Annotated in this window: 27 protein-coding genes, 1 tRNA gene and 1 pseudogene; 14 read left to right on the top strand and 15 right to left on the bottom strand. The window is 65.7% G+C overall.

Annotated features, from left to right (window positions below; all coding sequences use genetic code 11):
• The 5 genes and pseudogenes from DY926_RS17875 to DY926_RS12845 all read right to left on the bottom strand — a co-directional run.
• Window positions 1-519, bottom strand: a pseudogene (locus tag DY926_RS17875) (hypothetical protein); the annotation flags it as partial.
• Window positions 519-1250: an LPS export ABC transporter periplasmic protein LptC gene (gene lptC, locus DY926_RS12860; protein WP_116703730.1), complete on the bottom strand. Its 732-nt coding sequence runs from the start codon at window positions 1248-1250 to the stop codon at window positions 519-521. The pseudogene DY926_RS17875 and the gene lptC, both read right to left, overlap by 1 nt.
• Entirely contained in the window at window positions 1247-2302 is a 1056-nt protein-coding gene (locus tag DY926_RS12855; protein WP_116703729.1) for a KpsF/GutQ family sugar-phosphate isomerase, read from the bottom strand. The genes lptC and DY926_RS12855 overlap by 4 nt, the downstream gene beginning before the upstream one ends.
• A gap of 46 nt (window positions 2303-2348) precedes the next feature.
• Window positions 2349-2996: a ribonuclease D gene (locus DY926_RS12850; RefSeq protein WP_116703728.1), complete on the bottom strand. Its 648-nt coding sequence runs from the start codon at window positions 2994-2996 to the stop codon at window positions 2349-2351.
• A gap of 246 nt (window positions 2997-3242) precedes the next feature.
• Window positions 3243-3329: transfer RNA gene (locus DY926_RS12845), tRNA-Leu, on the bottom strand.
• A gap of 241 nt (window positions 3330-3570) precedes the next feature.
• Between DY926_RS12845 and DY926_RS12840 the strand changes: the two genes are divergently transcribed.
• The 13 genes from DY926_RS12840 to DY926_RS17570 all read left to right on the top strand — a co-directional run bounded on the left by DY926_RS12840 (window position 3571) and on the right by DY926_RS17570 (window position 22566).
• A complete protein-coding gene (locus DY926_RS12840; RefSeq protein ID WP_116703727.1) occupies window positions 3571-4473 on the top strand; it encodes a complex I NDUFA9 subunit family protein in 903 nt (300 codons plus the stop codon).
• Window positions 4474-4627: 154 nt separating this feature from the next.
• Window positions 4628-6082, top strand: coding sequence for an NAD(P)-dependent oxidoreductase (locus tag DY926_RS12835; RefSeq protein ID WP_116703726.1), 1455 nt, complete (start codon window positions 4628-4630; stop codon window positions 6080-6082).
• A 5-nt stretch (window positions 6083-6087) separates the two neighbouring features.
• Window positions 6088-10617: a glutamate synthase large subunit gene (gene gltB / locus DY926_RS12830; protein ID WP_408886064.1), complete on the top strand. Its 4530-nt coding sequence runs from the start codon at window positions 6088-6090 to the stop codon at window positions 10615-10617.
• 196 nt (window positions 10618-10813) lie between these two features.
• A complete protein-coding gene (locus tag DY926_RS12825; protein ID WP_116703724.1) occupies window positions 10814-12664 on the top strand; it encodes a M3 family oligoendopeptidase in 1851 nt (616 codons plus the stop codon).
• Window positions 12645-14036: an ABC1 kinase family protein gene (locus DY926_RS12820; protein ID WP_116703723.1), complete on the top strand. Its 1392-nt coding sequence runs from the start codon at window positions 12645-12647 to the stop codon at window positions 14034-14036. The genes DY926_RS12825 and DY926_RS12820 overlap by 20 nt, the downstream gene beginning before the upstream one ends.
• Window positions 14037-14105: 69 nt before the next feature.
• Window positions 14106-16352 (top strand): excinuclease ABC subunit UvrB, encoded by a 2247-nt coding sequence (uvrB, locus tag DY926_RS12815; RefSeq protein WP_116703722.1) that lies wholly within the window; start codon window positions 14106-14108, stop codon window positions 16350-16352.
• 46 nt (window positions 16353-16398) lie between these two features.
• A complete protein-coding gene (locus DY926_RS12810; RefSeq protein ID WP_116703733.1) occupies window positions 16399-17292 on the top strand; it encodes an aldose 1-epimerase in 894 nt (297 codons plus the stop codon).
• On the top strand, window positions 17286-17825 hold the full coding sequence (gene greB / locus DY926_RS12805) for a transcription elongation factor GreB (RefSeq protein ID WP_186336171.1): 540 nt from the start codon (window positions 17286-17288) through the stop codon (window positions 17823-17825). Before DY926_RS12810 ends, greB begins: the two co-directional genes overlap by 7 nt.
• Window positions 17826-17935: 110 nt before the next feature.
• Window positions 17936-18943: a glutathione synthase gene (gene gshB / locus DY926_RS12800; RefSeq protein ID WP_116703721.1), complete on the top strand. Its 1008-nt coding sequence runs from the start codon at window positions 17936-17938 to the stop codon at window positions 18941-18943.
• Between the two features lie 223 nt (window positions 18944-19166).
• Complete coding sequence (locus DY926_RS12795; protein ID WP_116703720.1) at window positions 19167-19880, top strand: class I SAM-dependent methyltransferase; 714 nt, start codon at window positions 19167-19169, stop codon at window positions 19878-19880.
• Window positions 19881-20053: 173 nt separating this feature from the next.
• The gene (locus tag DY926_RS12790) at window positions 20054-21418 is read left to right on the top strand and encodes a cbb3-type cytochrome c oxidase subunit I (RefSeq protein WP_186336170.1); all 1365 of its coding nucleotides are present in this window, start codon (window positions 20054-20056) and stop codon (window positions 21416-21418) included.
• 2 nt (window positions 21419-21420) lie between these two features.
• Window positions 21421-22380, top strand: a complete 960-nt coding sequence (locus tag DY926_RS12785; protein ID WP_116703718.1) for a heme o synthase — start codon at window positions 21421-21423, stop codon at window positions 22378-22380.
• 39 nt (window positions 22381-22419) lie between these two features.
• Window positions 22420-22566, top strand: coding sequence for a hypothetical protein (locus DY926_RS17570; protein WP_186336169.1), 147 nt, complete (start codon window positions 22420-22422; stop codon window positions 22564-22566).
• A 286-nt stretch (window positions 22567-22852) separates the two neighbouring features.
• Here DY926_RS17570 and DY926_RS12780 read toward each other — a convergent pair whose 3' ends face one another.
• From DY926_RS12780 to DY926_RS12755, 6 genes are all read right to left on the bottom strand, one after another.
• A complete protein-coding gene (locus DY926_RS12780) occupies window positions 22853-23827 on the bottom strand; it encodes a Tim44 domain-containing protein (RefSeq protein WP_116703717.1) in 975 nt (324 codons plus the stop codon).
• A 152-nt stretch (window positions 23828-23979) separates the two neighbouring features.
• Window positions 23980-25320, bottom strand: coding sequence for a TldD/PmbA family protein (locus tag DY926_RS12775; protein WP_116703716.1), 1341 nt, complete (start codon window positions 25318-25320; stop codon window positions 23980-23982).
• Complete coding sequence (locus DY926_RS12770) at window positions 25317-26582, bottom strand: M16 family metallopeptidase (protein WP_116703715.1); 1266 nt, start codon at window positions 26580-26582, stop codon at window positions 25317-25319. Before DY926_RS12770 ends, DY926_RS12775 begins: the two co-directional genes overlap by 4 nt.
• Window positions 26583-26657: 75 nt before the next feature.
• A complete protein-coding gene (thrC, locus tag DY926_RS12765; RefSeq protein WP_116703714.1) occupies window positions 26658-28058 on the bottom strand; it encodes a threonine synthase in 1401 nt (466 codons plus the stop codon).
• Between the two features lie 77 nt (window positions 28059-28135).
• Window positions 28136-29287 (bottom strand): L-dopachrome tautomerase-related protein, encoded by a 1152-nt coding sequence (locus tag DY926_RS12760; protein ID WP_116703713.1) that lies wholly within the window; start codon window positions 29285-29287, stop codon window positions 28136-28138.
• Window positions 29288-29389: 102 nt separating this feature from the next.
• Complete coding sequence (locus DY926_RS12755; RefSeq protein ID WP_116703712.1) at window positions 29390-30910, bottom strand: carboxypeptidase M32; 1521 nt, start codon at window positions 30908-30910, stop codon at window positions 29390-29392.
• A gap of 93 nt (window positions 30911-31003) precedes the next feature.
• Between DY926_RS12755 and DY926_RS12750 the strand changes: the two genes are divergently transcribed.
• Window positions 31004-32956, top strand: coding sequence for a tetratricopeptide repeat protein (locus tag DY926_RS12750; RefSeq protein ID WP_116703711.1), 1953 nt, complete (start codon window positions 31004-31006; stop codon window positions 32954-32956).
• On the opposite strand, the gene DY926_RS12745 is transcribed toward DY926_RS12750, so the two are convergent.
• The 4 genes from DY926_RS12745 to DY926_RS12730 form a co-directional block, all read right to left on the bottom strand.
• Window positions 32949-35849 (bottom strand): [protein-PII] uridylyltransferase, encoded by a 2901-nt coding sequence (locus DY926_RS12745; RefSeq protein WP_116703710.1) that lies wholly within the window; start codon window positions 35847-35849, stop codon window positions 32949-32951. The two genes, DY926_RS12750 and DY926_RS12745, sit on opposite strands and share 8 nt — an antisense overlap.
• Before the next feature lie 82 nt (window positions 35850-35931).
• Complete coding sequence (gene mutS, locus DY926_RS12740; RefSeq protein WP_116703709.1) at window positions 35932-38550, bottom strand: DNA mismatch repair protein MutS; 2619 nt, start codon at window positions 38548-38550, stop codon at window positions 35932-35934.
• A gap of 54 nt (window positions 38551-38604) precedes the next feature.
• Window positions 38605-40155: a murein biosynthesis integral membrane protein MurJ gene (murJ, locus tag DY926_RS12735; RefSeq protein ID WP_116703708.1), complete on the bottom strand. Its 1551-nt coding sequence runs from the start codon at window positions 40153-40155 to the stop codon at window positions 38605-38607.
• 35 nt (window positions 40156-40190) lie between these two features.
• A complete protein-coding gene (locus DY926_RS12730; protein ID WP_116703731.1) occupies window positions 40191-40676 on the bottom strand; it encodes a glutathione peroxidase in 486 nt (161 codons plus the stop codon).
• Between the last annotated feature and the right edge of the window lie 102 nt (window positions 40677-40778).

The following is a 40778-nucleotide window of genomic DNA, read 5'->3' as shown; positions in this document are numbered from 1 at the left end:
GGGCATGTCCTGCGGCAGCGTATCGGATGATGTGGCGAGGCTGGTATCCACGTCCGGGTCGGTGGGTGCTGCGGAACCGGACGAAGGCTGGGTCGGGGGTATCGCGGGTGGCGTGGCCTGATCCGTTGCGGGTTGCGCCGTATCATCCACGATATGGGGGCGGCGGGTCTCGACCGGCGGGGCAATGCCCAGATGGGCGGAAAGCGGGGCGTCGGAGCCGGGCGGCTGTGGCTGGGCGGCGGCGGGCTGCCCCGTTGTGGCCGTGCCGGGCGCGGTTTCCTTCTTGCGGTAATAGGCGACAAGACGGTCGGCGCGCACGGTCAGGTCGCCCCGGGTGGCCTGCGCCTGGTCATAGGCGGTGACGGTCTGCGCGTTCTGGTCCCAGTTGAAGCCACCGGCGGCGGTGACATTGATCTGCTGCCCCTGGGACATGTCCAGCCCCTGCGCCATGGCCGCGCCCGGCGCGATCAGTCCGAGCAGGATGCCGCCCAGTGGCAGGTGAAGGGTTACGCGCGCCATCAGTTCGCTCTTTCCGCTGCGTTGAGGACCATGCGGCCGGGGCCGCGAAACATCATGATGCCGCCGCGCGCATCCAGCATGCAGCCCGCCGCGTCCAGCACGCCCAGCGGCCCTTCGGCATGTATCCAGCTATCGGACACGATGATGTTGTGGCGCATGTCCATATCCGCGCTGGGGCTGAGCAGGATGGTTCCATCACTGCGGTAGAGTGTCACGTCGTGCGTCAGGTCCAGCATCTGGCTGTGCTGGATGTACACGCCATCACGCGCCGTGACATACATCCAGTTCCGGCTGTCGAGCAATATGTCCGCCGCCGCGTTGCTCAGGTCGATCCGTTCGGGCGGGTTCTGGCGGGCCTCATCGGCGGTAATCATGTAAGGGTGGCCGTGGTCGTCCAGCCCGCGATAGGTGGGGTTGAGCATGCTGCCGCTTTTCACGCGCACCTGGCTCATCTGCGCCATGGTGCCGGTATGCATGATCACCGCGCGCTCGACAGCGGGCCATGCCGCGATGGAGCCAAGCAGCACAAGGGCCAGCAGCGGCAGCACCCATTTGGCCGAACGCAGGATCGTCTGCCGCCGCGCGAGGGATTCGGCATCAGGCAGCAGCCGTGCCCGCCCGGAGGGGTTGAAGATGCTGCGCTGGCGCTCGATATCGGCGGCGCTGCGGCTGTAATCCTCGCGCTGGATCGGGGCGGGATCGTTTTCCCTGTCTTCAGGCCGTTCGGTCATGCAACGCCGGCGCGCAGCAGGTCATGCAGGTGCACGATGCCAACCGGGTGCCCAGCCTCGTCCAGTGCGAAGATGCTCGAGATCGGGCGCGGGCGGTCGTTCATGATGCGCAGCGCCTCGGCCGCCAGCACGTCCGGCCCGATGGTCTGCGGGGCCGTGTTCATGATGTCGGCGGCACAGGTGTTGCCCAGGTCCTGCTCCAGCGCCAGACGCAGGTCACGGTCGGTGATCAGGCCGATCAGCCGGTTGTTCTCGTCCACCACACCCATGCAGCCAAAGGTCTTGCGGGTCATTTCCATGATCACCTGCCGCAGCGGCATGCTGGGCGGCCCCAGCGGCATGTGCTTGCCGTGGTGCATGAGTTCATGAACGCGCCGCAACTGGGTGCCAAGGCGACCACCAGGATGGAAAACGCCAAAGTCATTGGCGTTGAACCCCCGGCGCTGCAGCAGCACGATGGCCAGCGCATCGCCCAGCGCAAGCTGCATGGTGGAGCTTGTGGTGGGGGCCAGCCCGATAGGGCAGGCCTCGGGCGCGCGGGGCAGGAGCAGCACGATGTCCGCCGTGCGGGCCAGCGTGGATTCCGTGCGCGATGTCATGGCGATGAGCAGCAGCCCGAAACGGCGCGCGTGCGAGATGATGTCCGCCAGTTCCGCCGTCTCGCCCGAATTGGAGATGGCGAGGACGGCATCCCCCTTCTGCAGCATGCCCAGATCCCCGTGCGAGGCCTCGGCCGGATGCACGAAAATGGCTGGCGTGCCGGTGGAGGCCAGCGTGGCCTGGATCTTGCGCCCGATATGGCCGGATTTGCCGATGCCCGTCACCACCACCCGCATGTTGTCCGACAGGATGCGCTCAACCGCCGTGACAAAGGCCGCGCCCAGCCCGTCACCTGCATCGGGGCCGGAGGCTTCCAGCGCCGTTATCATTGCCTGCAGGCCGGCGGCTTCGGTACGCAGCACATTGCAGGCCTGTTGCAGCATGTTATGGCGCGACTGGGCCTGGCTTTCGCCATTCAGGGTGGTGAGGGAGGGGGGGAGGCTGCTGTTCATGCCCGACCTTATCGTCGTAAAATATCCGCCCGGACCGGGTGCGTGCTCAGGCGGCCCTGTGGGCGAAAATGTCGGGTTCCACGTAACCGAGGATATCAAGGCGGGCGCGGGCAGGCAGGAAATCATAGCAGGCCTGCGCCAGCTCACGCCGCCCCTCGCGGTGCAGGAGCGCTTCCAGCTTTTCCCACAGCGCATGCAGGTAAAGCACGTCGGACGCGGCATAGGCCATCTGTTCGGGGGTCAGGTCGGGTGCTCCCCAGTCGGAACACTGCTGCTGCTTGCTCAGTTCCACCCCGATCAGTTCACGGCACAGATGGGCCAGCCCGTGGCGGTCGGTATAGGTACGCACCAGCTTGGAGGCGATCTTGGTGCAGATGGTGGGGGCCACCGTAATATCCAGCGTGTATTGCAGGATCGCAACGTCAAACCGGGCAAAATGCATGAGCTTGGTCAGGTCGGGACGGGTCAGCACGCGCACCAGGTTGGGGCAGTCCCCCGCCGTGGTGCCCGCGGGCATCTGGACCAGGTGGGCATGGCCGTCACCACCGGAAAGCTGGACGAGGCACAGCCGGTCCCGGTGCGGGTTCAGGCCCATTGTTTCCGTATCAACAGCGACAGCACCGGAAAACGTCACATCGGCGGGCAGGTCGCCACGATGGAAGTGGATGCGGTCGGATGTCGGGCTTGCAGCCATCAGGAAAATGCTCCGTCACGATATTCGGTTCACGGTGGCAGGTCTGGAACGCAACCGCAAGCAAGGCAAGCCGTTCCGTTATCGCCCCATCGGATGCCGCCGGGTGGGGCTGTACGTTATCTGTGTATTCGTGGGCGGTTTACACCAATTTGAACCGGCGAACAGGCAAAAAGATAACGGGACAGTCCCCTGCGGGCTGTCCTGACCGGCCCCCGGAGGGGTGTGCTATCCATTAATGTAGAGAGATGGTGCCCAGAAGAAGACTCGAACTTCCACGACCTTGCGGCCACAGGTACCTGAAACCTGCGCGTCTACCAATTCCGCCATCTGGGCTCAGAGGCTCCCCGGCAGAGCGCCGGGGTGGTGTGAGGCGGTTTCTAGTCTGGCTGGGGGGAGCGGTCAACAGGCTAAATGCATTTTTTTGAAATCAGGCGCATTTTTTTTCATCCGCCCCGTGGCGCAGGCACGGCGGGGCAGGAAAATGGGCTGTCTCCACCCGCCGGAAAGTGCGAAAAACATGGTGGTGGACCATCACGGCCCCAATTCAGGCACAACCCCAATGCAGGAGCAGACTATGACGCGCAGGGTAGCGACGGTTTTTGGCGGGAGCGGGTTTGTGGGGCAGCCCGTGGTCGGGCGGCTGGCGCGTGCGGGCTATGTGGTGCGCGTGGTGGGGCGCAGCGCGGCCATGGCGGCGCGGCTGCGCATGCTGGGTGATGTGGGGCAGGTGGTGCCGGTGGTGGGGTCCGTGACCGATGAGGCCGCCTGCGTCGCCGCGATCGAGGGGAGCCACCTTGTCATCAACCTCGTGGGCATCCTCTCGCCACGCGGGGCCGCCACGTTCGAGGCAATCCATGTGGAGGGGGCGGGACGCATCGCGCGGCTGTGCGCGGCATCGGGGGTGGAACGGCTCATCCATATTTCCGCTCTGGGCGCGCAGGCGGACAGCCCTTCGGCCTATGCGCGCAGCAAGGCGGCGGGGGAAGCCGTTGTCAGCCAGTACATGCCCGAGGCGGTGATCGTGCGCCCCTCCCTCATATTCGGGCAGGGCGGGTCATTTCCCAATATGTTCGCGCGCATGGCCCGGCTGCTGCCGGTCATGCCGGTCTTTGCACCCGACACCCGTTTCCAGCCGGTATGGGTGGGGGATGTGGCGGAGGGGATTTTCCGTCTCGCCGGGCATGATGACGTGGCGGGCGCGATTTTCGAGTTCGGTGGCCCGCAGATCCTGACCATGCGCGAGATCGTGGCCTGGGCCATGCGCTGGGGTGGCCACATGCGGCCGCTTTTCGCGGTGCCGCACTGGCTGGCCGGTATCCAGGCCGCGGTGCTGGAGCGTCTGCCCGGCAGCCTGCTGACCCGTGACCAGCTCCGCCTGCTTCAGGTCGATAATGTCGTCGCCCCCGGCGCGCGCACCATCGAGATGCTGGGCATTACCCCTTCACCCATGGAACTGGTCCTGACCGACGCGCCCTGAGGCCGGAAATTTTGCGATTTTCCGGCTAATTACGCCATAAGGTCAGTACTTCTGTCTTTTATTGGGGCGAGGTGTTGCGTAGATCAGTGCCCGTCGCGGGGCGCGTACTGCGTCCGTCGCGTCCTTCACCTTCACGCAGACCGGGGGCAGACCGATGGCCGAGCGCATGCTGAAATTCGTCTCTGTGGCGCAGGAGCAGCCGGACAAGCGGCCTGCCGAGGCGCGCCGCAAGGACTTTAACGAAATTTATGCGCCGTTCGCCACGGAAATGGCGGAAAAGCAGGCTTCGCGCTGTTCGCAGTGCGGCGTGCCGTTCTGCTCGGTGCACTGCCCGCTGGGCAACAACATTCCCGACTGGCTGATGATGACGGCGGCGGGCCGGCTGGAGGAGGCCTATGAGATTTCCTCCGCCACCAACACCTTCCCCGAAATCTGTGGCCGCATCTGCCCGCAGGACCGCCTGTGCGAAGGCAACTGCGTGATCGAGCAGGGCTTCGAGAGCGTGACGATCGGCGCGGTGGAACGCTACATCACCGACAACGCCTTTGATAACGGCTGGGTCAAGCCCGTGACCCCGCTGTCCGAGCGCACGCAGAGTGTCGGCATCATCGGTGCCGGTCCCGGTGGTCTGGCCGCCGCCGTGCAGCTGCGCGAGATGGGCTATCAGGTCCATGTCTATGACCGCTACGACCGCATTGGCGGCCTGCTCATGTACGGCATCCCCGGCTTCAAGCTGGAAAAGGACATCGTGCTGCGGCGGCACAGGCTGCTGGTGGACTCGGGCATCACCTTCCACCTTGGCAAGGACGTGGGTGATAAGGACGGGGCGGACACCATCGCGTTCTCCACCCTGCGCGCCCGCCATGACGGCGTGCTGGTCGCGACCGGCGTTTACAAGTCGCGTGACATCGGCGGCCCGGGCGCAGGGCAGGGCGGCATCGTGCGCGCGCTGGATTACCTGACCGCGTCCAACCGCGTCTCGCTGGGTGACAGCGTGGCCGATTATGACAGCGGTGAGCTGAACGCCGCAGGCCGGTCGGTCGTGGTGATCGGTGGTGGCGATACGGCCATGGACTGCGTGCGCACCGCCATCCGGCAGGGTGCGAAGTCGGTCAAGTGCCTGTACCGCCGTGACCGCGCCAACATGCCCGGCTCCGTGCGTGAGGTGAAGAACGCCGAGGAAGAAGGTGTCGAGTTCGTATGGCTCGCAGCGCCGCTGGCGTTCGAGGGCGACGGCACGGTAACCGGCGTGCGCGCCAGCCGCATGAAGCTGGGCCTGCCCGACGCCAGCGGCCGCCAGTCGGTCGAGCCGGTGGAGAACAGCGCGTTCACGCTGGAGGCCGATCTGGTCATCAAGGCGCTGGGCTTCGACCCCGAGCCGCTGGCCACCCTGTGGGGGCAGCCGGAGCTTGAGGTCTCGCGCTGGGGCACGCTCATGGTGGATCGCAAAACATTCATGACCAGCCTGCCGGGCGTATTCGCGGCGGGCGATATCGTGCGCGGGGCCAGCCTTGTGGTGTGGGCGATCCGTGACGGACGGGATGCGGCGGCGCAGATGCACCGCTGGCTTGAGGAAACGATGGCGGCGCAGGCCGAGGTGGCGGAGTAAGCATGATGGACCAGATTGAACGGCAGCCCACCGATTTCGTGCAGGAATGGGAAGACAACGCGAAAGCCATCTCCGGCCTGTATGACCCCACGCAGGAGCATGATGCCTGCGGCGTGGGTATGGTCGCGGCCCTTGATGGCAAGCCCCGGCGTGATGTGGTCGAGGCCGGTATCGCGGCGCTGAAGGCCGTGTGGCACCGTGGCGCGGTCGATGCCGATGGCAAGACCGGCGATGGCGCGGGCATCCATGTCGAGATCCCGCAGGACTTCTTTGCCGATGCCATCCACGCGGGCGGGGCCGAGAGCGGCGTGGACAGCCAGATCGCCGTGGGCATGATCTTCCTGCCCAAGACCGACATCGCGGCACAGGAACGCTGCCGCCAGATCATCGAGAGCGAGATCCTCGCCTTCGGTTACAGCATCTATGGCTGGCGCCAGGTGCCGATCAACACCGAATGCATTGGCGAGAAGGCCAACGCCACCCGCCCTGAAATCGAGCAGATCCTGATCCGCAACCTGCCCGGCAGCGCGGAAGAGGAATTCGAGCGCGACCTGTACGTCATCCGCCGCCGGATCGAGAAAAGTGCCATCGCCAACCAGGTGGACCTGTACGTCTGTTCGCTGTCCTGCCGGTCGCTGATCTACAAGGGCATGTTCCTGGCCGAGCACCTGACGGTGTTCTACCCCGACCTGCTGGACCCGCGTTTCGTCAGCCGCTTCGCGATCTATCACCAGCGCTACTCGACCAACACCTTCCCCACATGGAAGCTGGCCCAGCCGTTCCGCCGCCTTGCCCATAATGGTGAGATCAACACCATCTCGGGCAACGTCAACTGGATGAAAAGCCACGAGACGCGGCTGGCCGATCCCGTGCTGGACCCGTTCATGGAAGACCTGAAGCCCGTCGTGCAGGCGCAGGGTTCGGATACCGCGTGCTTTGACAACGTGTTCGAACTGCTGACCTTCGCCGGGCGTGACGCGCCCATGGCGCGCTGCCTCATGATCCCGGCCAGCATCGGCGGCAATTCCGCCATGACGCAGCGCCACAAGGACATGTATTCCTACTGCAACGCCGTGATGGAGCCGTGGGACGGCCCGGCCGCGCTGTGCGCGACCGACGGGCGTTGGATGGTGGCGGGCCTTGACCGCAGCGGCCTGCGCCCCCTGCGCTACACCATCACGGGCAGCGGCCTGCTGATCGTTGGCTCCGAGACCGGCATGGTCAAGGTGCCCGAGGCCGACATTGTCAGCCGTGGCCGGCTTGGGCCGGGGCAGTCGCTGGCGCTCGACCTCAAAGATGCGAAGCTGTACGGCAATGACGAACTGCTCGACCTGCTTTCGGGCCGTCAGGACTTTTCAAGCTGGGTGAAGCGCACGCAGGAAATCTCCTCCATCGTGCGCCCCGACGGCAGCGAGCCGGTGCTGTATGATGCCGAGACCCTGCGCCGCCGCCAGCTTGCCGTGGGCCTGACGCTGGAAGACCTCGAGACGATCCTCCAGCCCATGGTGGAGAACGCGGCCGAGGCCATCGGCTCGATGGGTGATGATACGCCGCTTGCGGTGCTGTCCGACCGTTATCGTGGCCTTGCGCACTACTTCCGCCAGGCGTTCAGCCAGGTCACCAACCCGCCCATCGACAGCCTGCGTGAAACACGGGTCATGAGCCTGGTGACGCGGCTGGGCAACCTTGGCAACATCCTTGAGGAAAGCGAGACGCAGTGCGACCTGCTCCAGCTTCCCTCCCCGGTGCTGACCACGGGTGAATTCCAGGCGCTGGTCGAGTTCTGTGGCAAGGATAGCTGCATCATCGACTGCACCTTCCCCGCCGATGAGGGCGAGGCCGGACTGCGCGCCGCCATCGCCCGCATCCGCGCCGAGGCCGAGGACCGTGTGCGGCAGGGCTGCACCCATGTCTTCCTGACCGATGAGCACCAGTCGGGTGAGCGCGCCTATATCCCGATGATCCTGGCCACGGCGGCGGTGCACACCCATCTGGTGCGCCAGTCGCTGCGTACGTTCACCTCGCTCAACGTGCGTTCCGCCGGGGCGCTGGACGTGCACGCCATCGCGGTCACGATCGGGGTGGGCGCCACCACGGTCAACCCGTACCTGGCGCAGGAAAGCATTGCCGACCGGCATCGTCGGGGCCTGTTCGGCAACCTGTCGCTGTCCGATTCGGTCGAGCGGTACCGCAAGGCGGTCAACAAGGGCCTGCTCAAGATCATGTCCAAGATGGGCATTTCCATCGTGGCGTCCTATCGCGGCGGGTACAATTTTGAGGCGGTAGGCCTGTCACGCGCCCTGACGGCGGAATTCTTCCCCGGCATGCCCTCGCGCATTTCCGGCATCGGGCTGACGGGCATCGCGCGCAACGTGCTGAGCTTCCACAACAAGGCGTGGAACCGGCAGGTGGAATCCCTGCCCGTGGGCGGGCGCTACAAGCTGCGCCGCAGCGGGGAGACCCATGCGTTCGACGGCAACATGATCCACATGCTCCAGACGGCGGTGGCGACGGGCAGCTTCTCCACCTACCAGCGTTATGCGGATGCGGTGCGCCGCCAGCCGCCGGTGGCGCTGCGCGACCTGCTGGACTTCCGTGGCGGGCGCACGCCCATCCCCGTGGAATCGGTCGAGAGCATTACCGAACTGCGCAAGCGCCTGATCGCGCCGGGCATCTCCCTTGGCGCGCTCAGCCCCGAAGCGCACGAGACCCTGTCCATCGCCATGAACCGCATTGGCGCCAAGTCCGATTCGGGCGAAGGGGGCGAGGACCCGGCACGCGCGAAGCCGCGCCCCAATGGCGATAACGCATCATCCGCCATCAAGCAGATCGCGTCGGGCCGTTTTGGCGTGACCGCGCAGTACCTCAATGACTGCCGCGAGATCGAGATCAAGATGGCGCAGGGCGCGAAGCCGGGCGAGGGCGGGCAGCTTCCCGGCTTCAAGGTCACGGGCCTGATCGCGAAGCTGCGCCATGCGACCGAAGGCGTGACCCTGATCTCGCCGCCGCCGCATCACGACATCTACTCGATCGAGGATCTGGCCCAGCTCATCTACGACCTCAAGCAGATCAACCCCGAAGCCACCGTGACCGTGAAGCTGGTCGCGCGTTCTGGCATCGGCACGATCGCCGCGGGCGTTGCCAAGGCCAAGGCCGATGCGATCCTGATCTCGGGCCATTCCGGTGGCACCGGGGCCAGCCCGCAGTCCTCGGTCAAATATGCGGGCATGCCGTGGGAACTGGGCCTGGCGGAGGCGCATCAGGTGCTGATGCTCAACCGCCTGCGCCACCGCGTGAAGCTGCGCACCGATGGCGGCCTGAAAACCGGGCGTGACGTGGTGATCGCCGCCATGCTGGGGGCCGAGGAATTCGGCATCGGCACGGCCAGCCTCGTGGCCATGGGCTGCATCATGGTGCGTCAGTGCCACTCCAACACCTGCCCGGTGGGCGTGTGCACGCAGGATGATGAACTGCGCCGCAAGTTCGAGGGCACGCCGGAGAAGGTGATCAACCTGTTCTCCTTCATCGCGGAGGACGTGCGCAACATCCTCGCCTCGCTGGGCTTCACCTCGCTCAACGAGATCATCGGCCGCACTGACCTGCTGCACCAGGTGCTGCGTGGCGCGGACTATCTGGATGACCTCGACCTCAACTCGCTGCTCGCGCAGGCGGACCCCGGCCCCTATGGCCGCTTCTGCACGCGTGAAGGCCGCAACGAGGTGCCCGAGACGCTGGATGCGCAGATGATTGCCGATGCGCGCCCGCTGTTCGACCATGGCGAGAAGATGCAGCTTCAGTACAACGTGCAGAACACGCATCGCGCCATCGGCACGCGCATTTCCTCGCTTATCGTGCGGCAGTTCGGCATGGCCACGCTGGCGCCGGGGCATTTGACCGTGCGGCTGCGCGGCTCGGCCGGGCAGTCGCTGGGGGCCTTTGCGGTGCAGGGCCTGAAGCTTGAAGTGCTGGGGGATGCGAACGACTACGTGGGCAAGGGGCTTTCGGGCGCGACCATCGTGGTGCGGTCCTCGCCTTCCTCCAGCCTCGTGTCGAACGAGAACGCGATCATCGGCAACACGGTGCTGTATGGCGCGACGGCTGGTGCGCTGTATGCGGCGGGGCAGGCGGGTGAGCGCTTCGCGGTGCGTAACTCGGGTGCGACCGCCGTGGTCGAGGGCTGTGGCTCCAACGGGTGTGAATACATGACCGGCGGGCTGGTGGTGATCCTGGGCGAGATTGGCGACAATTTCGGCGCGGGCTTCACCGGCGGCATGGCCTTCGTCTATGACGCCAGCGGCAGCTTTGCCGAGCGCGTGAACCCCGATACGGTCATGTGGTGCCGCGTGCAGGACCCGAAATGGGAAGCGGTGCTGCGTGAGCAGGTCGAGACCCATGCCCGTGAGACCGGAAGCCGCTATGCCGAGCTGCTGCTGCATAACTGGGACCGGACCCTGCCGCGTTTCTGGCAGGTGGTGCCCAAGGAATATGCACGTGTCATCGGCTTCGAGGCCCCGGCCATGGCGAAGGGCGCCTGACCGCAGACAGGCATCAAACCGTAGGGAATGGCGGCGGAGCCGGGCAGCAATGTCCGGCTCCGTCTGTTTTTAGGGCCGAATTGAGGCATGTGGGGTCGCACGCCGTGGCATGACGCACTAGATTCATGACAATGAGAATCGCGGGGCCGGTGCGCAGGCGCAGGTTTCGCCCGATCTGATGGGTGGTGCTCGATAAATGTCCAAAGCGAATTTTTCCGCCTTCGTGGCGGGTGCTGCCGCTGTTTCCACCGTGCGGGAGGAAGCGGGCCAGACCTCCGGTGGGCCTGCGCTTGCGGGCCTGCCGCGGTGGGATCTGTCGGACCTGTATGACAGCCCCGACTCCCCCGCGCTCACCACCGACCTTGATCAGGCGGATACGGATGCGCAGGATTTCGCGCGCGTGTGGCAGGGCCGTCTGGCCAGCCTGAAGGGCGATGAACTGGCGCAGGCCATTGCCGAATACCAGCGCATTGACGAGGTGCTGGGCCGGGCCGGTTCCTATGCCCAGCTCCTGTTCGCGGCCAATACGTCGGATTCGGGTGTCGGGCGTTTCGCGCAGTCGATCAATGAGCGGCTGACCGCCATTTCCACTCACCTGCTGTTCTTCACGCTGGAAATCAACCGCATCCCCGATGAGGTCCTGAGCACCCAGATGCAGGACCCGGCGCTGGCGCACTGGGCGCCGTTCCTGCGCGACCTGCGGGTTTTCCGGCCCTACCAGCTTTCCGATGAGGTCGAGGCCGTCCTGCACGAGAAATCGGTCACGGGTGCGGCGGCATGGAACCGCCTGTTTGACGAGACGATGGCCGACATGCGGGTGCGGCTGGGTGGCGAGGACGTGACGCTGGGCAATGCGCTCGATGTCATGTCCAGCCCCGACCGCACCCGGCGCGAGGCCGCGGCCCATGCCATTGGCGATGTGCTGGGCCGTAACGTGAAGCTGTTCTCGCTGATTACGAACACGCTGGCCAAGGACAAGGGCATCGTGGACGGGCTGCGCCATTACCCCCGCCCGACCTCGGCGCGCAACTGCGCCAACATGGTCGAGGACGAGGTGGTCGATGCGCTGGTGCAGGCCGTGACCGAGGCCTATCCCCGCCTGTCGCACCGCTATTACGCGCTCAAGGCAAAGTGGCTGGGGCTGGAAAAGCTGGAATACTGGGACCGCAACGCCCCGCTGACCACGCAGGACGAACCGCTGATCCCGTGGCGTGAAGCCACCGGACAGGTCATGGCGGCGTATGAGGGCTTCGACCCCCGCATGGGGGAGGTGGCCCGGCAGTTTTTCGACCATGCATGGATCGACGCCCCGCCCGTGCCCGGCAAGGCCTCGGGCGCGTTTGCCCACCCCACCGTGCCGTCAGCACATCCGTACCTGCTGCTCAACTACCGTGGCCGCACGCGTGATGTGATGACGCTGGCCCATGAGCTGGGCCATGGCGTGCATCAGGTACTGGCGGGCGCGCAGGGCTACCTCATGTCCAACACGCCGCTGACACTGGCCGAGACCGCCAGCGTGTTTGGCGAGATGCTGACCTTCCGTGCCCTGCTCGATGCCCAGACCGATCCCGCCCGCCGCAGGCTCATGCTGGCGGCCAAGGTGGAGGACATGCTCAACACCGTGGTGCGCCAGATCGCCTTCTACCGTTTCGAGACACTGGTGCATGATGAACGCCGCAGCGGTGAACTGCTGCCCGCGCGCATTGGGGAAATCTGGCGGCAGACGCAGGTGGAAAGCCTTGGCCCGGCCTTCAACTTCACGCCGGATTATGATGCGTACTGGACCTATATCCCGCACTTCATCCATTCGCCGTTCTATGTCTATGCCTATGCTTTTGGCGATTGCCTGGTAAACGCGCTATACGGGGTTTTCCGGTCCGGGCATCCCGGTTTTCAGGACAAGTACCTGGACATGCTCCGGGCTGGCGGGACCAGGCGGCATCGCGAGCTTCTGGCCCCCTTCGGGCTGGACGCGGCGGACCCGGGATTCTGGCAGAAGGGGCTGGACGTGGTCGCCGGATTTATTGATGAGCTGGAGCGTGTCTGACGTGGCGGATGAACGGAATCTCGACAATACCGGCCTGTTTGGCGAATTCCGCCGCATGGTGCGCACGTCGGGCACGGTTGGTGGCATCGCGGCCCGTATCGCGGGCCACAAGATGGGGTTCAGGTCCAACCAGCATATCCATGCCGAAGACCTGAAAAGCGTGCTGGGGGGGCTCAAGGGGCCGCTCATGAAGGGCGCGCAGCTTCTCTCCACCATTCCCGGCGCCCTGCCGGAGGAATATGCCAAGGAGCTGGCCCAGCTTCAGGCCAATGCGCCCGCCATGGGCTGGAATTTCGTGCGCCGCCGCATGTCCGCCGAGCTGGGGCCGAACTGGGAGCGCAATTTCCGCGCTTTCAGCCGCGAGGCCTCGGCCGCCGCAAGCCTTGGTCAGGTCCACCGCGCCATCCTGCCCGACGGGCGGGAGGTGGCGTGCAAGCTGCAGTACCCCGATATGCGCTCGACCGTGGAATCCGACCTCAAGCAGTTCCGCATGGCGGTCGGGCTGTTCTACCGGCTGGACAGCACCATCCGGCAGGATGACGTGCTCGACGAACTGCAGGACCGGCTTTACGAGGAACTCGACTACCAGCGCGAGGCCGCGAACATGCGGCTCTATCGCCTCATGCTGGGCAACGAGTCCGATATCACCGTACCCGCCCCCATCGATTCGCTATGCACCCAGCGCCTGCTGACCATGGAATGGGTGCATGGCCGGGGCATCCAGAAGGTGCTGGACACCAACCCCCCGCAGGAAGCGCGTGACCGTATGGCGCGTGCGCTGTTCCGTGCATGGTATGTGCCGCTGTATCGCTACGGCGTCATCCATGGCGACCCGCATATGGGCAACTTCACCGTGCGTGACGATTACGGCATCAACCTGCTGGATTTCGGCGCGATCCGCATTTTCCCCTCCAGTTTCGTGCAGGGCATCATCGACCTGCACAAGGCCATCGAGACGGATGACGAGGATCTGGCCTATCAGGCCTATCAGGCATGGGGCTTTACCAACATGTCGCGCGATACGATGCGCGTGCTCAATGAATGGGCGCGCTTCATCTATGGCCCGCTGCTCGATGACCGCGAACGCTTCATTCAGGAAGATAACGACCCGCAATATGGCCGTGCCGTGGCCGAGCGTGTCTATGCCGGGCTCAAGCGCACGGGGGGCGTGCAGCCGCCGCGTGAATTCGTGCTGGTGGACCGTTCTGCCGTGGGGCTGGGCAGCGTGTTCCTGCGGCTGGGGGCCAAGGTCAACTGGCACCGGCTGTTTCAGGAAATGGCGGCCGATTTTGATGAGGCCCGCCTTGCGCAGCGCCAGGCCGATGCCCTGCGTGAAGCCCGCGTGCCGCCCCCGCTTGGCACCACGGCCTGAGCGGGCAGGGGCAGCCCGCCCGCACGCGGCCCTTGCGCCGGGGCGGGTTTGTCCCCATTTTCTCTAGTCATGGCGAAAGCATCCCGCAGCAGGAAAAAGACGACCGACATTGACCCGGCGGACAACCCCGTCCTGTTCCAGCCGGAACGGCAGGCGGCAAAGCCCAAGGTCAATACATTCCGGGTTACCTCGCCCTATGAACCCGCAGGCGACCAGCCCACGGCCATTGCCGAGCTGGTCCAGGGCGTGGAGGCAGGTGAGCGCGATCAGGTCCTGCTGGGCGTGACGGGTTCGGGCAAGACCTTCACCATGGCTAAGATCATCGAGGCCACGCAGAAGCCCACCCTCATCCTCGCGCCCAACAAGACGCTGGCTGCCCAGCTTTATGCGGAAATGAAGCAGTTCTTTCCCGATAACGCGGTCGAGTATTTTGTCAGCTATTACGATTACTACCAGCCCGAGGCCTACGTGCCCCGGTCCGATACGTATATTGAAAAAGACAGCCAGATAAACGAACAGATCGACCGCATGCGCCATGCCGCCACACAGGCGCTGCTGGAGCGTAACGATGTCATCATCGTGGCCTCGGTTTCGTGCATTTACGGTATCGGCTCGGTCGAGACCTATTCGCGCATGGTGGTCAAGCTGGAGGTCGGTGGCGAAATCGACCGCGACATGCTGATAAAGGGGCTGGTCGAACTGCAGTACCGCCGCAACGATGCGGCGTTCCAGCGCGGCACCTTCCGCGTGCGGGGCGAGACGATTGATGTTTTTCCCGTCCAGAACGAGGACCGGGCATGGCGCATCAGCCTGTTTGGAGACGAGATTGACGAGATCACCGAATTCGATCCGCTGACGGGGGAAAAGACCGGCGATCTGGAAGCCATCAGCATTTACGCCAACAGCCATTACGTCACCCCGCGCCCCACGCTGACCCAGGCGATAGGCGGCATAAAGCAGGAACTGCGCGATACGCTGGCCACCTTCACCGCCGAGGGCAAGCTGCTGGAGGCCGAGCGCCTGCAGCAGCGCACCACCTTCGATCTGGAAATGATCGAGACCACCGGCGTGTGCAAGGGGATCGAGAACTATTCACGCTACCTGTCCGGCCGCGCGCCGGGTGAGCCGCCGCCCACGCTGTTTGAATACCTGCCCGAAGATGCGCTGCTGATCGTGGATGAAAGCCACGTGACCGTGCCGCAGATCGGCGGGATGGAACGCGGGGACCATGCGCGCAAGTCGGTGCTGGCGGAATTCGGTTTCCGCCTGCCGTCCTGCCTCGACAACCGGCCCCTGACCTTTGCCGAATGGGATTCCTACCGCCCGCAGACCGTATTCGTCAGCGCCACCCCCGGCCCGTGGGAGATGCGGCGCACGGATGGCGTGTTTGCCGAGCAGGTCATCCGCCCCACCGGGCTGATCGACCCCATCACCATCGTCCGCCCCGTGGAGCATCAGGTCGATGACCTGCTGGCCGAATGTCGGCAGACCATTGCCGATGGCGGGCGTGTGCTGGTCACGACCCTGACCAAGCGCATGGCCGAGGACCTGACCGAATACATGAACGAGGCAGGGATTCGCGTGCGCTACCTGCATTCGGACGTGGATACGCTGGAGCGCATCGAGATCATCCGCGACCTGCGCCTTGGCGCGTTCGACGTGCTGATCGGCATCAACCTGCTGCGTGAGGGGCTGGACATTCCCGAATGTTCCCTCGTCGCCATTCTCGATGCCGACAAGGAAGGTTTCCTGCGCTCGCGCACCTCGCTCATCCAGACCATAGGGCGTGCGGCGCGTAACGTGGATGGGCGCGTGCTGCTCTATGCCGACAAGATGACCGACAGCCTGCGCTACGCCATTGAGGAGACGGCCCGCAGGCGTGAAAAGCAGAGCCTGTGGAACACCGAGCACGGCATTACCCCGCAATCGGTGCGCAAGCAGATCGGTGAGGTGATTTCCTCGGTCTTCGAGCAGGATTACGTCACCGTCGCCCCCACGGCGGATGGCAGCGTGCAGGAAATGGTCGGCAAGGATTACAAGGCCGCCATAGCGGATCTGGAAAAGAAGATGCGCGAGGCCTCGGCCGAACTGGAATTTGAAACCGCCGCCCGCCTGCGTGACGAGATCCGCAGGCTCGAAGCCCTGGAACTGGGCATGGTCCCGCCCCCGCTGCCGCAGTCCAGCGCGGGCAGGCCCGGCACCAGCCCCAAGGCGATCGCGCGCCGCAACCGTGGCGGCCCGGTGCCGCTGGGGCCGGGCGGGGGCGGTTATGACCCACAACAGGCAAAAGGCAGGGGAAAACGGCGTGGACGGTAGGAGCCCATCTTTCAGTATTCCCTGCACCGGCCAGCGTGAGCGTGAAATCTCGGCCACCGTGGAGCTTAACGCGGGGGGCGCCACACTGGGGCTGATGCCTGATGTGGGCGGCAGCATCGCCTTCTGGCGGGCGGGCGGCATGGATTTCCTGCGCCCGGTCATTGACCCGCATCTGGTGGCACAACACGGGCGCGCGGTGGCGGGGTATCCGCTGGTGCCGTTTTCCAACCGGATCGCTGGCGACCATTTCCGTTTCGACGGGGTGGATTACCATCTGACCCCCAGCTTTGCGGGGGAGAACTGCGCCATACACGGCAATGGCTGGCAGCGGCGGTGGCGACTCGACATGCTGTCCGACAGCAGCGCCACGCTCAGCCTCGACCATGTGCCCGTGCGTGAACTGGCGGGCCAGTGGCCGTTCAGCTACCGCGCGCAGCTACGCTATGACCTGCGTGAAAATGGCCTGTCCATCGGGATCATGGTGGAAAACGCCGATACGCGCGACCAGCCCGTAGGCATGGGCTTCCACCCGTATTTCCCGCGCCATTCGGGCCTGCGGCTGGGTTTCGTGGCGGGCAGCGTCTGGACCAACGGACCGGATCACATGCCCGCCCTGCGCGTCCCGGCGGAGGGGGAGTGGTCGTTCGCCCACATGCGCGACGCGGGCCATGCGCCCATCGACAACTGCTATGCCGGGTGGTCGGGCAGCGCCTTCCTGCGCTGGCCGCGTGAGGGATACGCCCTGACGCTGGAAAGCAGCCCGGAACTGCGGCATCTGGTGCTCTTCACCCCGCCGGATCAGCCCTATATCGGCGTGGAACCGGTCAGCAACATGAATGATGGCTTCAACCGCACTGTCATAGCCGATAGCGGTGTGCAGGTGCTGGCGCCGGGCCAGAAGATGGAGGGGCATATCCGCATGACGGTGTCCCGATGCTGAAGGCCCGCATGCCCGCTGCGCCCAAGGGTGCCGGTGGTGGTGGCACGGGCAGCCTGACATATTATATCACACCAGCCGGTGTCGCGGCCATGCGGACGGAACTCAACGCCCTGCTGCGCGATGAACGCCCGAAGATTGTTGAAATCGTATCGTGGGCGGCGGGCAATGGCGACCGTTCGGAAAATGGTGATTATCAGTATGGCAAGCGCCGCCTGCGTGAAATCGACCGCCGCATCCGCTTCCTCACGAAGCGGATCGACAACGCCATTATCGTCGATCCGGCGGCGCAGGCCCAGCGCGACCGGGTGTTTTTCGGGGCCACGGTCACATACGCGACCGAGGCGGACGAGGAACGGACGGTCACCATCCTCGGTGTGGACGAGGCCGACATGGCGGCGGGTCAGGTCAGCCTCGTATCCCCCGTGGCGCGTGCGCTCATGCGCGCCCGCGTGGGGGATGAAGTCAGGCTCATGACCCCGCGCGGCGAGGAAATGATCGAGGTCGTGGCCATCTCGTATCCGCCTTTGCCCTGATGGGGGCTGGCCGTGCGGCTGAAGGCATATTATGACGGTTAGTCGCTGAAGGTTTCAGTTCATGACACCCGGCGCAGGCCGATCCTGTTTCGTGCGGAGAAAGTGCATACATGCCACGCCCCCTGAAGGTTGCCGTCCAGATGGACCCGCTTGGCGGTATCGACATCAATGGCGATTCAACCTTTGCCCTGATGCTGGAGGCGCAGGCGCGCGGTTATGAACTGTTCGTCTATCAGGTCGAGGCCCTGAGCCTGAACGAGGGGCGCACCACCCCCGATGGCGCCCGGCAGGAGCGTGTCACCGCGCGGGCGCGCCCGGTTACGGTGCGGCGTACGGTGGGCGACCATGCCACGTACGGCGCGGAGCAGGTGATCGACCTGTCCACCATGGACGTGGTGCTGATGCGCCAGGACCCGCCATTCGACATGGCCTACATCACGGCTACCCATATCCTCGAGCATATCCATGGCGTGGGACCGGACCGTGCGCTGGTGGTCAACAACCCCGCCGCGGTGCGCAACGCGCCCGAGAAGATACTGGTCACCCATTATCCTGACCTCATGCCGCCCACGCTGGTGACATGGGATGTGCAGGCCATAAAGGCCTTCCGTGCGAAATGGGGCGACATCATCGTCAAGCCGCTGTTCGGCAATGGCGGGGCGGGCGTGTTCCGCATCCGGGCCGATGACCCCAATCTCAATTCCCTGCTGGAAATGCACTTCGCCCGCTCGCGCGAGCCGCTGATGATCCAGCGTTACGAGCCTGCCGTGCGCAGGGGGGACAAGCGGATCATCCTGGTTGACGGGCGGCCCGTCGGTGCGATCGACCGCATTCCGGCGGAAGGCGAGACCCGTTCCAACATGCATGTGGGCGGTCGCCCCGTGCGGGCGGAACTGACCGCGCGTGACCATGAAATCTGCAACGCGATCGGGCCGTTACTACGTGATGAGGGTCTGATCTTCGTTGGAATCGACGTGATCGGGGAATGGTTGACCGAGATCAATGTAACATCCCCGACCGGATTGCAGGAAATCGACCGGTTCGACGGCGTCAATACGGCGGGCATGATCTGGGATGCGATCGTATCCCGTCTGGTCACGGGCGGTGTGAACGCGTAGGAATGGAAACGGTATTCGGAATGGGTGCGATAGTCGCAACTGTCGTGCCATGCGGCTTGACATTTGATATGGATTGCATGCGTTCACGTGGGCCGGAACGGCGCGCGGACAGGTCAGGTGGAATTGTAATGCAGCACAACGGGATGGATTTGATCATGGCGGATGCAGCACGGAAGGGGGCGCAACAGGCCTTCTTTCATGGCCAGGGCATGGGAACAGCCTGATGAGCGACGTTCTGCATGATGAAGCATCCGAAAAGGTTGTGGAAATTCCTTCCCCCAAATCCGCGCTCGACGCGGCGGCGGTCAAGGCGGCGTACCGGCGCTGGGCCAGCGTGTATGATGCGCTGTTCGGCAGCATTTCCGCTTTCGGGCGCAAGCGCGCGGTCGAGGCCGTAAATTCCCTGCCCGGCACGCGCGTGCTGGAAGTGGGCGTGGGCACCGGCCTCGCCCTGCCTTATTACCGTGCGAACAAGCATATTACCGGTATCGACCTGTCGGGTGACATGCTTGAGCGTGCGCGCCAGCGTGTGCGCCGCATGCATCTGTCCAACGTGGACAACCTGCTGGAAATGGATGCCGAGGCCACGCAGTTCGCCGATGGCACGTTTGATATTGCGGTGGCGATGTTCGTTGCCTCCGTCGTGCCGCATCCGCGTGCGCTGCTGGCCGAACTCAAGCGCGTGGTCAAGCCGGGCGGCCATATCCTGTTCGTGAACCATTTCCTGGCGCAGGGCGGTGTCCGGCTGGCGGTGGAACGCGGCATGGCGCGGGCGTCCCATTCACTGGGCTGGCATCCGGATTTCGCCATTGAATCCCTGCTGCCGCCTGCCGACCTGCGGCGCGCGACCCTGCAGTCGGTGCCGCCCGCCGGGCTGTTCACCCTTGTCACGCTGGAGCGTGAGGCAGGGGCCTGCGCAAGCCCCATGGTGGCCTGAACGGACGGGGCCTGCCATGCAGCCCTGTCCGGTGGGCAGGGCTGAAATGACATTTGCGCGACCACCAGAACGGCCCACAAGGGTCGTTTTTGTGTATAAGTCGCGATATATGATGAAATCATGGTAACGATTTGCCATGCCGGATAGCAGGCATGGCGGCAGGGAGTGATCATATGCCCACAGGCACCCGGTCCGGGGCGGACGGCGTACGGCAGGCTGGTGGACTCTGTAGCTACCGGAGCATCGGCATGCTGTATCTTGTCATGGCGATTGTGGCGGGTCTGGCCGGTGGCGTGCTGGCGGTAAGCCTTCAGGCCGGTCTGCTGCCGCATGCTCTCCTGTCCGCATGGGCTGGCGGGGACGTGGCTGGCGCTGTCGAACGCATCGGCCGCCGCCATGGCATGCTTATGGTCTTCTTCTGCGCGCTGCCTGCCCTGACCGGCGGGTTCGGCAACTGGTTCGTGCCCCTGCTGCTGCGGGCCCGCGCGCTGGCTTTCCCGCGCATGGCGCTGGCGGGCTGGGGGCTTGTGGCGGCCAGCTTCATCGTCGTGCTTGCCGGTCTTTCACCCGTCGTGCCTGCCTGGCTGTCCGTGCTGGCGCTGATGGGGTGGTGCCTGGGCATGCTGCTGCAGGCCATCACGATGGTCGCGACCGTGCTGAACATGGGGCCGATTGGCCAGCGCCTGCGTGACATGCCCATGTTCGTATGGGCGCAGGGGCTGAGCGCGATGATGGCGGTCATGGTCATGCCGGTGCTGGCCGGCGGGCTGACCCGCATCCTGCTGGCGGGGGGTGACATGCTCTCGCCCGTCGATGCGCTGCTGCATGTCTTTACCGGCCCGGAGATCGCGCTGCTGTTGCTGCCCTCCATCGGGATCGTGTCCCAGATCATCGAGACGTTTTCCGCAACCCCGCTGCGCATGCCCCGCGTGGTGCTGGGCGCGCTGGTGGTCATGTCGGTCGGTGGCGCCTCGGTCTGGGTGCATGACCTGCTGCATGGCGGGCTGGAGGGCATGGTCGCCCCCGTGGCGCTGGTGCAGCTCGGGCTGATCGTGCTGCCGGTGCTGGTCGTGCTGGCGGCATGGGCGCGCACGGTGCGTGCGGGCCATATGCGTGCCGCCGTGCCGGTGGAATGGGCGGCCGGGTTCGTGGCGCTGCTGGTGTTCGGTTCCGTCATGTCGCTCCTGCCCGGTGGCATGGCCGATGTGCATGCCGCGACGCTGTATGCCGCCATGTTCGCGCTGTTTTCCGGGTTCTATTACTGGATTGGCAAGATGGTGGGCCATGTCGCCCCGGTCATGGCCAGCCGTGTCCATTTCTGGCTGACGGTGGGGGGGACCGCGCTGTCGCTGCTGGCCTTCCACGGTGTGCCGGGTATGGTCGGCGCGGTGCTGATGGGGCTGTCGGTCGTGGTGTTTACCGCGATTGTGGTGCAGGCCGCCATGCGCCCGGCGGCATCGCTGCCCGATAACTACTGGGGCCCTGGCGCCCGTACGCCGGAATGGCAGACACCTTCCCCCATGCGCGGAGACGCCTGATCATGAGCGGCACCGTAACCACGCCCGATGCGGCACCGGATGCCGCCATTACCTATGACACCAGCCGTGTCGGCACGCTGGCGCGGGACTGGCTGCTACTGCTCAAGCCCCGTGTCATCTCGCTGGTAGTCTTTACGGGGGCTGCTGGCCTGGCCATGGCGCCCGGGCCGCTCAACCCGCTGGTGGCGGCTGTCAGCATCCTGTGCATCTGCATGGCCTCAGGCGCTGCGGGTGCGATCAACATGTGGTATGACCGCGATATTGACGCGGTCATGAAACGCACGGTGACCCGGCCCATCCCCGATGGCCGCATCGGGGCGGAAGCCGCGCTGGGTTACGGGATTGGCCTGTCGGTGGCCTCGGTCATCCTGATGTGGCTGGCGACCAACGCGCTGGCGGCGGGTATCCTTGCCTTTTCCATCTTCTTCTATGCCGTGATCTACACGATGTGGCTGAAGCGTTCGACACCGCAGAACATCGTGATCGGTGGTGCGGCGGGTGCGTTCCCCCCCATGATCGGCTGGGCGGCGGCAACGGGTTCCATGGCGGTCATGCCGGTGGTGATGTTCGGCATCATCTTTTTATGGACACCGCCGCATTTCTGGTCGCTGTCGCTTTATGCGTGCAAGGATTACGGGCGCGCGGGGATTCCCATGCTGCCGGTGGTGCGCGGCGCGCGGCATACGCGCTGGCAGATCCTGTGGTACACGATCATGCTGCTGGCGGTGTCACTGGTGCCGTCCTTCACCCATCAGGCAGGCTGGCTTTATACGATCGTAGCCACCGTGCTGGGGCTGGGGTTCATCTATTTCGCCATTCAGGTGCTGCGTGACAAGCAGGATGCGAACGGGGTCAGCCTGACCGGGGACCGCCCGGCGCGCTATTCCTTCCGCTATTCGCTGGCTTACCTGTTCCTGCTGTTCTGCGGCCTGCTGGCCGACCATGCATTTATCGCCCACTAGGCTGTCAGGGCGTTTTTCATTCTTACGGGAGTTGGGCTGATGGAACAGGCGACCACCATACCTGCCACACCGGAACAGGAAGCGCTGGAGGCGGCCCGCAGGCATAAGGGGCGTATCCGTGGCGTGGCCATCACGCTCTCGGCGCTGGCGGCGGTCCTGTACGCGTTAAGCCTTGCGCATATCTGAAACCAACTGATCCGGTCGATGGGCGGGAAGTAGTAACCCATACCGTCCGGTCGTTTTGCGGATAAGGGAAGCCGTTCAGGACTGATACCCGTCTGGCATAGCCAGCCGGGGTGGTTCCATTCCAACGTGGACAGGACGCAGCCGGAAGCGGCTTCCAGAACAACCAGCCCGGTTATGAAGACATGCCCGTGCGCTTCAGCATGCCCATGATGCTTTAATCAGCCTTAAACAAAAAAGCCTGCATCACGTGGATGCAGGCTTGAAGCTACGGGTCGTTACGGTGCCGTCAGCGGGGTGTCTGCTGGATGGCGGAGAGCAGCCAGCTTCCCGTTCCGGCCGAACGCACGAATGTCCACAGTTCGGTTACGGTGGTGCGGTTGGAGGGATCGCCCTCAATCACGCGCCCGGTCATGTCGGTGGTGATGTCGATCATCGAATACCGCATTGCGACGGTTGCGTAATCAAAGCCGTTTTCACGCCAGCTTTCCACCAGGTCGCCACGTTCGAAGCGGATGTCGGATACGACATTACGCGCGCCACGGCTGGCCAGCGCACTGAGCTGGTTGTTGAAATAGGAGACCATTTCCGGCGTGGCCATGTGCTGCATGGCGCGTACGTCCTGCTGGCTCCATGCCGTCTGGATATTGATCAGCGCCTGCTGGAAGGCCTGGTAGTCGGCTGCGGTAATGGCGACCCCCACGGGCTGCGCCTGCCCCTGTGGCGGCACACCAGCCCCGGCCATGCCCCCCAGCGGATTGCCCGGCGGGGCTGCCGCACCGGCATTGCCGCCCATGCCGCCAAAGCGGCGGATGGCCCAGCGGACGATAAAGAAGATCAGCGCAAGCTGGATCAGCAGGCCAAGGAAGCCGCTGCCCCCCATGCCGGGGCCGAACATGCCATGCCCGAACAGCATGCCGAACAGCCCAGCGCCAACCAGTCCGCCCATGAACCCGTTCATGAACGGGTGGCGGGGACGCGCCATGGCCATGCCAGCCCCCGCGCCAAAGGGCGCACGTGCGCCGTAGCCGGGCATCTGGCGTGGCGTCATTGTCTGCTGGAAGGGCGTCGCGCCATAGGGGGCGGTCTGCGATGGCGCGGGTGCGCTATAGGTGCGTGAACCGCGGCTTCCCATGGAGTAGCCACCCCCCGCACGGGCATCGGCCACATGCGGGTGGGCCAGCACCGGCAGCATGGTCAGGGCCGCGGCGGCGGCAAGGGCGAGGTTTTTACGCGACGTCGGGCGCGGAGAAATTTTCTTCATCTGGGTCAGGGTATCTGCAATCCTGTGTCGGAACCATCTTTATCCGTGCGGCCCTTATGATCTGGCCACCTGACTACAGATATAAGTAAGCCCGCGCCCCCGTAACAGGGGCACGGGCTTACAGAAACATGAAATCACAGAAAGGGGGCGGATCAGGCGCCCGCGATCATCATGTCATCAATGCGGATGGTGGGCGCATTGCTGGCCTGGCGGAAGGTCAGGTCATTGGCCGCGACCAGCCGCATGAACATGTCTTTCAGGTTGCCCGCCACCGTCAGTTCCGCGACCGGCTCGGCCAGCACGCCGTTACGGATCATGAACCCGGCGGCGCCACGGCTGTAATCACCGGTAATGCCATTGATGGCGGAACCCATCATTTCGGTGATGTAGATGCCCTCGGCAATATCGGCCATAAGTTCGGTGGGCGTCAGTTCACCCGGCGTCATGTGCATGTTGCCCAGCGAGGGGGAGGGCGGTCCCGATGTGCCGCGGCTGGCGCAGCCATTGGGCTTCAGGCCCAACTGGCGGGCGGAGCGCGAATCGAGTGCCCATGTTTTCAGCACCCCGTCCTCGACCAGCGTCTGGGGCGCGGTCAGCATCCCTTCGCCATCAAACGGCCGCGCGCCGGGGCCACGTACCCGGCGCGGGTTGTCAATGATGGTGATGCCTGCGGGCATGATGCGGCTGTCCATCCGGTCCTTGAGGAAGGAGGTGCCGCGCGCGATGGACACGCCATTGATCGCACCCGACAGGTGGCCAAGGATGCTGGTTGAAACGCGTGGGTCCAGCACGATGGGCATGCGCCCCGTGCGCGGGCGCACCGGGTCAAGCCGCGCCACGGTCCGTTCCCCCGCGCGCCGCCCGACCAGCCCGGCATCTTCCAGGTCGGACAGGTGCACGGCGGAGTGGTAGTCGTAGTCACGCTGCATGGCGGTGCCAGCCCCCGCCACGGTGCTGACGGAAACCGAATGGCTGGTGCGCGCGTACCGGCCCGAAAAGCCGGCGGATGTCATGATGATGATGTCCGACAGGCCAAAGCTGCTCGACGCGCCGTTGCTGTTGGACACACCCTTGACCGCAAGGGCCGCTTCCTCCGCCACGCAGGCGCGGGTGAGCAGGTCGGCGGTCGTGGGTTCGGCGGGGTCGAACAGGTCCAGCCCGGTGGCATCGACAAAGCCGGTTTCGGCCTGCGCACACAGCCCGGCAAAGCGGTCCTCGGGCACGACGCGGGCCATGGCGACCGCGCGCTCGGCCAATGTGTCGAAACGCGTGGGATCAAGTGCCGTGGCCGAGACGATGGCCGCGCGCTGGCCCACGAATACCCGCAGGCCCAGATCGCATGTCTCGGAGCGTTCAAGGTCTTCGGTCTGGCCGTTGCGTACCTGCACGCCATGCGCCGTGCGGCTGATATAGACGGCATCCGCCGCATCGGCCCCGGCGGCGCGTGCGCGCGCGATCAGGGCCGAGATCTGGTCAATCGGGTCGCTGCTCATGCCGCCAGTGCCCCTGTAATGCTATCGAGGGAGGGAAGGTGCCGCACCGGCCCCAGCGAGGCAAGCGTGGGCCTGCCGCTGAAAATGCGGGTCGCGACACGCTGCACGTCCTCGATCGTGACGGCATCGACCCGGCGCACCGTCTCTGCCGTGGGGATGAGGCGGTCAAAGATCTGGAGCTGGCGGGCAAGCTGCTCGCACCGGCTGCCTGTGCTTTCCAGTGACATGAGCAGCGAGGACTTGAGCTGCGCGCGCGCACGCCCCAGCTCGGCGGCCGTGACCGTATGGCGGACCTTGCCCAGTTCATTCAGCGTGACGGGGATCAGGTCGGCCACCTGCGTCTCCCCCGTTCCGGCATAGATGCCGAACAGCCCGCCCTGGCGGAAGGGCGCGTTGAAGGAATAGACGGAATAGACCAGCCCGCGCTTTTCACGGATTTCCTGGAACAGGCGTGATGACATGCCCCCGCCCAGCAGCGTGGACAGCAGCAGCGCCGGGTAATAATCCGGGTCACCATAGGGCATGGAGGGGAAGCCCAGCACGATATGCGCCTGATCCAGGTCGCGCTCCTGCGTGAACTCACCGCCCACGTACTGCACGCCGGGCTGCGGGGGCACGGTGCCGGTGGGCAGGTCACGGAAATGCTCCTGCACCAGATCCACCACCCGGGCGTGCTCAAGGTTGCCCGCCGCTGCGACAATGGTGTTGCCCGCCGTGTAATGCGTGTCCATGTAGTTGACCAGCGTGGCGCGCGACATGGTGCGGATACCGGCCTCGGTGCCCAGCGTGGGGCGGCCCATGGGCTGGTCAGGGAAGGCGGTTTCCTGAAAATGGTCGAACACGATGTCATCGGGGGTGTCGTTCGCCTGCCCGATTTCCTGCAGGATCACACCGCGTTCACGCTCCAGCTCATCAGCGGCAAGGCTGCTGTGGGTCAGGATATCGCCGATGATGTCGGCGCCCAGCGTCAGGTTTTCCTTCAGCAGCTTGACGTAATAGGCCGTGTGTTCACGCGCGGTATAGGCATTGATATGCCCGCCGACATTCTCGATTTCCTCCGCAATGCCAACGGCGGTGCGGGTGCCCGTTCCCTTGAAGGCCATATGTTCCAGAAAATGGGAAACCCCGTTTTCCTGTGCGGTTTCATTGCAGGTGCCCGCGGCGACATACGCCCCGAGGGACACGGTCTCCACCCTGTCCATCCGCTCGGTCACGATGGTCAGGCCGGAGTCCAGTCGGGTCACATTGATCAGGTCGGTCATGCTGGTCCTGCGGGCCGCACGGCGTGGGGGTGCGCCTGTGCTGCCCCTTGTTGGCGTAGATGGAAGGAAAAAAGGTCAGTTCGCGTTGGAAAGAACGGCGGCGCGCACCTTGTCCTCAACCATGGTCAGATCCGCCTCGACCACGCTGTAACGCTCGGGGCGGTCGTACAGATCAGCCAGCGCCACGGGCAGGGCGGGGCGGATGCCCGTGGCCTGCGCCATCGCGTCGGGGAACTTGGCAGGGTGCGCCGTGGCCATGGCGACCATGGGAATCCCGGCCTCGCGGAAGGTGCGGCCCGCCGCGATGCCAATGGCGGTATGCGGATCGGCCAGGTAGTGGCTGCGGCTGTTCAGCGTACGGATTTCCGCCAGCGTGGCCTCATCATCCAGTGATATGCCATGGAACAGCGCATTGGCGCGGTCCCATACCGGGGTTGCGACCTTCATCACGCCCGTCTTGCGGAATTCGGTCATGATGCGCGCGCAGGCCGCGGCGTCACGGTCCAGCAGCTCGAACAGCAGGCGCTCGAAATTGGACGAGACCTGAATATCCATGGACGGTGACAGGCTGGGCACCACGCCGTGGATGCTCATGTCATTTTCGTTCAGGAAGCGGCTGAGGATGTCATTGCGGTTCGAGCCGACACACAGCGCGCGGATGGGCAGGCCCATGCGGCGGGCGACCCATGCGGCCAGCACGTTGCCGAAATTGCCGGTCGGCACGGCGAAGGAGACCTCACGGTCCGGCGCGCCAAGGGCGAGGGCCGCGTAAACATAATAGGGCACCTGTGCCGCGATGCGCGCCCAGTTGATGGAATTGACCGCCGAGAGGTGCATGTCGGTGCGGAAGGGCAGGTCGGCGAACATCGCCTTGACCAGGTCCTGGCAGTCATCAAACGTGCCCTTGACCGCAAGGTTGGTCACGTTGGGTTCCAGCACCGTCGTCATCTGCCGGCGCTGCACTTCGGACGTGCGACCCTCGGGGTGCAGGATGACCACGTTCAGCCGCTCACGGCCACGGCAGGCCTCGATGGCGGCGGAGCCGGTATCGCCCGATGTCGCGCCCACGATGGTCACGGTCTCGTTGCGTTCGGTCAGCACATGGTCGAACAGGCGGCCCAGCAACTGCATGGCCATGTCCTTGAACGCCAGCGTCGGGCCATGGAACAGTTCCTGCACGAACAGCCCGTCATCCACCTGTGTCAGCGGCACGATGGCCGGGTGGTCGAATCGGGCATAGGCCTCGCCACACAGGCGCTTGAGCACATCGGCAGAAATGGAGCCTTCGGCAAACGGCGCGATGATGCGCGCCGCCAGTTCCGGGTAAGGCAGGCCGCGCAGGGCGCGCCATTGTGCCGGGGAAAGCTCGGGCCAGCTTTCCGGCAGGTACAGGCCACCGTCCTCTGCCAGCCCGGCCAGCAGAACGGACGAAAAATCGCGGACGGGGGCTTCCCCCCGGGTAGAAATATAGCGCATTGCGCCATCATAATGCCAACTCACCGCCGCGCGAAGGGGGCGTATGCCCCGGCCTTCGCAATTCCGCGCGTGGTGTGTCAGAATTTGGGCGGGGGCAGGCTGCCTACATTGATGCGGTAGATGTGGACCGGCCACTGGACGGCGTTATGCCCGCCATTGAATGGCGCGGTGCGGTCAAGCTGGGCTGCGGGAATGTAGAGCTGCCCATCACGCGTGGCAAAGGAGCCGCCGGGCCAGTGCAGGCGGCTGTCGGTCACGATTTTCTGGTACACGCGGTCAGGCATCAGGCGGAAGATGCTGCTGGTGGAGACATCATTGAAATACAGCGTGCCATCGGGCGCCAGCGTGATGCCGCCCAGCGCCGGGGTCTTGTACCACAGGGTCGGCCCTTCCTCCAGCTCGATGGGGGTGACGGCGGGATCGACCAGCAGGTCGGTATCAAGCTTGTAAACCGGGCCGCAGAGTGGCTCGAAATACAGCCACTGCCCATCGGGGCTGATTTCCATCTGGCTTATGTTGACAATGGCGGTATGCCCCGTGGGGGTGGTCATGACCCTGCCATCCACGGTGATGGGCTGGCCCGCCGTGAGCGAAGGCGTATGTTCCATGAGCCGCCGCTGCCGGTTGTTGTCCAGCCGGACCACGATCATGGCCGGAATGCCGGAATCCCCGATAAAGGCATGACCGCGCGCCACGCGCATGGTGGCCGGGCGGCTGCCCGGGCGCAGGGTGGCGGGGTCGATGGCCCATGTCTGCACGACCTGCCCGGTATGGGTGTCGATCTTTACGATCTTGGGGCCGTTCGGGACGGGGGGCTGCGCCGGGTCGGGCTGGCCGCTATCAAGCACCCACAGCGTGCCATCGGGCAGGAGCTGGATGTCAGCCGGGGCGACAAGCCGCTTCTGTGCCGGGGTGGCGGGATCGTTCCATGTGCTATCGGGGTAGGGCTGGGGGTTGCCGCCGGAATCCAGCACGGCCAGCCCCGGCCCCGTATTACCCGCCCAGGCAGGCAGTTCGACCAGCAGACGCCCGTCGGCCAGCACGGCAACCCGGTCCCATACGCTGGTGGTGGAGGAGACGACATCTTCCACCACCGCGGGCGGATTGAGCGGCGGGGCCGGTTTGGCGGCATGGGCGCCCTGTACGGCACCGAGCAGCAGGGCGGCGCAGGCGGGCAGGAAACCCGCGTGGCGCAGGCGGCGGATGGCAGGTAGGGAATTCGCGTGCATCGCGCGGTATCTCGTCACGAACCGGGCGGATTGGCAAGGGGATCGTGCAGCATACCGCCGATGCGGCGCGCTTTCCTGTCAATCAGGAAAGGCAGGCCGCCCTCATCCCTGCCCGCAGTAACGCTGGCGCAGGTGGCGCAGGTACGGCCCCGTGTTTGGCGCGGCCCCCGTGGCGTCGCGCACGATCTGCGGGGTGGAGGCCCCGCTGGCGCGGGCGTGGATGCGCGGACGCAGCCAGCCAAGCAGGGGGGCAAAATCGCCCCCGGCAATGGCGGACATGAGGTTCGGGGTGTCACGCTCCGCCGCCTCGCGTAGCTGGGCCGCGATGATCGCGCCCAGCGTATAGGTGGGGAAATACCCCCATGAGCCGGACGGCCAGTGAATGTCCTGCAGGCAGCCCAGCCGGTCCTCGGGCACTTTCAGGCCCAGCAGGTCATGAATGCGGGCGTTGAAGGCCTCGGGCAGGTCGCGCAGCTTCATCCGCCCTGCCACCAGCGCGGTTTCCATCTCGTAACGCACCAGTATATGGGCGGGATAGGTGATCTCATCGGCATCGACGCGGATGAAGCCGGGGCGCACGCGGGTGACAAGCCGGTGCAGGTTGTCGGCACTCCACGCCGGGTCACCTGACGCACCGCCAAAGGCCGCGCGCAGGCGCGGGGCCATCCATTCCATGAACGGGCGGGAGCGGCATACCTGCATTTCCATAAGCAGGGACTGGCTTTCATGCAGGCTCATGCCGCGTGCCCCGCCCACCGGCTGGGCGCGCCATGCGGTGGGCAGGCCCTGTTCATACAGCGCGTGGCCGGTTTCATGCACGATGCCCATCAGGGCGTTGATGCAGTCATCCTCCTCATAACGGGTGGTGATGCGGACATCATCCTCCGCCCCGCCGCAGAAGGGGTGGAGGCTCACATCCAGCCGCCCGCGCTGCATGTCGAAGCCAAGCGCGCGCATGGTCTCGCGCCCGAGGTTTTCCTGCGCCGCCACCGGGAATGGGCCGGTCAGCGGCAGGGGCGCGGGCAGGCTTTTCTGGTGTTCCAGCGCGGTTGCGATCAGGTCTGGCAGTTCATGTGCGAGTTCGGTGAAGACCGGGTCGATATCCGCCTGCCGCGTGCCCGCGTCGTACTGGTCCAGCAGCGCGTCATACGGGGAAAGGCCAAGGGCCTCGGCCTTGGCTGCCGCGATTTCGCGCGTGCGGGACAGGACGGTTTCCAGCTCCGGCAGCAGGCTTGCGAAGTCACTGTTCTGGCGCGCGGTGCGCCATGCCATTTCACAGCGCGATGCCGCGCGGGAGGCAGCCTCCACCAGATCGGCCGGGACGGCGGCGGCATGGGCGTGCTGGCGGCGCATTTCATGCAGGTTGGCCTGCGCCATCGCATCTTCGGGTGGCTGGGCGCGCTCCAGCAGGTCCGCCATGTCCGGTGCGGTCATGAGTTCGTGCGACAGGACGGCGAGGGTGGCGATGCTTTCAGCCCGGCTGTCACTGGCGCCGGCGGGCATCATCGTGTCCTTGTCCCAACCAAGGATGCCCAGCGCGTTGCGGATCTGCCCCATGCGGGCGAAACGGCGGCGCAATGTTTCATAGGCCTGCTGGCTGGTGGTGCCGGACTGGAAATTCATGAAAGGTCCTGACTGAATCTTAATAGTCTGTCCCGTAAGGACGGTCCGTGAACTGTGCAGGAGCCTCCGGCACCTTGCAAGGGGAGGGACACCATGCATGAAAGCCGGGACAGGGCGGCCCTGCTGGCGCGGGGCCATGCGGCGCTGCGCGCGGGTGACGCCGTGGCCGCGCGGGCCTGTTTTGCCGCCATGTCAGATAAATGCAGGGATGACCCGGACGCCCTGCACGGGCTGGCCTGTGTCGCGCTGGCCGCCGGGCGAGCGGACCTTGCCATAGCCCTTGCGGGCCGGGCGCTGCGCCATGCGCCGGACGGGCGGTATCATGTCGTGCTGGCGCAGGCGTTGCTGGTGCGCGGGCATGGGGTTCCCGCACGCGCGGCGATGGACCGCGCGCTGCTGGCACAACCCGGTGATATTTCCGTCATGCTGGCATGGGCGGAGGTCATGGAACGCACCGGCGATACGCTGGCGGCGGCACGCGGTTTCGGGCACGTCGTGCGCCTGTCCGGCCCGCATGACGGGACCAGCCGTGCCCTGCATGCCCGGTTCTTGTGGCGGCGTGGCAGGCGCGGGGCAGCGGTGGCGTTGATGCGGCAGGCCGTGCGGCTTGCGCCAGACCATGGACCATATGCCCATGAACTGGCGGAGATGCTGTGCGCGCTGGGGCAGGGGGCGCAGGCCGAAGCCACGCTGCGCACCCGGCTGGACCATGACCCGGCGGACGGCGCCGCACTCTCGTTACTGGGGTCTCTCCTGTTCGCGCGGGGCGAGATGCGCCCGGCCGCTGGTCTGCTCCAGCGCGCCATGGCGGCCCATCCTGCGGCAGAAACCTGCAACAATCTTGGCCTTGCCCGCATGGCGCTGGGGGATATGGCCGGGGCGGAGGCCGCACTCCGGCAGGCGCAGTTCCTGCAACCCGATGATGCCCGCATCACCCTGAACCGCATGACCGGACTGTTCGAGATGGGCCAGCACGCGCAGGCCCGCGCGGGTTATGAGGCCATACTGGCCGCACACCCACCGGCGGACGCCGATACACTGGCCCGTGCGCGCTTCAATCTGGGTGTCGTGCGGCTGGCGCAGGGTGAGATGGCGCAGGGCTGGGCATTATGGGAATCCCGGCTTGCCTTCCTGCCGCCGCATCCGGGCACGGCAACCCTGCCGCGCTGGAATGGCCGGGCGCTACCGGCTGGCGGCAGGCTGCTGGTGCATATGGCGCAGGGGCTGGGGGATGCCATTCATTTCATGCGTTATGTGCCGCTTGCAGCGCAGCGCGTGCCGGTGGTGCTGGAAGTGCCGCCCGCGCTGTACAGGCTGGCGCTCACTCTGGAGCGCCACATGCACGATGCCATTCACCCCATAGAAATTATCACCCCTGACATAAATGGTGGAAGGGGTGCGCGCAGCCAGTGTGACCTGTTCAGCCTGCCGCATGTGCTGGGCACGACCACGGTGCCGGATTTCATCCCCTATCTGGGCGAGGCGTCATGGCGGCCCGGTGGGGAGAAACAGGAGAATTTACGGGTTGGCCTGTGCCACGCGGGCAACCCGGCCTATCGGTTTGATGCGCGTCGTTCCATTCCCGCTAGCGTCCTTGCGCCACTGGCGGCAGTTGCGGGTGTCACCTTCATATCCCTTGGCCCGAGGGCGGAGGGAACACCGGATTTCGTGCAACAGGAAGGTGCGGCAGGCGGCGACCTGCTGGATACCGCGCGACTGGTCGCCACGCTGGATCTGGTCATCAGTGTGGATACGCTTGCGGCCCATCTGGCCGGGGCCATGGGCTGCCCGGTCTGGCTGCTCAACCGCTTCGGGGGGGACTGGCGCTGGTCGCCCGCGTTCGACGGGCCTGCGGCCTCACGGCCTTTGCCCGATACATCGGGCGTATGTGGGGATTACCCGCGCACCAGCCAGTGGTACCCGACCCTGCGGCAGTTCCGTCAGCGCGGCCTCATGCCGCCAGACAGCGCCTGGCGGCAGGTGGTGGCCGATATATGCACAGCCCTGCGCGCATTGGTGGCAGGGCGGGGCGCAGGGGTCAGTTAATGCTTTCCAGTTCGGTGGAACGGCGCTGGGCTGCTGCCTCGGCCTCCTGCAGGCCCGACAGCAGGGCAGCGCGGATACGGTCAAGGCGCTCCTTGTCCGTGATCTTCAGCCCGAACAGGTCCTTGACGTAGAAGACGTCAACCGCCCGCACGCCATAAGTGGTGATATGGGCGGATGCGATCTGGAGCTTCTGCTCACCCAGCGCCGCCGTGACGTCATGCAGCAGGCCGGGGCGGTCGCGACCGTTGATTTCGACCACCGTGCAGGTGTTCGACGCCCGGTTGTCGATCACCACGCGCGGCGGCACATGGATCGCCCGCATGCGCCGCCCGCTCAGGCGGCGGCCACACTGTGCGATTTCATTGTCGATGTTGATATGCCCCGTCAGCGCCTGCTCGATCAGCAGGGACAGGCGGCCAAGCTGCTGCGGCTCCTCGAACGCGGAACCGCCCGCATCCTGAATCCACAGCGTATCCAGCGCCATACCATTGGTCATGGTATGGATGCGCGCATCCACGATGGAGGCCCCGGAAATGGCCACGGCCCCCGCAATCTGTGAAAACAGGCCCGGATGGTCGGCGGCATAGATCGTGACTTCGGTCACGCCCCGGGCGGGAAGCGGCTGGGTCTCGACCGTAAGGGGGGAGTGCAGCCGCTCCGAATCGCTGATCAGCCGGGCATGGCGGGCATGGGTGTCGTGATCGAAGGACAGCCAGTAACTGCCGTAACCCAGTTGCATGAAGTGCGAGACATCGGTCTCGTTCATGCCATCTTCCACCAGCCACTGGGCGGTGGCCGTCTTGGCGCGTTCCACGCGTACGTCGCGTTCGGTCGTGGCGAGGCTGCCCTCCAGTACTTCGGCCACGCGCATGTACAGCTCGTTCAGCAGGGTCGCCTTCCACGCATTCCACACACGCGGCCCCACCGCGCGCATGTCCACAATGGTCAGCAGCAGCAGCAGGCGCAGTCGCTCGGGCGACTGGATGATGTCCGCCAGGTCAAGGATGGTCTTGGGGTCATCAATATCGCGCTGGAACGCGGTGTGGCTGAGCAGCAGGTGGTGCAGCACCAGCCAAGAGACCGTTTCCGTCTCCTCGCTGTCCATGCCCAGTTCCGGGCAGACATACAGCGCGATCTGTGAGCCGATTTCCGAATGGTCGCCGCCCCGGCCCTTGGCGATGTCATGCAGCAGCACGGCCACGTACAGCGCCCGGCGTGAATGCAGGTTGAGCGCAAGGTCATAGGCCAGGGGGATTTCATCGGCCATCTGCCCATGTTCCACCCGGCCAAGGATACGCAGGGCGTCGATGATGTGCTCGTCCACCGTGAACACATGATAGGTGTCGAACTGCATCTGCCCCACAACGCGCGACCAGTCGGGCAGCAGGCGGCCCATGAGTCCGGTCTCGTTGAGGATATGCAGCCAGTAGGCGTTCCCCTTGCGCCGACCTTCATCCATCAGGTGGAAGGTCTGCGGCGCGTCGGCGCGTTCGGGCGCGTTCTCGGCCGCGCGGGCCGCGCGCTGCGCGCGGGTGGGCGGTTCCCCGCACATGAGATCAAGGAAGATGCGCGCCGTTTCCGGGTCGCCGCGCAGGCTCGCGGCCTTGCGCTCCCAGCGGATCAGCTGGTGCATGGCCAGCGGGTGGATGGGCAGCTTGCGCTTCTTGGCCCAGTCCAGCAGGCGCATCATCTGGATGGGTTCATCCTCGAACGACGTGCCACGCTGGGGCAGGATGCGCCCGTCCAGCACGGTAAAGCCCGCGTCGCGCATCTGGCTGTCGGCCTCGGGCGCGTTGGCCACCGGGCCGAGCGCCTGGCGCAGCACGGCGGGTTCCAGCACCAGTGTCAGGCGCATGACATCGCGCACGGTCAGGAAGTAGTGGCGCATGAAGCGTTCCACCCCCACCTGCCGCCCGTGGCGCGTATAGCCCATGCGCCCGCCTACGACGGGCTGCACATCGAATGTCAGCCGTTCCTCGGCCCGGCCCGACACGTAATGCAGGTGGAAGCGCACCCGCCACAGGAAGTCCCACGCCCGGCGGGCGCGCTTGGCTTCCTGCTCGGTCAGCAGGCCGAGTTCACTGAACCCCGGCGCCAGCAGGTCGGATACATGGCGGGTGCCAAAGGTGTAGCGGCACATCCAGTAAAGTGTCTGGAGGTCACGCAGGCCGCCGCGGCCTTCCTTCACATTGGGTTCGACAAGGTAGGGGCTGTCACCAAAGCGGTGGTGGCGGGCCGCGCGTTCCTTGCGCTTGTCGGTAATGAAGCGGTCGGCCCCGGCCCGCACGCAGGCCACGATGTAGCGGGCCTCGAACATGGCGAACAGCGTGGCGCTGCCGGTCAGGAAACGGGCGTCAAGCAGCGTGGTGCGGACGGTGGTGTCGGCTTCCGCCTCGGCAATGCATTCATTGATGGTGCGGGTGGCGTGCCCGACCTTCAGCCCCAGATCCCACAGGAAATACAGGATGTATTCCACGCAGTCCCGAATATCGCCCGCCGGGGTGTCCGGGGTCAGGAACAGCAGGTCGATGTCACTGAACGGGGCCAGCAGGCCGCGCCCGTAGCCACCCGTGGCCGCAACGGCGAAAGGCACCTCATGGCGCGAGTCGATGCCCGCGTGCCGCGTGGCGAATTCGCCCAGTACGCGGATCATCCCGTCGGTATAGGCGGCAAGCAGCTTGCCCGCCTCCGCCCCGCCCAGGCGATGATGCTCGAATTCCTCGCGCACATGGGCCTGGTAGCGCGACATGTGGCGACGGAACAGGCCGATCGCCTCATCGCGCGGCAGGCCGCGGGCATCGTCATCGCGCCCCCCCGATGGGAAAAGGGCGGCGTGAAGGGCGTCTGTCATCGCCTCGGCGGAGGAGGCGCAGGGGGAATCAGCGTTCGACATCGTGGGCGGATGGCGTCCTGTAAATGCGGTCAAGGTCAGGCGTGAGTGTGCCGCCGTTGATGGGGTCAGGTCCAGTGCCGTATCAGGCTTTCATCAGTTTTTTGAGGTGATAAAGCATTTCCAGCGCCGTGCGGGGGGTGAGCGCATCGGGGTCCAGCCCCTCGAGCATTTCCATGATGGCGGGCGGCACGGTGGGTGCGGGCTCCGGCACGGGGTCCGCGTCCGGTGCGGGGGCTGCCTGTTCGAACAGCGGCAGCGGCGGGGCCTGCCGGCCACGTTCTTTTTCCAGCATGGACAGAAGTCTGCCCGCGCGGCGCACCACGGCGTCGGGCACCCCGGCCAGGCGGGCGACATGCACGCCCCAGCTCCGCCGGGCGCAGCCGGGCACGACCTCGTGCTGGAATATGACCTGCCCCTTCCATTCCCGCACGCTCATGGTGTGGGGCGACAGGCGCGGCATGCTGTTGGCAAGCTCGGCCAGTTCATGGAAATGCGTGGCGAAGATCGCGCGGCAGCGCAGGGTGGAGTGCAGCGTTTCCAGCACGGCCCATGCAATGGCCAGCCCGTCCAGCGTGGAGGTGCCGCGCCCGATCTCGTCCACCACCACAAGCGAGCGCGGTCCCGCCTGATTGAGGATGGCCGCCGTCTCGGTCATTTCCACCATGAAGGTCGAGCGCCCGCGCGCCAGGTCATCAGCCGCGCCCACGCGCGAGAACAGGCGGTCCACCACGCCCAGGCGCATGTCCTGTGCTGCCACCGGCAGCCCGGCCTGCGCAAGGATGATCGCAAGGGCCACCTGGCGGAGAAAGGTGGACTTGCCCGCCATGTTCGGCCCGGTCAGCAGCATGACGCGGTGGTCGGGCTCAAGGTCGCAGTCATTGGGGGTGAAGCGCGCGTTCCGTGGCAGGGCCGCCTCCACCACCGGGTGACGGCCCGCATGGATGACAAAGGCCGTGTCATCGCCCACCTGCGGGCAGCACCATGTCCCGCCCCCCGCCAGCACGGCGCAGGACTGTGCGATGTCGATGCCCGCCAGTGCGGCGGCCATGTCCGGCAGGGCGGGTTCATCAAGGATCTGGCGCACGACCTGCGTGAACAGGTGGCGCTCGCGCAGGGTCGCGTTTTCGGCCGCCTGCGCAATCTTCTGGTCAAGTGCGACCAGCCGCTCGGTTGAAAAGCGGCTGGCGCTGGCCGTGCCCTGCCGCATGATCAGTTCCGCATTGCCGCGCAGCCGCGTGGCGGCGGCGGCAGGCACCTCGATCACATAGCCAAGCTGGGCATGGTGGCGGATCTTGAGGTTGGGGATGCCGAAATGTTCGGCATATTCCTGCTGGAGTGCCGCAATGACCCGGCGGCTGCCATCGCGCAGTTCACGATGGCTGTCGAGTTCGGCGTCATATCCCGCAGCGATCGTGCCGCCATCATCCATGCGCGCGGGCGGGTTTTCAGCCAGGGCGCGGGCCAGCAGGTCCTGCAGGTCATGCGCGCGGTCGAGATGCCCCGCCGCCAGCGCCAAGATGGGGGGCAGGTCTTCGCGCTGGTTCAGGATCGTCCTGATCTCACGCGCGACATCAAGGGCGAGGCGGATGGCCACCGCATCGCGTGGCTGCCCCCGGCCGAGTGAAAGCCGCCCCAGTGCGCGGGCCATGTCGGGGGCGGCGCGCAGGCTGGCGCGCAGCCCGTCGCGCAGGTCGGGCTTGTCCAGCAGCCACGTCCACCCGGCCTGACGGCGCGCGATGGTGGCAGGGTCGGTCAGGGGGGCAGCGATCCAGTCCGCCAGCATGCGGCTGCCCGCGGCGGTAACGGTGCGCGCCACGGCAGCGAACAGCGTGTGTTCGGTCGTGCCATCGCGGCTGCGCAGCAGGTCGAGGCTGGCGCGCGTGGCGGGGTCAAGGCCCAGCACGTCCTGCGCATTGCCGGGGCGGGGATATGACAGGCGGGGCAACTGCCCGGCCTGACTGCGGCGGATGTAATCAATGGCCGCTGCTGCCGCCATTGCCTCGGCATCGGTGAAGGTGCCGAACGCGTCGAGGCTGGCTACGCCAAAGGCCTCGGCCATGCGCTGGCGGGCAGCATCCGTGCTGGCCGGGAGCAGGACGGGGGTGCGCCGGTCCGCGAAGTCACCCAGGTCCACATCATCGGCGCACAGGATTTCCGCCGGGTCCAGCCTTCCCAGCAGGTCATGCATATCATGCGCGGGTACGCTGGCGGTCTCGAACAGCCCGGTGGAAATATCAATCCATGCCAGACCCGGATCACCGCCCTGCCGCCCGGTGGGGCAGACAATACAGGCCAGCAGGTTCTGCCGCCCCGCTTCCAGAAGTTCATCTTCGGTCAGCGTGCCGGGGGTGATCAGCCGCACGACGGCGCGCCGCAGCGGGGCCTTGGCGGCGGCGCGGCCCTTGCGCGGTGCTTCGGTCTGTTCCGCGACCGAGACACGGAACCCGCGCCGGATCAGGCGCGCCAGATAGGCCTGCGCCGCATGGACCGGCACGCCGCACATGGGAATCGGCTCACCACCATGCGTGCCGCGTGCGGTCAGCGAAATATCCAGCGCCGAGGCGGCGGCTTCGGCGTCATTGAAAAACAGTTCGTAGAAATCTCCCATCCGGAAGAACAGGAGGGCGTCAGGGTGTTCGGCCTTGAGCGCGAACCACTGCGCCATGGCGGGCGTGGCACCTTCGGGGGATGGGAATGTCATGCCCGGTGTCTAGCCGCTGGGGCAGGGGATTCGCCAGCCCGGATTTGGCGCGGCCTATCGCCGCAGCCGCCGGGTAATGGCCCCCGCCACCTGCCGCATGTCGGCCACGCCCATCATGTGCAGTCCCGCCAGGTACAGCCCCATCCCCACCACGATCATCACGCCCACATCCACCAGGCGCATGAGTGGCCCCGCCGTCATGGCGCCACCCAGCGGGGTATATTCCATTCCGAACAGCCCAAGCGCCATGAGTGCCGCGCAGCCCACCATGCCCGCAAGCTGGCGGCCAAGGACAGGGTCGGAAACCAGCGCCCCGCGCCGCCTGAGCAGGAACGCCAGCGCACCCGCGTTCACCATGGCGGCAAGGCTGCTGGCCAGTGGCGGGCCGATATGCGCCAGCCAGCGCATGAAACTTACGTTCAGGATGAAGTTCAGCACCAGCGTGGCCGTGCCCACCAGCACCGGCGTGCGGGTGTCACCACGCGCGAAGAAGCCGGGGGCCAGCACCTTGACCAGAACGAAGGCGGGCAGCCCCACCGCATAGGCCCGCAGCGACTGCGCGGCCAGCACGGCATCCCGCGCCGAGAAATGCCCATGCCCGAACAGCGCCATCATGACAGGTGCGGCAATGACCAGAAGCCCCGCCGCCGCAGGCAGCGTCAGGATGAGGGCGTAGGAGATGGCACGGTTCTGCGTGGCGTGCGCCCCGGCAACATCCCCCGCCGCCAGTGAGCGGGTGAGTACGGGCAGCAGCGTGGTGCCCGCCGCCGCCCCCAGCACGCCCAGCGGCAACTGGTTCACCCGGTCGGCAAAATACATGAGCGATACGCTGCCCGCCGGCAGCAGGGTGGCGATGATGGTATCGACCATGAAATTGATCTGCGTGATCCCGCTGCCCACCAGCCCCACCCCCATGCGGCCAAGCAGCGTGCGGATGCGCGGCGTCACGCACGGGGCGACCAGCTGCAGGCGCATGCCCGCGCGCCGGGCCGCGTAAAGCAGGATGGCGAACTGGATCACGCCCGATGCGCTCACGCCCCATGCCGCCGCATGCGCCACGTCGCCCGTCAGGCGCGGCAGCAGCATGATGGAGGCGATGCCCACCACGTTGAAACTGACATAGGCCGCCGCCGCCACGCCAAAATGGTGCATGCCATTGAGCACGCCCGCCACCAGTGCGGCCCCGCAGATCAGGAACAGGTAGGGAAAGGTGATGCGGCTGAGGGATATGGCCAGCGAATCGCGCAGGTCCCCATGCGTGAAGCCGGGGGCGATGACATGCAGCACGCCGGGCATGAACACCTCGCCCAACACGGTCAGCAGCAGCAGCCATGACAGCAGCACGCTCATCGTCTCGTTCGCGAAGCGCTGGGCGGTGTCCTTGCCCTCGCGTTCCAGCAGGGAGGAGAACAGCGGCACGAAGGCGGCGTTCAGCGCGCCCTCGCCAAACAGGCGGCGGAACATGTTGGGCAGGCGGCAGGCGATCTGGTACGCATCCTGCGCCGCGCCCGCGCCCAGCAGCGCGGCCAGAAGCTGGTCTCGCACCAGCCCCAGCACGCGGCTGATCATGGTCCAGCCGCTTACGGTCAGGAACCCCTTCAGCATTGCTCAGTACGCCCGTGCGTGGCGCGGGACGGGCATCAGTGGTCCATGACCGCGCGTTCGACCGCCACCTGCACCCGGCGCGATTCGGGCGATGTTATGGAGGTGAACCAGTTCACCAGCCGCCCGTCGCGCCCGATCAGGTATTTGTAGAAATTCCATCGCGGCAGCGACAGGAACCCGCCCTCGCGCGCCAGCCACTGGAACAGGGGAATGGCCTGCGGTCCGCGGACATGGCTCTTGGCGGTGAGTGGAAAGGTGACATTGTAATTGCGCTGGCAGAACGTGATGATTTCGTCGGGGGAGCCGGGTTCCTGCTTGCCGAAATCATTTGATGGCACGCCGATCACCTGCAGGTCATGGCCGCGCCATGTCGTCCACAGGCTCTGCAGCCCCTCGTATTGCGGTGTGAACCCGCATTTGGAGGCGGTGTTGGTAATAAGGACCGGCTTGCCCCGCAGGTGGGAAAAGTCGATCTCGGACCCGTCAAGGGTGGGCATGATGAAGTCGTAGATTGTCGTCATTGGAAAACTCGGTTCGGTATGCGCGCCGGGAAGACCCGATTGCAGGGTAGGGCGGCGGGGGTCAAGCCACCCGTTCGGACGCAGGGTGGGGCGGGGCATGTG

It is taken from the genome of Komagataeibacter melaceti, from assembly GCF_003403295.1.
GTDB lineage: Bacteria > Pseudomonadota > Alphaproteobacteria > Acetobacterales > Acetobacteraceae > Komagataeibacter > Komagataeibacter melaceti.
Note: the sequence above shows the minus strand (reverse complement) of the source record. Positions and strands in the feature narration are given on the sequence as shown.

What these genes read in the sequence shown, in the direction of transcription:
- lptC (WP_116703730.1), bottom strand. Translation starts at nt 1,250, where the DNA reads ATGACCGAACGGCCTGAAGACAGGGAAAACGATCCCGCCCCGATCCAG.
- DY926_RS12855 (WP_116703729.1), bottom strand. Translation starts at nt 2,302, where the DNA reads ATGAACAGCAGCCTCCCCCCCTCCCTCACCACCCTGAATGGCGAAAGC.
- DY926_RS12850 (WP_116703728.1), bottom strand. Translation starts at nt 2,996, where the DNA reads ATGGCTGCAAGCCCGACATCCGACCGCATCCACTTCCATCGTGGCGAC.
- DY926_RS12840 (WP_116703727.1), top strand. Translation starts at nt 3,571, where the DNA reads ATGACGCGCAGGGTAGCGACGGTTTTTGGCGGGAGCGGGTTTGTGGGG.
- DY926_RS12835 (WP_116703726.1), top strand. Translation starts at nt 4,628, where the DNA reads ATGGCCGAGCGCATGCTGAAATTCGTCTCTGTGGCGCAGGAGCAGCCG.
- gltB (WP_408886064.1), top strand. Translation starts at nt 6,088, where the DNA reads ATGGACCAGATTGAACGGCAGCCCACCGATTTCGTGCAGGAATGGGAA.
- DY926_RS12825 (WP_116703724.1), top strand. Translation starts at nt 10,814, where the DNA reads ATGTCCAAAGCGAATTTTTCCGCCTTCGTGGCGGGTGCTGCCGCTGTT.
- DY926_RS12820 (WP_116703723.1), top strand. Translation starts at nt 12,645, where the DNA reads ATGAGCTGGAGCGTGTCTGACGTGGCGGATGAACGGAATCTCGACAAT.
- uvrB (WP_116703722.1), top strand. Translation starts at nt 14,106, where the DNA reads ATGGCGAAAGCATCCCGCAGCAGGAAAAAGACGACCGACATTGACCCG.
- greB (WP_186336171.1), top strand. Translation starts at nt 17,286, where the DNA reads ATGCTGAAGGCCCGCATGCCCGCTGCGCCCAAGGGTGCCGGTGGTGGT.
- gshB (WP_116703721.1), top strand. Translation starts at nt 17,936, where the DNA reads ATGCCACGCCCCCTGAAGGTTGCCGTCCAGATGGACCCGCTTGGCGGT.
- DY926_RS12795 (WP_116703720.1), top strand. Translation starts at nt 19,167, where the DNA reads ATGAGCGACGTTCTGCATGATGAAGCATCCGAAAAGGTTGTGGAAATT.
- DY926_RS12790 (WP_186336170.1), top strand. Translation starts at nt 20,054, where the DNA reads ATGCCCACAGGCACCCGGTCCGGGGCGGACGGCGTACGGCAGGCTGGT.
- DY926_RS12785 (WP_116703718.1), top strand. Translation starts at nt 21,421, where the DNA reads ATGAGCGGCACCGTAACCACGCCCGATGCGGCACCGGATGCCGCCATT.
- DY926_RS17570 (WP_186336169.1), top strand. Translation starts at nt 22,420, where the DNA reads ATGGAACAGGCGACCACCATACCTGCCACACCGGAACAGGAAGCGCTG.
- DY926_RS12780 (WP_116703717.1), bottom strand. Translation starts at nt 23,827, where the DNA reads ATGAAGAAAATTTCTCCGCGCCCGACGTCGCGTAAAAACCTCGCCCTT.
- DY926_RS12775 (WP_116703716.1), bottom strand. Translation starts at nt 25,320, where the DNA reads ATGAGCAGCGACCCGATTGACCAGATCTCGGCCCTGATCGCGCGCGCA.
- DY926_RS12770 (WP_116703715.1), bottom strand. Translation starts at nt 26,582, where the DNA reads ATGACCGACCTGATCAATGTGACCCGACTGGACTCCGGCCTGACCATC.
- thrC (WP_116703714.1), bottom strand. Translation starts at nt 28,058, where the DNA reads ATGCGCTATATTTCTACCCGGGGGGAAGCCCCCGTCCGCGATTTTTCG.
- DY926_RS12760 (WP_116703713.1), bottom strand. Translation starts at nt 29,287, where the DNA reads ATGCACGCGAATTCCCTACCTGCCATCCGCCGCCTGCGCCACGCGGGT.
- DY926_RS12755 (WP_116703712.1), bottom strand. Translation starts at nt 30,910, where the DNA reads ATGAATTTCCAGTCCGGCACCACCAGCCAGCAGGCCTATGAAACATTG.
- DY926_RS12750 (WP_116703711.1), top strand. Translation starts at nt 31,004, where the DNA reads ATGCATGAAAGCCGGGACAGGGCGGCCCTGCTGGCGCGGGGCCATGCG.
- DY926_RS12745 (WP_116703710.1), bottom strand. Translation starts at nt 35,849, where the DNA reads ATGTCGAACGCTGATTCCCCCTGCGCCTCCTCCGCCGAGGCGATGACA.
- mutS (WP_116703709.1), bottom strand. Translation starts at nt 38,550, where the DNA reads ATGACATTCCCATCCCCCGAAGGTGCCACGCCCGCCATGGCGCAGTGG.
- murJ (WP_116703708.1), bottom strand. Translation starts at nt 40,155, where the DNA reads ATGCTGAAGGGGTTCCTGACCGTAAGCGGCTGGACCATGATCAGCCGC.
- DY926_RS12730 (WP_116703731.1), bottom strand. Translation starts at nt 40,676, where the DNA reads ATGACGACAATCTACGACTTCATCATGCCCACCCTTGACGGGTCCGAG.